At 37.2% G+C, this 57,671-nt stretch carries 49 protein-coding genes, 1 pseudogene and 1 riboswitch (1 of these 51 cut by a window edge); of the genes and pseudogenes, 18 read left to right on the plus strand and 32 right to left on the minus strand.

The features are described from left to right. The first annotated feature begins 506 nt into the window (after nucleotides 1-506). From AC1Z3T_RS03300 to AC1Z3T_RS03315, 4 genes are all read left to right on the plus strand, one after another. Nucleotides 507-1,862, plus strand: coding sequence for a phosphatase PAP2/dual specificity phosphatase family protein (locus tag AC1Z3T_RS03300; protein WP_085944243.1), 1,356 nt, complete (start codon nucleotides 507-509; stop codon nucleotides 1,860-1,862). Continuing rightward, nucleotides 1,859-2,287 (plus strand): hypothetical protein, encoded by a 429-nt coding sequence (locus AC1Z3T_RS03305; RefSeq protein ID WP_005031764.1) that lies wholly within the window; start codon nucleotides 1,859-1,861, stop codon nucleotides 2,285-2,287. The genes AC1Z3T_RS03300 and AC1Z3T_RS03305 overlap by 4 nt, the downstream gene beginning before the upstream one ends. Nucleotides 2,288-2,671: 384 nt before the next feature. Next, a complete protein-coding gene (locus tag AC1Z3T_RS03310; RefSeq protein WP_046760757.1) occupies nucleotides 2,672-3,358 on the plus strand; it encodes a lysophospholipid acyltransferase family protein in 687 nt (228 codons plus the stop codon). Next, complete coding sequence (locus tag AC1Z3T_RS03315; RefSeq protein ID WP_004830605.1) at nucleotides 3,355-4,299, plus strand: phosphatidate cytidylyltransferase; 945 nt, start codon at nucleotides 3,355-3,357, stop codon at nucleotides 4,297-4,299. Before AC1Z3T_RS03310 ends, AC1Z3T_RS03315 begins: the two co-directional genes overlap by 4 nt. A 167-nt stretch (nucleotides 4,300-4,466) precedes the next feature. On the opposite strand, the gene AC1Z3T_RS03320 is transcribed toward AC1Z3T_RS03315, so the two are convergent. From AC1Z3T_RS03320 to AC1Z3T_RS03350, 7 genes are all read right to left on the minus strand, one after another. After that, the gene (locus tag AC1Z3T_RS03320) at nucleotides 4,467-4,988 is read right to left on the minus strand and encodes a hypothetical protein (RefSeq protein WP_228153590.1); all 522 of its coding nucleotides are present in this window, start codon (nucleotides 4,986-4,988) and stop codon (nucleotides 4,467-4,469) included. Nucleotides 4,989-5,505: 517 nt separating this feature from the next. After that, nucleotides 5,506-6,327, minus strand: a complete 822-nt coding sequence (locus AC1Z3T_RS03325) for a putative type VI secretion system effector (RefSeq protein WP_100885308.1) — start codon at nucleotides 6,325-6,327, stop codon at nucleotides 5,506-5,508. Beyond that, the gene (locus AC1Z3T_RS03330; protein WP_100885309.1) at nucleotides 6,324-7,154 is read right to left on the minus strand and encodes a putative type VI secretion system effector; all 831 of its coding nucleotides are present in this window, start codon (nucleotides 7,152-7,154) and stop codon (nucleotides 6,324-6,326) included. Before AC1Z3T_RS03330 ends, AC1Z3T_RS03325 begins: the two co-directional genes overlap by 4 nt. Further along, nucleotides 7,151-7,975, minus strand: a complete 825-nt coding sequence (locus AC1Z3T_RS03335; RefSeq protein ID WP_100885310.1) for a putative type VI secretion system effector — start codon at nucleotides 7,973-7,975, stop codon at nucleotides 7,151-7,153. Before AC1Z3T_RS03335 ends, AC1Z3T_RS03330 begins: the two co-directional genes overlap by 4 nt. A 12-nt stretch (nucleotides 7,976-7,987) precedes the next feature. Continuing rightward, a complete protein-coding gene (locus tag AC1Z3T_RS03340; protein ID WP_100885311.1) occupies nucleotides 7,988-10,825 on the minus strand; it encodes a T6SS effector BTH_I2691 family protein in 2,838 nt (945 codons plus the stop codon). A gap of 10 nt (nucleotides 10,826-10,835) precedes the next feature. Beyond that, entirely contained in the window at nucleotides 10,836-11,783 is a 948-nt protein-coding gene (locus AC1Z3T_RS03345) for a DUF4123 domain-containing protein (protein ID WP_100885312.1), read from the minus strand. Continuing rightward, nucleotides 11,780-14,404, minus strand: a complete 2,625-nt coding sequence (locus AC1Z3T_RS03350) for a type VI secretion system Vgr family protein (protein ID WP_483396460.1) — start codon at nucleotides 14,402-14,404, stop codon at nucleotides 11,780-11,782. Before AC1Z3T_RS03350 ends, AC1Z3T_RS03345 begins: the two co-directional genes overlap by 4 nt. A gap of 863 nt (nucleotides 14,405-15,267) precedes the next feature. Here AC1Z3T_RS03350 and AC1Z3T_RS03355 point away from each other — a divergent pair. Beyond that, nucleotides 15,268-15,804 (plus strand): lytic transglycosylase domain-containing protein, encoded by a 537-nt coding sequence (locus AC1Z3T_RS03355; RefSeq protein ID WP_042088690.1) that lies wholly within the window; start codon nucleotides 15,268-15,270, stop codon nucleotides 15,802-15,804. 244 nt (nucleotides 15,805-16,048) lie between these two features. On the opposite strand, the gene cysK is transcribed toward AC1Z3T_RS03355, so the two are convergent. Further along, on the minus strand, nucleotides 16,049-17,047 hold the full coding sequence (cysK, locus tag AC1Z3T_RS03360) for a cysteine synthase A (RefSeq protein WP_100885314.1): 999 nt from the start codon (nucleotides 17,045-17,047) through the stop codon (nucleotides 16,049-16,051). Nucleotides 17,048-17,280: 233 nt separating this feature from the next. Here cysK and plsB point away from each other — a divergent pair, with 233 nt between their 5' ends. After that, nucleotides 17,281-19,482, plus strand: coding sequence for a glycerol-3-phosphate 1-O-acyltransferase PlsB (gene plsB, locus AC1Z3T_RS03365; protein ID WP_100885315.1), 2,202 nt, complete (start codon nucleotides 17,281-17,283; stop codon nucleotides 19,480-19,482). Nucleotides 19,483-19,607: 125 nt separating this feature from the next. Here the strand turns inward: plsB and AC1Z3T_RS03370 are convergent, their stop codons facing one another. Together AC1Z3T_RS03370 and AC1Z3T_RS03375 are read right to left on the minus strand one after the other, a co-directional pair. Next, complete coding sequence (locus AC1Z3T_RS03370) at nucleotides 19,608-20,297, minus strand: class I SAM-dependent methyltransferase (RefSeq protein ID WP_009584102.1); 690 nt, start codon at nucleotides 20,295-20,297, stop codon at nucleotides 19,608-19,610. Between the two features lie 59 nt (nucleotides 20,298-20,356). After that, nucleotides 20,357-20,995 (minus strand): TetR/AcrR family transcriptional regulator, encoded by a 639-nt coding sequence (locus AC1Z3T_RS03375; RefSeq protein WP_046760663.1) that lies wholly within the window; start codon nucleotides 20,993-20,995, stop codon nucleotides 20,357-20,359. Nucleotides 20,996-21,422: 427 nt separating this feature from the next. On the opposite strand from AC1Z3T_RS03375, the gene AC1Z3T_RS03380 reads away from it, so the two are divergent. Together AC1Z3T_RS03380 and AC1Z3T_RS03385 are read left to right on the plus strand one after the other, a co-directional pair. After that, nucleotides 21,423-22,664, plus strand: coding sequence for an OmpP1/FadL family transporter (locus tag AC1Z3T_RS03380; RefSeq protein WP_100885316.1), 1,242 nt, complete (start codon nucleotides 21,423-21,425; stop codon nucleotides 22,662-22,664). Between the two features lie 171 nt (nucleotides 22,665-22,835). Then, nucleotides 22,836-23,081 carry a hypothetical protein gene (locus tag AC1Z3T_RS03385; RefSeq protein ID WP_005031802.1) on the plus strand — a complete coding sequence of 82 codons (246 nt, stop codon included), beginning with the start codon at nucleotides 22,836-22,838 and terminating at the stop codon, nucleotides 23,079-23,081. A 73-nt stretch (nucleotides 23,082-23,154) separates the two neighbouring features. On the opposite strand, the gene AC1Z3T_RS03390 is transcribed toward AC1Z3T_RS03385, so the two are convergent. After that, a complete protein-coding gene (locus AC1Z3T_RS03390) occupies nucleotides 23,155-23,910 on the minus strand; it encodes a phosphodiester glycosidase family protein (RefSeq protein ID WP_005031805.1) in 756 nt (251 codons plus the stop codon). Nucleotides 23,911-24,092: 182 nt separating this feature from the next. Between AC1Z3T_RS03390 and AC1Z3T_RS03395 the strand changes: the two genes are divergently transcribed. Then, entirely contained in the window at nucleotides 24,093-24,629 is a 537-nt protein-coding gene (locus AC1Z3T_RS03395; RefSeq protein ID WP_100885317.1) for a lecithin retinol acyltransferase family protein, read from the plus strand. Between the two features lie 99 nt (nucleotides 24,630-24,728). Here AC1Z3T_RS03395 and AC1Z3T_RS03400 read toward each other — a convergent pair whose 3' ends face one another. After that, on the minus strand, nucleotides 24,729-25,175 hold the full coding sequence (locus AC1Z3T_RS03400) for an SRPBCC domain-containing protein (protein ID WP_004830584.1): 447 nt from the start codon (nucleotides 25,173-25,175) through the stop codon (nucleotides 24,729-24,731). A gap of 110 nt (nucleotides 25,176-25,285) precedes the next feature. Next, nucleotides 25,286-26,338: pseudogene (locus AC1Z3T_RS03405) on the minus strand (aldo/keto reductase). Between the two features lie 102 nt (nucleotides 26,339-26,440). On the opposite strand from AC1Z3T_RS03405, the gene AC1Z3T_RS03410 reads away from it, so the two are divergent. Further along, on the plus strand, nucleotides 26,441-27,343 hold the full coding sequence (locus AC1Z3T_RS03410) for a LysR family transcriptional regulator (RefSeq protein WP_483396461.1): 903 nt from the start codon (nucleotides 26,441-26,443) through the stop codon (nucleotides 27,341-27,343). 263 nt (nucleotides 27,344-27,606) lie between these two features. Here AC1Z3T_RS03410 and ppnP read toward each other — a convergent pair whose 3' ends face one another. The 3 genes from ppnP to AC1Z3T_RS03425 all read right to left on the minus strand — a co-directional run bounded on the left by ppnP (nucleotide 27,607) and on the right by AC1Z3T_RS03425 (nucleotide 30,948). After that, entirely contained in the window at nucleotides 27,607-27,927 is a 321-nt protein-coding gene (ppnP, locus tag AC1Z3T_RS03415; RefSeq protein ID WP_042088680.1) for a pyrimidine/purine nucleoside phosphorylase, read from the minus strand. A 140-nt stretch (nucleotides 27,928-28,067) separates the two neighbouring features. Beyond that, nucleotides 28,068-28,814, minus strand: coding sequence for an IS5 family transposase (locus AC1Z3T_RS03420; RefSeq protein WP_483396462.1), 747 nt, complete (start codon nucleotides 28,812-28,814; stop codon nucleotides 28,068-28,070). 412 nt (nucleotides 28,815-29,226) lie between these two features. Continuing rightward, complete coding sequence (locus AC1Z3T_RS03425) at nucleotides 29,227-30,948, minus strand: glutamine--tRNA ligase/YqeY domain fusion protein (protein WP_252048741.1); 1,722 nt, start codon at nucleotides 30,946-30,948, stop codon at nucleotides 29,227-29,229. A gap of 167 nt (nucleotides 30,949-31,115) precedes the next feature. On the opposite strand from AC1Z3T_RS03425, the gene AC1Z3T_RS03430 reads away from it, so the two are divergent. The 3 genes from AC1Z3T_RS03430 (at nucleotide 31,116) to nfsB (ending at nucleotide 33,569) form a co-directional block, all read left to right on the plus strand. Next, nucleotides 31,116-31,625, plus strand: coding sequence for a peptidylprolyl isomerase (locus AC1Z3T_RS03430; protein ID WP_004830577.1), 510 nt, complete (start codon nucleotides 31,116-31,118; stop codon nucleotides 31,623-31,625). A 98-nt stretch (nucleotides 31,626-31,723) separates the two neighbouring features. Beyond that, on the plus strand, nucleotides 31,724-32,446 hold the full coding sequence (locus tag AC1Z3T_RS03435; RefSeq protein WP_151780290.1) for a UDP-2,3-diacylglucosamine diphosphatase: 723 nt from the start codon (nucleotides 31,724-31,726) through the stop codon (nucleotides 32,444-32,446). 469 nt (nucleotides 32,447-32,915) lie between these two features. Next, the gene (nfsB, locus tag AC1Z3T_RS03440; RefSeq protein WP_483396463.1) at nucleotides 32,916-33,569 is read left to right on the plus strand and encodes an oxygen-insensitive NAD(P)H nitroreductase; all 654 of its coding nucleotides are present in this window, start codon (nucleotides 32,916-32,918) and stop codon (nucleotides 33,567-33,569) included. Nucleotides 33,570-33,660: 91 nt separating this feature from the next. Here the strand turns inward: nfsB and AC1Z3T_RS03445 are convergent, their stop codons facing one another. From AC1Z3T_RS03445 to AC1Z3T_RS03490, 10 genes are all read right to left on the minus strand, one after another. Beyond that, nucleotides 33,661-34,905 carry a D-amino acid dehydrogenase gene (locus AC1Z3T_RS03445; RefSeq protein ID WP_004830572.1) on the minus strand — a complete coding sequence of 415 codons (1,245 nt, stop codon included), beginning with the start codon at nucleotides 34,903-34,905 and terminating at the stop codon, nucleotides 33,661-33,663. A 172-nt stretch (nucleotides 34,906-35,077) separates the two neighbouring features. Continuing rightward, nucleotides 35,078-35,166, minus strand: a riboswitch (glycine riboswitch). Between the two features lie 72 nt (nucleotides 35,167-35,238). Next, nucleotides 35,239-35,727: a hypothetical protein gene (locus tag AC1Z3T_RS03450; RefSeq protein WP_483396464.1), complete on the minus strand. Its 489-nt coding sequence runs from the start codon at nucleotides 35,725-35,727 to the stop codon at nucleotides 35,239-35,241. A 387-nt stretch (nucleotides 35,728-36,114) separates the two neighbouring features. Then, on the minus strand, nucleotides 36,115-36,771 hold the full coding sequence (locus AC1Z3T_RS03455) for an Imm19 family immunity protein (protein ID WP_100885323.1): 657 nt from the start codon (nucleotides 36,769-36,771) through the stop codon (nucleotides 36,115-36,117). A gap of 20 nt (nucleotides 36,772-36,791) precedes the next feature. Then, on the minus strand, nucleotides 36,792-38,060 hold the full coding sequence (locus AC1Z3T_RS03460) for a D-amino acid dehydrogenase (RefSeq protein WP_004830569.1): 1,269 nt from the start codon (nucleotides 38,058-38,060) through the stop codon (nucleotides 36,792-36,794). Between the two features lie 802 nt (nucleotides 38,061-38,862). Further along, the gene (gene rodA / locus AC1Z3T_RS03465; protein ID WP_004830568.1) at nucleotides 38,863-39,999 is read right to left on the minus strand and encodes a rod shape-determining protein RodA; all 1,137 of its coding nucleotides are present in this window, start codon (nucleotides 39,997-39,999) and stop codon (nucleotides 38,863-38,865) included. A gap of 101 nt (nucleotides 40,000-40,100) precedes the next feature. Further along, nucleotides 40,101-40,826 (minus strand): 2-C-methyl-D-erythritol 4-phosphate cytidylyltransferase, encoded by a 726-nt coding sequence (ispD, locus tag AC1Z3T_RS03470; protein WP_100885324.1) that lies wholly within the window; start codon nucleotides 40,824-40,826, stop codon nucleotides 40,101-40,103. Then, entirely contained in the window at nucleotides 40,789-41,175 is a 387-nt protein-coding gene (ftsB, locus tag AC1Z3T_RS03475; RefSeq protein WP_004830565.1) for a cell division protein FtsB, read from the minus strand. Before ftsB ends, ispD begins: the two co-directional genes overlap by 38 nt. Nucleotides 41,176-41,185: 10 nt before the next feature. Then, entirely contained in the window at nucleotides 41,186-42,475 is a 1,290-nt protein-coding gene (gene eno, locus AC1Z3T_RS03480; RefSeq protein ID WP_100885325.1) for a phosphopyruvate hydratase, read from the minus strand. 45 nt (nucleotides 42,476-42,520) lie between these two features. Continuing rightward, nucleotides 42,521-43,378 carry a 3-deoxy-8-phosphooctulonate synthase gene (gene kdsA / locus AC1Z3T_RS03485; protein ID WP_004830563.1) on the minus strand — a complete coding sequence of 286 codons (858 nt, stop codon included), beginning with the start codon at nucleotides 43,376-43,378 and terminating at the stop codon, nucleotides 42,521-42,523. A 27-nt stretch (nucleotides 43,379-43,405) separates the two neighbouring features. After that, on the minus strand, nucleotides 43,406-45,046 hold the full coding sequence (locus AC1Z3T_RS03490) for a CTP synthase (protein WP_004830562.1): 1,641 nt from the start codon (nucleotides 45,044-45,046) through the stop codon (nucleotides 43,406-43,408). A gap of 229 nt (nucleotides 45,047-45,275) precedes the next feature. Between AC1Z3T_RS03490 and AC1Z3T_RS03495 the strand changes: the two genes are divergently transcribed. Beyond that, on the plus strand, nucleotides 45,276-45,740 hold the full coding sequence (locus AC1Z3T_RS03495) for a hypothetical protein (protein WP_004830561.1): 465 nt from the start codon (nucleotides 45,276-45,278) through the stop codon (nucleotides 45,738-45,740). A 509-nt stretch (nucleotides 45,741-46,249) separates the two neighbouring features. Here the strand turns inward: AC1Z3T_RS03495 and AC1Z3T_RS03500 are convergent. From AC1Z3T_RS03500 to AC1Z3T_RS03510, 3 genes are all read right to left on the minus strand, one after another. Next, nucleotides 46,250-47,335 (minus strand): YheT family hydrolase, encoded by a 1,086-nt coding sequence (locus tag AC1Z3T_RS03500; RefSeq protein ID WP_100885326.1) that lies wholly within the window; start codon nucleotides 47,333-47,335, stop codon nucleotides 46,250-46,252. A 77-nt stretch (nucleotides 47,336-47,412) separates the two neighbouring features. Next, a complete protein-coding gene (locus tag AC1Z3T_RS03505) occupies nucleotides 47,413-47,823 on the minus strand; it encodes a nuclear transport factor 2 family protein (protein ID WP_100886297.1) in 411 nt (136 codons plus the stop codon). Between the two features lie 88 nt (nucleotides 47,824-47,911). Continuing rightward, on the minus strand, nucleotides 47,912-49,936 hold the full coding sequence (locus tag AC1Z3T_RS03510; RefSeq protein ID WP_009584087.1) for an NADPH-dependent 2,4-dienoyl-CoA reductase: 2,025 nt from the start codon (nucleotides 49,934-49,936) through the stop codon (nucleotides 47,912-47,914). Nucleotides 49,937-50,101: 165 nt separating this feature from the next. On the opposite strand from AC1Z3T_RS03510, the gene AC1Z3T_RS03515 reads away from it, so the two are divergent. Together AC1Z3T_RS03515 and AC1Z3T_RS03520 are read left to right on the plus strand one after the other, a co-directional pair. Further along, nucleotides 50,102-50,653, plus strand: coding sequence for a PadR family transcriptional regulator (locus tag AC1Z3T_RS03515; protein ID WP_005031837.1), 552 nt, complete (start codon nucleotides 50,102-50,104; stop codon nucleotides 50,651-50,653). 8 nt (nucleotides 50,654-50,661) lie between these two features. Further along, nucleotides 50,662-51,573 carry an alpha/beta fold hydrolase gene (locus tag AC1Z3T_RS03520; protein ID WP_005031839.1) on the plus strand — a complete coding sequence of 304 codons (912 nt, stop codon included), beginning with the start codon at nucleotides 50,662-50,664 and terminating at the stop codon, nucleotides 51,571-51,573. 61 nt (nucleotides 51,574-51,634) lie between these two features. On the opposite strand, the gene AC1Z3T_RS03525 is transcribed toward AC1Z3T_RS03520, so the two are convergent. From AC1Z3T_RS03525 to AC1Z3T_RS03535, 3 genes are all read right to left on the minus strand, one after another. After that, nucleotides 51,635-52,906 carry a DcaP family trimeric outer membrane transporter gene (locus tag AC1Z3T_RS03525; protein ID WP_010591548.1) on the minus strand — a complete coding sequence of 424 codons (1,272 nt, stop codon included), beginning with the start codon at nucleotides 52,904-52,906 and terminating at the stop codon, nucleotides 51,635-51,637. Between the two features lie 77 nt (nucleotides 52,907-52,983). Further along, a complete protein-coding gene (locus tag AC1Z3T_RS03530; RefSeq protein WP_042088670.1) occupies nucleotides 52,984-54,348 on the minus strand; it encodes an MFS transporter in 1,365 nt (454 codons plus the stop codon). 502 nt (nucleotides 54,349-54,850) lie between these two features. Beyond that, nucleotides 54,851-55,774: a LysR family transcriptional regulator gene (locus AC1Z3T_RS03535; protein ID WP_004830550.1), complete on the minus strand. Its 924-nt coding sequence runs from the start codon at nucleotides 55,772-55,774 to the stop codon at nucleotides 54,851-54,853. A gap of 280 nt (nucleotides 55,775-56,054) precedes the next feature. Here AC1Z3T_RS03535 and catA point away from each other — a divergent pair, with 280 nt between their 5' ends. After that, nucleotides 56,055-56,975 carry a catechol 1,2-dioxygenase gene (catA, locus tag AC1Z3T_RS03540; RefSeq protein ID WP_100885327.1) on the plus strand — a complete coding sequence of 307 codons (921 nt, stop codon included), beginning with the start codon at nucleotides 56,055-56,057 and terminating at the stop codon, nucleotides 56,973-56,975. 76 nt (nucleotides 56,976-57,051) lie between these two features. Next, nucleotides 57,052-57,671 carry the 5' portion of a benzoate 1,2-dioxygenase large subunit gene (gene benA, locus AC1Z3T_RS03545; RefSeq protein ID WP_100885328.1) on the plus strand. The gene runs 781 nt beyond the window's last position, so 620 of the gene's 1,401 nt are visible here — the first part of the coding sequence; its start codon is at nucleotides 57,052-57,054; its stop codon lies off the right edge, out of view.

Genomic DNA, 57,671 nt, shown 5'->3' on the forward strand with positions numbered 1-57,671 from the left:
GATGCTCACTTAACTTAAATGAGTTAAAGAATATGTACACACTTGAAGATATGAGGAAATTACCTCTTTGGCCTAAGAATCAATTTCGTTTGAATTATGATGTGGACTTAGATGGTGATAACTATGAATGGCGTGAGTGTGTAGCACATATTATAAATATTTTACAAAGATTTTATTCTGTTGAGATCGTTTACGAACCACCTTTTGAACCTTACGAAGATTTTGTCGAGCTAACATATTCAATTAGTAATGAAAAAATAATAATCGGAAATGATTTTTTATTTTCCATGATTTGGATTGAAGCAGATACAGTCGAATTAGCTTTAGAAATTCAAAATATACTTTCTCAAGAGAATAATCGTCCGAAGGATAGACTTTTAAAATCAAATCATTCGATTACTCAAATGAATGTTCTCGCAAGTTCTGAATCATACATCAATGACCAAAAAATTGTTTCTGATCATTCTAATCACCTCCAACACAATCAATTTAATAAAAATTTTATGATCAACCATCTCATCAAAGAATCAGGAACCTGGAAATGGGGCTTGCTTTGCTTGGTTCTCCTTGCACCTTTCTTTTTCCTTACTTATGGCTTTGCAAATCAATACGCATCGGGGTTAACGGATGTTCCAAGTATTGTTTTTGACTGGGAAAAAAATATTCCGCTCTGGCCTTGGACTATTGTCCCTTACTGGTCAATTGACCTGTTTTATGGTCTGTCTCTGTTACTGTGCTGGAACAAATTTGAACTGAAACAACAGGCGCTCAGATTGTTTTTAGCACAAGTGATTTCGATCAGTTGCTTTTTATTGTTCCCGTTAAAATTTAGTTTTGAACGCCCTGCCTTAGATGGTTTTTTTGGACTATGGTTTGATGTGCTGATGGGTTTTGACAAGCCTTTTAACCAAGCACCTTCTTTGCATATTGTTCTTTTAGTGATTCTTTGGGATTTTTATCGTAGACATGTACAAGGTTTATGGAAATACTTGGTGGACTTTTGGAGTGCGTTGATCGGACTGTCCATCCTTACGACATGGCAACATCACTTTATTGACCTTCCTACAGGAATTTTAGTCGGTGCTTTGTGTTTGTGGTTATTCCCAATAACCGTTAAATCACCATTTAGAAAAGATGGCTTACAACAGCTAACGGCAAAACATTTAAAACTAGGCAGTTACTACCTGTGTGGTGCTGTAATTTTCCTAATCTTAGCCTATGAGTTAAACCCTTGGGGATTATGGCTAATCTACCCAGCGGTCAGCTTATTTATCGTTGCCCATAGCTATAGTTTTGTACGTCCTCATTTTTTCCAAAAGCAAACCAATGGAAAAATGACCGTCGCTGCACAGATTTTACTTGCACCGTACCTTATTTTCGCGTGGCTCAATAGCCGAATTTGGACTAAAAAACATCCTGAAGATTCATTGGTCATTGACTCAGAGCATAGAAAAATCTTTATTGGGCGTATCCCCACTCAAAAAGACAGCGAAAAATATACCGCAGTATTTGACTGTGTTGCAGAATTACCCTTAAACAGTGGATCTGAATATCAACAGTACCCAAGTCTTGATTTGATTCCTTTGCAAGCCAATCAACTTGAGTATGCGGTAAATCAATTCAATCTCTTACTCACCAAAATTGATGGCACGCCATCGCAAAACATTCTCATCTGTTGTGCCCTTGGATATTCAAGAAGTAGCGCACTACTCAGCGCTTGGTTAATGCAACAAAACCAAGACAGCACTGTTGAAGAAGTCGTTGAAATCATCCGCAAGGCACGTCCGTGGGTGGTGTTAAAAGCACCACAAATTGAAGAGCTTGAAATTTATCAACTCAAATTAAAAGGCTTGGCGCCATGAAAATGAAATTTTTCATCGTTGCCAAGCTTTTATCTGCAACTGGTGGTTTGCTACTTTCTGGCTATGTTGCATTTGCTTTATCTATTTTTGCGATCCTATTTAAAGGTTGGCAGACCATAGAGCTTTGGATATTCATTGTCATTACATTATTGCTCATGGCTGTTCATCATTACCTTTCATTCCGTGTCAAATTTGATGCGGAATTGATTGAAATGCTGGCGATCCAATCTAGAGCTGATAGCATTGAACATCTTACTCAGCAATTCGATCAAAGCTTACTTGAAATGAAACTTCTTCCGCAAAATAAAGTCGGTCGAGATTGGACACTGCGTTTTGCTGGCTGTTTTCGCTTAATCAAGCTGCAAATTGCCTTAGTATTGATACAGTATCTGGTTTTAATTATTTTAATTTATCGAATCATTTAAGTGAACATTTGAGTCAGAATATAGATGGTAGTTAGTTTTTCTTTCTTTAACTTCGACCAAAGCAAAGTCATGAAAATCGCTGTATTTGAAGGACTAAGATAATGAAATTGCTTCAAGTTAGGCTATGATTTAAAAAGTAATAATGATAAATTAATATTGTGATATAAATGATTTTTACTATTTATTCAAAAGCGTTAATTTAAAATCGATCATGTGGGGCTGTTGAATTCAATATTATTCTGCTCTTTTTTAAAGCAGAAATTTAAGTTTTCATCATTTCAATATCATATGAACAGTACAAAAAAGATTAAATATCAATTGGCTTAAACAATGAATCAGTTACCCGAACAGCGTCCTGAACAAGATCAAAAAATAGAAAATAATATGCCTGCACTCAACAAAATGCAGAGCTTAGAGACACCTCGCGGAAATTTTGCTTCAAGCTCAGTTGCTCGTTTTATTGCATTTTTGACCCGACGTGGCGCACGTCTGATCACAGGCGCACGTAGTTTGTGGATTGGTTGTCAGCCTGAAATGAAACAAAGAATCTACTACGCCAATCATAACAGTCATATCGACTTTATTTTATTGTGGTCTTCACTGCCAAAATTAATGCGTCGCAAGACCAAACCCGTTGCAGCATCAGATTATTGGCTGAAAGATGGTTTTCGTCAATTTTTGATTAAAGATACTTTTAATGGGGTCACTATTCAACGTAACCGTGAGGATGGTTCTGATCCATTACAGCCTGTAAAAGATGCACTTGCACAAGGATACTCGATTATCTTCTTTCCTGAAGGCACACGTAATTTAGATGATGATGTTGAGTTACTGCCATTTAAAAGTGGTCTGTATAACCTACATAAGCAATTTCCAGAAATCGAAATCGTTCCAGTTTGGATTTCAAACTTAAGACGTGTCATGCCTAAAGGTTCATTTATTCCTTTACCTTTGTTATCTACAGTATGTTTTGGTTGCCCTTTAGAACAACATTTAGAGATGGATAAGACGACTTTTATCGACTATGCCCAAAAACAACTATTGCAATTAAAAGAGGTTGAAAATCAATGATTGTTGATAATCTACATAAAACCTATCTTTTATTTGGTATTTTTGCTGGTATTTTGGTTTTTGCATCCTCAGTCGGATTTATTCTTAAACAAAAAGCTGGACATCAGCCTGCACCAGTCATTGATAATTTAAATGCGAGAATTAATGCTTGGTGGGTGATGTTAATTGTCATTGGTGCAGCAATTCTGCTTGGTCAAACTGCATTTATTATCTTATTTGGCATTATTTCACTTTTTGCATTGCGTGAATTTACCAGTCTATTGCCGACACGGCGTGGTGATTACTTTCCACTGTTGATTGCGTTTTATTTTGTAATTCCATATCAATACTATTTAATCGCTATCGACTGGTATGGCTTATATTCTATTTTTATTCCATTGTATGTGTTTTTACTGATTCCGATTGCCAGTTTAAAACAAGAAGACACCAAACATTTTCTTGAACGTAGTTCAAAAATTCAATGGGGTTTGATGGTCTGTGTTTTCTGTATTTCTCATGTTCCTGCACTACTCAATTTAAAATTACACGGTTTTAAGGGTGAACCGATTTGGCTGGCAATCTGGTTAATTATGGTTGTGCAGGCTTCAGATGTTTTGCAATATGTGTGCGGAAAGCTTTTTGGCAAACACAAGGTTGCCCCTGTTTTATCTCCGTCTAAAACTGTCGAGGGTTTACTTGGTGGTATCGTCCTAGCCACAGCTTTAGGTGTTGCTATGGCATGGTTAACTCCGTTTAGTTATTTACAGGCAGCATTTATTGGTCTTGTGGTGTGTATTTTTGGTTTCTTTGGCGGTTTGGTTATGTCTGCAATCAAACGTGATCGTGGCGTTAAAGATTGGGGACAATTGATTCACGGTCATGGCGGTATGCTAGATCGTATTGATTCTATTTGTTTCTCAGCACCGATATTTTTCCATATTTTAAGATATTGGTGGAGTTAATCTGCCATTATCGGCTAATCTGTAACAAGTGAAGAGTAAAAGTTCAAATATTTTATATTAGGTCTTTTGCGAAAGTAGGTTTTTGCTCATTTGTGCTTGATGCGACAGCTTCTAAATCAAAAGCCATCCCTACTCGAATCTCAAACAATGCCAGAGGTCTATTACGTTTAAAATATTTGATCAAAAACTCTGAATCTGCTTTGGTTTGATATATATTTTATAAGTGTATTGGAAAAATCATCAAATGAATCAAAGATGACATCGACTTCTTCATATTCAGGTTCATAACCATACACAACCTTATTTTTATTTTTGCCTTCTAAACAAATTGCCAAATATGAGTAACCATTTTTAACTGACATCAAAAAGCAAAAATGATGATCCCAAAAATTATTAATTCGGTTAATTTCTACATCATTCATTGCTGCATCTAAGCTTTGTTGTCTAAGTTCTTCCCAATCGAACTCAGATTCTGTTTCACCTCTAATTTCGGCAATTGTAAAAAACCAAGCAACATCACTTGGATTGCTTATTGTTTTATAATTCATAAAAATTTCTTGTAACTCAATAGGTAAATGATCAAACCCAGGGATATTTTCATCTCCTTTGTAAGGTCTCTCTTCAATATTCCAGTTATTCTTCGTCAATACTTCTAATAATTTAATTCTCAAGACTAAATCCTTATTCATCTAAGACACTGTAACTACTACTCTTTGTATCTTTTAAATTGAGTTAAATTTTTACAAACTTCTAGTTGGTTTAAAGTGGATTGGCTTATTTCTGGGAAGTCACTTTGTTCTCCCGTCTTTAAATTAATTTCAGTATTCGTAGTTGCTAAATTTAAAATTGCTTTATCTTCAGTTTTATAAAAATCAACATCGAATATAGCATGACTTGTCTTAACAACTTTCTGCTTTTTATTATACAAATTATAAAAAACAACTTCATTATTTTGAGGGGAACTATTTTTGAATTTCTTAGGAATTCCCCAAACTACTAAATAACTATTATTACAATTAGTTTTGTATCCGTTAATTTCACCTAAATTTATTTTTTTATGTTCTTATCTTTCCGTACAATCAATTAGCTTGTATTTTCCAGTTTTACATTCAAACTTGTAGAAGCATAAGATACACAACTATAAAGGCATAGGCAGAATGTAGAAATATATTTAATCATCATATTAGCTTCATCTTTTTTATAATTTCATTTTTTCCCATATTTTTCTTCATCATATTTTTTTGCTAGGTCTAGACGATAAGTATATTGCTCCCAACGATCAGGATATTCGTCTCTTTTTATTTTATTCTTTATATTCATTGAGAAAACTGAGAAATCATTTAAATTTGCCATACTGGGTTTATTAAATCCGAGTTTTTTTAGTATTGCCTCTAACTCGATACTTTGACCATCAAAACTAGCACCTACTCGCCAACCAATAAATATAAAAGTAATTAAAATAATTAAAATTGTTAAAATCATATAGTTTTCTAATAAACTATTAAATGCACCCATAAATGAAACTATAATTATGCCTATTAATAATGCTCCTCCTCCCATTATACCAAATAATTTTATCCCAAAAATCCTATACCTCAATCGCCCTTTAACCACTTCTTGCCCAGTCCATATATAATTATTATTTTTATCAATAATAGCTGCTGCATAAGCATATTTATTTTGACCCGAAAGCGGTTCTGCAATCACTTTAACCAGATCTCCTTTTTTAAATATGACTACGGGGAAACAGCCTTTAAAATAATGCTTTTGATTACTTTTATCAGTAACTTCGATGGCAAAATCACTGACTTCAATCCCTTCATCACTGGCAGCGAAACTGGCTAAAGCGGCACTCCCAATTTGTCCGACTAATGCTGAACCCACAGCTATTGCACCTGTAGCCGTTTGCAAATTGGCATTTAGGTTTTGCATGGTTTCACTGGTCAATAAGTCTGTAACTTCACCTTCAACAATAAACAGCCGATCTGCCAATTCATCAATGATTTTGTCTGTTTTTTTTAAACTCATTTTTTTCCATATTTTTCTTCATCATATTTTTTTGCTAGGTCTAAACGATAAGTATATTGCTCCCAACGATCAGGATATTCATCCATATTTATTTTATTCTTTCTATTTACAGAAGAAACTGAAAAATCATTTAAACTTGCCATACTAGGTTTATTAAATCCTAATTTTTTTAATATTGCTTCTAATTCTATACTTTGACCATCAAAGCTAGCACCTACTCGCCAACCAATGAATATAAAAACTAATATAAATGAAAAAGAAATGATTTGAATACCAATATTATTAATTAACATTTGCTTTATTGAATTTGTTATAAAAAAATCAAAAAGCAAAGCAAAAATTACTACAATGATACTAATGGCTCCAAATAATTTCATTACAAAAACTCTATAGCGAATCCTTCCTTTAACAACCTCTTGCCCAGTCCATGTATAATTGTTCTGTTGATCAATAATTGCTGCTGCATAAGCATATTTACTTTGACCTGAAAGTGGTTCTGCAATGACTTTAACCATATCGCCTTTTTTAAATATCACGACAGGAAAACATCCTTTAAAGTAATGCTTTTGATTATTGTGATCCGTAATTTCTACAGCAAAATCACTCACCTCAATACCCTCATCACTGGCTGCAAAACTGGCTAAAGCAGCATTCCCAATTTGTCCAACTAGCGCTGAACCTACTGCTATTGCATCTGCACCAGTTTGCATATTGGCATTTAAGTTTTGCATCGTTTCACGAGTAAGCAAGTCTGTCACTTCACCCTCAACAATAAAAAGCCGATCTGCCAATTCATCAATGATTTTGTCTGTTTTTTTTAAACTCATTTTTTCCCATATTTTTCTTCATCATATTGCTTAGCTAAGTCTAAACGATAAGTATATTGCTCCCAACGATCAGGATATTCATTCATTTTTATCTTATTCTTTCTATTAACTGAAAAAACTGAGAAATCATTTAAACTTGCCATACTGGGCTTATTAAAATCCAATTTTTTTAATATTGCTTCTAACTCGATACTTTGACTATCAAAACTTGCACCTACTCTCCAACCAATAAATAAACAAACAAGTAAACAAGTGAACAGAGTACCTACTATAGTCGGATTAAGTATAAGTGAAATTCCATATTTACCAAATACTGCAAATAAAATAAAAACCATTATTGAAAACACCCCCCCCCCCACTCCCAACTTCATTCCAAAAATCCTATATCGAAGTCGTCCATTAAATACTTGTTGAGCAGTCCATATATAATTGTTTTTTTGATCAATAATAGCTGATGCATAAGCATATTTATTTTGTCCCGAAAGCGGTTCTGCAATCACTTTAACCAGATCTCCTTTTTTAAATATGACTACGGGGAAACAGCCTTTAAAGTAATGCTTTTGATTACTTTTTTCAGTAACTTCGATGGCAAAATCACTCACTTCTATACCTTCATCACTGGCAGCGAAACTGGCTAAAGCGGCACTCCCAATTTGTCCAACAAGCGCTGAACCCACCGCTATTGCACCTGTAGCCGTTTGCATATTCACATTTAAGTTTTGCATGGTTTCACTGGTCAGTAAGTCTGTGACTTCACCTTCAACAATAAACAGTCTTTCTGCTAATTCATCAATGATTCGATCTGTTTTTTTTAGACTCATATTAAAACTACTCTATTGTGCAAATAAGGTTTGAAAATCTTCTTCTTCTTGCTTTTCCGACATCAGTTGATTTGTTTTTAATGTTCTAAAAGTAGAATACTCACACCAACGGCGAAGTTTGGTAGCCTCCATATATATAAAGAATGTAACTTCGATTACTGTTAAAATTAATCCTACACCACTTGCCCATGCTACTCCACGTAATAATGCAATCCGAGCAGCTTCTTCAGTTAATTTAGTCGCAATTAAACGCCCTCCTAAGCGTTGAATTACAGGACTTTTACCAATTTTTTTTAAATAATTCATTAATGGTGCAATATAAGTTAATGCTGCTAATATTCCAAAACCTGCAGAAAGAACGCCTGTAACTGTGCGAGCAGAATACATTATCATTAAAGATCTAGGTATTCCCTCCTTCTCATTCAAATTTTCGAACTTTTTATAGTCTAACCATGCTGTAATGCCACCTGCAAAAGCACTCAAACTCCCTGCCGCCCATTTAATACCCGCTCTTTGAATATTTGCTGCGCCTCGTGTGGCTGCTGCGCCTGCACCACCATAGCTAGTTTGAGTTGCAACTTCACGCACCCCTTTTGCCAAACCATAGAATATATCCAAAGCAAAAGCCATCAATGCTGATACAGATGCCACCAAAGCTGCAATTTGTACATTATCCTTATATTTTCCAGAGCTAAGCATATGCGTTAAATTAATCGCCTCTAAAAATACAAGAATGCCTGATGCGCGCACCTGATGATAATTGTTGGTATGGTTCACCATACCTTTACTACCCGCTTTTTCAATTTCTTCTAAAGTTAATGCCACTTGTTGCTTTTTTGCCATCGCATCATCGATCAATACATCCAAAGAACGCATTGTTGCTTCCTTTGTATTTTTTGAAAGCTGACCACCGACCCTTTCACCAAATTCAGGACTGAGTTTGATATTTCCAGAGTTTAATTTTTCAGGGTTTATATTATATACAACTTGATCAAATCTTAATTTTCCTGCCAACTCACCCATCTGAGCAAACAACAGTTTTTGCGAAATCGCAGTGACAAATCTACTTTCAGCAGTTGACCCCATGCCTGCTCTAAACACCACACGGGCAAAGTTAGAAACATAAAGCATGACCTTTTTTTCAACTTTAGAGAATGCGATATTGCCTTTATTTTTGTCGATTCCCTGATTTCTTGCCCATTCATCCCATGCAGAATCGGTTTTCTTTAAAAAGTCGATTGTACCTTTCATGGCTTTTATACCAACAGCAGTAAAATCTGTTGCAGCTTTTTTCAGTTCTTCATGCTTGGCTTTGGCTTCTAACTGATTACTATACAAACCACGTATAAATAAATTTTTACGCTCATAATCTGGCTTTTTAACCCAGTCATCCAACTGTTTTGCACCTGCTTCAGCACCTTCCATTCCAAATAGCATGGTCGCTACATGCGCTTTAAAAGCACATCCACTCTGTAAATCCTTTTGATCATAGGCATCTAAAGCATCCAATAAACTTTCAGAAACAACCCAATTTAAATGTTCTTGAGCACGTTGATTGGCAACCTTTAAAGCTGTGTCATATTTTTGAGCTACTTCCTGCTTAAACGCTTCAATTTCTTTATAGTTTAAATTATCGAGTAGAACTTTGCGGTCAGTTTGGTAATTGGCTTCACCCACTTCTTCGCCATGACCCGCCCGTTTTTTCATGGTACGTTCATGTTCTTCGATCAACAATTTTTTGCTTTGTTCAAGTTGCTCAATTTCTGCTGTATTATTCCATTTCCTCGCATAGATAAGTCGTTGCTCAATCGCATTTAAATTGCTTTTATATCTTATTTCAATGGCGGGTGCTGTTTGTTCATGAATTTCATTTTCGCGCTGTACGATTTTTGCCTTATTTTTAAGCAATGAACCTTCTATGCTTTTCACGCGTTGTACGGAGTCCAGTTTACGCTGATTGGTGACACCATATTTATCTTTTGCTTCTAAATAGTCATCTACAGGGACATAAGCTTCATTTCGATATTCATTTAATTTTATCGTGATTCCAACGGGATCATATAACACAACAGCTGAAAAAGCTTTCGGCTTTTCGGTGAATTTCGTCACGAGCTGCTTCCAACGATCAGTACCAAATGAAAAAGGCTGGCTGATCCCACCCTTTAAGGTCGTGTTGTTTAAACAATGTTGCTGTTGAGACGTTCCTTTCGCCCATGCTGCAACATCCACAGACTGCCATTTACCTGAACTGACATATTCATCCGCTTTGGCTTGATATTCCTCTCTTTTTTTATCAGTCATGGGCGCATGGGTATAAATTAAATACGCTTTTTCTGCCAAATTTGTTGCAATATATTCAACTGTGACAAATGAAGCAAATACCGCATGTTCATTTCCCTGACAGGCAAACTCAAGTACAGATACGGGTGCAGGTTTATCCAATGGGAAGGATGACAAATACCCCTTTGGCGTCACGATGTAGCCACTCCATTCATAACCTTTTTTTCTTTTGATCATGGCGTACACATAACCAGAATCGATCATTTCAGTTGTATATTGTGAATACGACAAGGCAACGTTTTTTACATTTTTTCCAAGCTGAGAATTAAGCTGAGGTGCTTTATCTCGAGTAACGGTGTAACGTAAAGGCAAGATCTGTAATCCTAATTTACGGCAAAAATTACATTGATCTTTACTGCCTTTTGCATCAGAAGTCTGTTGATTGACTTGTATTGCAGCATTCGCTGCTTTGGTAATCGCATTTGGTGCAGCCAAAATCTCTTCTTGCTGTCTACGTTGTTCTGCTTTTTTATTTTCTTTTCTTGCGAAAGCTTCTTTATCACCACCCATATTATTCTCCTTATTCAAATATTTCTGTTTTAATCAATGCCCAATCGTCTTCAGCGATAAAATTCATCGCTTCGGTAAAATTATAATTTTCAGGTTCAATATTCCAATACTGTTTAAGCACATTTACAACATGAGGATGTTGTATAAAGCCTTGCCCTAATAGCTCCGCATATAAACCATAACTTAGCAAATCAATATATTTTTTAATATGATATTGCTCATGAGCTTGATATAAGTTTTTAAGAATCTTTTGAGGATCTAAATCATGACTGTCGATCTGTTCTAATTCATGTGCTTTCCTAAAAACCGTATTACTGATTTCAATTAAATCCAGTTGTAGAGATTGTTGCACATTAATTTTGTTGATCGCTCTAAGTTGTAATTTTTTCTGATCTATATTTTCCCAATGGTAGTACCCCGTCGGGTGAATAAAATGCCACTGGATAAAATTTGCCAATAAACTATTTAACTGCAATTCGTTGAATATTTGATCTAAATAAATCATCACACGAGGGTCGTACCAACGAAATAAAATTTTGGACTCTATATCTTGCAATACCAATGTCTTTTTAAATCTTCGATTTAATTCATCATTGTCATATTGAGAAGCCCCAAAACCGTGAACCAAGTACCGATCATTTGCAATATCAAAATGCTTGAGTAAGTGTTCAGCCAGCTCAAATCCAATGTCTTTCAATATCTTTTCATCTGATATTTCAATAAAAAACAGACTGGTATCTTTATATCCATTCCCCTTAGCTAGCGGAATATAAATAATCTGATCTACTCTCAAGTTATTTTTTAGATCATCAAAGAAATCTGGTGCTAAAGTCTCATCAAGCAATACCAGTAATCGACCATGCTGAAAGAACACTTTCTGCATTTTTTGATAAATCGTTTCCACTGAATTATTTTCAGGCAAAATGCTTGTCTGTTCTAGGTAATGCTCAGCCATCATAAGATCACCTTTGCTGATCCATTTTGAGCGGCATGCCCTTGTTTTGCTGAGCAATCAAGCAAATCTAAACTAGGTGGATTTATCGAAGCGGACGATGTAAGTTTCTGCTGTCCAGACTTTACTTCAAACAAACCACCTGTGGTTGCAAACACCCCCGAACCATTGAGCTTTAATTCAGTGCCATCACTGATCAATTTAATTTCTTTTGGACTAATGATATAAATCGTGTCTTCAGTCGAAATAATTTGAATGCCTTTACGTGCGATCAGATCTGCTGCATCACCTTGTGCCTGAATCTCAATTTTACCTTTTCCTGCAAATAGCCTTGCACCTTCCTGTGCCGCAAAAAGACTGATTTTAGCACTTGCATGTGCAATCAAAGATTTCTGCGTACTGAGATTCATGCTTTCGCCTGCTTGCTGGCTGATTTGCCCATCTGCTGAAAGATGAACGTCGCTATTGGTCGACATAGCTATAGAATTCGGTGAAGTTAACATCATCACTGCGGATTTAAATGCATCTGCCTTTTTCGGATCTTGTTCAGTCAAAGTTTCGATAAAACCTTTGATATTTTCTAAAACCTCTAAAGGATCAGTTTGTTGATGCTTGGCAACTTCACTTAGTGCTTTTGTGTTGTTGAGACTCGATTCAAGTTGTGACTGCGTTTCAGAGACATCAAGATGATTGCCTGATGCTGAATCCTGAGCATAAGTACTCAGCAATAAACCTTGCCCTGCACGTACCGCACCCCATTGATCCGTTCTTAGCTCAAAGCCTTCTCCTCGCCCTTCACTCCTCTCTGTTTCTTTCGGATGGCTGAGGTTACCAAGATTGAGTTGAGTTGCGCCATGACTGCTGTGTAACTGACTGCTGATCTGGTTGGTGGTATCGTCAAATCTCAGTTGGTTATAGCCGCTACCTTTGTATTCTCGACTTTTAATCCCTGCCAACTTCTTGGTATCGGGCAACTTGCCTTTGTCATCAAACTTGGTTGGATAACGGTATCCTTCATGAATACGTCCGACCACAAAAGGTCTGTCAATATCCCCCGCAAAGAAGTCAACTACGACCAACTCTCCAATACGCGGTAAGAAGCGTGCTCCATAGTCTTCGCCTGCCCACGGCGTGAGTACATCGACCCAAGCTGAGTCGGTATCATTGTCGTTCGCGCCTGCACCACCATCATGGCTGTGATCTTCATTGCGGGTAAACAGGAAGCGAACCTTGATACGTCCCCATTCATCCACATGGATTTCGTCTCCACTCGGTCCAACCACTCTCGCTCGCATTGGATGGGCTACGGGTCTTTGGGTCAAGGGATTATATTCAGGAACAACCGTAATATTACGTCGTTGTAGCACCAACTGATTCGCTTGGCGTTCTTCGCTGTTGTTTATGGAAAGGTGGGCGACTTGCCATTGGCTTTGTCGGATGAGTGCTTCGACTTGATGGCTCAAGTCTTTGGGTAAATTATTTTGGTGATAAAAGGTTTTGGAGATGATCAAGAACTGCTGATCGGCAGAATCTTTTTGATCGATTTGAGGATGCCCTTTTAGCTCAAAGTGATAACCCACCTGCGCATCTCGTACCGTCGATATTGCGGTGAATTGTTTGGCTTGGGCATCGTAGTAGTTGCTGAGGTTTTGGTTAAAGCGTTCGATCTGACTGTTGCCTGATGGCGTTGCACCATCTTCTCCATTTAAGTCTTGAGTCCATGCAGGGCTAAAGTGCCATACTTGTTCTAAAGCTAGACTGGCATTGTCATAGTTTTCACTCTGCTTGTATTTGCTTAAAACATTACCTGCGCCTTCTTCTATCTCCAACACCTCGGCTTGCCAACGTTGAATATGTACAGACGTCGGTTGAAGTGAACGTTGTCCTGTAAAATTGATAATCGAATCGCGAGTCTCTACAGATGAACTTCGATGAAAGCGGATCGTGCGTCGTTCTAAACTTTCGTATTGAGTATTGTCATCAATCAATCGAAGCTTTTGAGGCTGGATGGGTTCATTAAAATGAGAGACTTTAAGCTGTGCTTCATCAATTAAACTGGTCACGCCTTCCGATGCTAGAAGCCTTTGAATAAGGTCTATATCTCTTTCATTATTCTGCATAATGAAGGGTCGAATATCGTAATCTTTAGTTAGACCACTTTTATCCAAAGTTAAACTTGAAGCAAACAGTGGAGATCTGTCTCTCCATTCATTAAATATAACTTCGACTACCTGTAAAGCAGACATATTCATAAATACGCGCGAGTTTCTACGCTGTTTCCATAGTGCGGTTGGATCTTCAACCGTGAGGCGATAAATCGTCAACGCACCATCTGAGGCGCCCACCTCAGCTTTGGTGACAATTCCTGAAATACGATTGAGTTCGGAGCGATCATTGACTACATCAATGGCTACACGACACCCAATAAAGCGTTTTAATGCAATATCATTCAGCGTAGATAGACAAATCAGTTGTAAGTTCACCCCATCATTGATGGCATGTATCCCATCAACGCGTTGTAAAAATACCACTTGATTAAGTTCAGTATTTGAAAAAGACACATGGATAGCACGCTTTTGAGCAGTAAGACCCAATTCTTCCAAAGCAAAATAAATATTATTAAACATGAGTTATTGTGTAATTGTTCTAAATTAAAAACACTCTACAAAAAAGATCATATTTTGTCCATATTTAATTTTATCTACATACTTCATTATGTTTCATTTCGTTTCGATAGTTTTCTCCGATACATTACCGCCCCCCACAGTTAAGTTAAATTTTTCGCATAATTCTTTTATAGAAAGTGTATTTAATTCCTGTTGATGTGCTCTTACCCAATTTAGAAGAGGAACTCGTTTTTTTCACCTAATAATTCTTTTAAATTAGAACGAGCAGTTAAAATTTCTTGGTCAGTTTTATTGAGTCCTATCGCAATCTCTTTGATTGAATACTGTATACTCATATTTTCTTGAAGACTGAATGCACATCTAAATCTAGTGATTATTTTTAATTAGCAATCCGAGTAATTTCATTGATTTAGCCCAATCATATTTCTTTAAAAACTCAGCTAAACCATCAGTTAAAATGAAAATATATTGACTCTTTGCAATTCGCTCATACATCGAACCTTTGTAGATCATAATCCCAGCTTGTGTATTTTGCTCTTCATACACATCCCAGTCTTCATCTTGTCAATCTTTAATTGTCTTTATTGGATAAATTTTATATCGTTTAGCCATAAGCAGAAATATTTTTATCAATTTTTTCTAAACACTTGAAGGGATTTATTTAATTTCAATCACAAATAAAAAACTATATTTATTAAACTAATTTAAATAAAATATTTCCAAAGCTGTAATTGCTCAATAACAAGTCGTTCAAAGCTAAAGATACAAATCGTGAATAAATCTACTGATATAGTGAGATTGACAGGTATAAATTGGACACTTACCATCATGACCAATCTTAGATCAGCAGTATTGGTTTTGTTTTGAATCTTCAGTATGAATTAAAAATAATTTCTATCATTTGTGTGACACTTGCAATTACGGCGTGTTCGTCTTTAGGCGGTGGTTCTGTGCAAAAGCGTGCAGCTAAACTTTCTACAGGTATACAAAAGGCTTATTCAGTTTCTCCTGATATTGCAAATCGAGTCTCACCTTTTATTGTACAAAGTGCAGATCTATATGATGTTGATCCTTTACTGATCGCAGCTACAATTCGCCAAGAATCCAGTTATCGTAGTTATGTGACTTCTCCTTCTGGAGCGGTTGGCTTAACTCAGGTCATGCCACGTTATTGGCAACAAGCTTGCCCAGGCGATCTATTTGATGAATATACCAATGTACGCTGCGGAACCATGATCTTAGCGAAATATAACCAATCTGCAGGAAGTTGGAAAAAAGCATTAGGTTATTACAATGTGGGTCCTACAAATTATGAATCAAATCGTAAAATGAAACGCCAAGGTAAGAGATATGCCAAACAAGTGAAACAGCACGAAAAACAGTTAAAATCTTCGTTATAAAATTTAGCACTAAAATCTAATTTCAATCCCTAGAATAAAGTTAAAATTAATTCAACTTAACTTTGCAAACAAAGCACTGCTTTGTTTGCAGCGCAAGATTTGGCAATATCTCTAAAAAGTTGAGCATCGCCTACATCTAAATATCAAAAAACCCTCTCAGAATTATGTATGAGAGGGTTTATTTTTTTGTCGACTTCACCATTAAGTGTATTGTCGATCAGATACAGTTACTGGCTATTGGCGTTTAATCCGCTGAAATATCTTCAAATAAAACTGAAGATAAATAGCGTTCACCGGCATCTGGTAATATTACGACAATGGTTTTTCCTGCATTTTCAGGACGAGCTGCCAATTGTGCCGCTGCTGCTAATGCTGCACCACTTGAAATCCCCACAAAAATACCTTCCTGAGTTGCACTTTGGCGTGCAAAATCAATAGCAACTTGGTTTTCAATCGCAATCACTTCATCGACCAAATCTAAGTTTAAATTCTTAGGAATAAAGTTTGCACCAATCCCCTGAATCTTATGTGAACCAGGTGTTAACGTTTCGCCACGCTTGGTTTGACCTATGATTGGAGAGTCTGCTGGCTCGACAGCAACTGAATGGATCGCCTGTTTTTTAACATTTTCAAAATAACTAGAGATCCCCGAAATTGTTCCCCCAGTGCCCACACCAGCCACAAGAATATCAACTTTACCACCTGTTGCAGCCCAAATCTCTGGACCCGTTGTCGTCTCATGGATTTTTGGATTGGCTGGATTTTCAAATTGTTGCGGTAAGTAATATTTTTCAGGTTGCTCTGTGGCTAAACGTACAGCTTCCTCTACCGCACCTTTCATCCCTTTTGCTGGTTCAGTTAAGATTAAGTTTGCACCTAAAGCTTTTAATACTTTACGACGTTCAAGGCTCATACTGGCAGGCATTGTCAAAGTAATTTCATAACCTTTTGCTGCTGCTACAAATGCCAATGCAATTCCTGTATTACCACTTGTTGGCTCAACAATATGCATCCCTTGCTTTAAAAGCCCTTTGGCTTCTGCGTCAGCAATAAGTGCAGCACCAATACGGTCTTTCACTGAAAATGCAGGATTACGGCTTTCTGTCTTTGCTAATACAGTCGCACCACCCGTAATCAAACGGTTAATACGAATCAGTGGTGTATTACCAATCGATTCAGCATTATTGGCATATACAGCAATACCTAGATTTTCTGTGCTTGGGAAATTTGGATCTGTAGACATGGTCTTTCCTTGAATTTAAAATTAATTTATATCAATCTATCATAATGCTTTTTTATGTAGCTTTGACATTCAGTAACTGAATTTAATTATAGCAACAATAAAATAGTTTATTCATATAAATCATAAGTTTAGTTTTTGCGCAATGTGTTTGACTGAATTGTCAGCAAATCAAAGTATATATTTGTATATTATTTCAAGCATAATAACGCCATAACTCATCTGAAGAGAAGATTATGGCAAGCAGTGCTTATCAAAAATTTTACCGTCAATTTACAAAAAAAATCTTAGATAAAATTGTCAGCCCACAAGTTTTGGGTGACACACAAACACTTGAAAATACAATTAACGATCCAAATACACCTCATTTTCCAATTTGCTATGTCATCCAAGACGACTCTACATCCAATAAAGTCTTGATCGATAATGAAACTGAAAAGAGAAAACTCAGCCCAGCTTTTGCACCACTTCAGCTTTCTTCTGACTATCAAGAAGATGATTCATTTATTACTTTAGAGCCAACAAAAAGTAATGCTTCAGCTTATTACCCAGATAAAATCATTCGTCTGGTTGAATTTTTGTTGAAGCACCCAGAACAAGATGTATTGCTGATCCCGACCACAATTTTATGGGGACGTGCGCCTGAAAATGAAGACAGTTGGTATAAGGCATTGATGGCAGATGCTTGGGCAAAACCGACAGGTATCAAACAAGCCCTCAACATCACACTCTATGGTCGTGACAATTATATCGAGTTCCATCAAGCGATTTCTCTACGTCAATTGATCAATTCAGCAATCGAGCTTACACCGAATTTCTCCCCTGCTCACTATGTGGTTACCGAGCTGAATAAACAATTTAATGGTTATAAAGAAGCCATTCTTGGTCCTGATATTTCAGATCGTCGCAATGTCATCAATAAATTGATGACCACTGAAGCCATAAAAGAAGCTATTTTAAATGAAAGTATTCACAAGAAAATCAGCATCAATGAAGCTGAAAACTTAGCACACAAATATTTAGATGAAATCGTTTCTGATTTTTCCTACTCAACCTTACGCTTTGCTGAGATTGCATTAACCAAGCTTTGGACGCAATTGTATGATGGAATCGAAGTACATAACTTTGATACGGTGCGCGAACTTGCCAAAGATTATGAAATTGTCTACACCCCTTGTCATCGTAGCCATATCGACTACTTGCTACTGTCCTATGTGATTTATAACCGTGGATTGATGGTTCCGCATATTGCGGCAGGTATTAATCTGAATATGCCTATCGTTGGACAGTTAATGCGTGGCGCAGGTGCGTACTTTATTCGCCGTAGCTTCAATGGAAATGCGTTATATACCGCTGTTTTTAAAGAATATATCTACAGTATGTTAAATCGCAATACACCGATGGAATACTTTATTGAAGGTGGACGCTCACGAACTGGATTATTATTGCCGCCTAAAAAAGGGATGTTGGCAATGACGATTCAAAGTTATCTGCGTGGAAACAGTAAACCAATTGCCTTTATTCCTACATATTTTGGTTATGAAAAGCTGATTGAAGGAAGTTCATACATCAAAGAATTGGGCGGTCAAAAGAAACAAGCTGAATCTTTATTTGGTTTATTAAAATCTATTCAAAAAATCGAAAAAGTATTTGGTGTGGTACATGTCAATCTAGGTGAGCCTGTTTTTCTTGAAGATATTTTGCAAAAGAATCAAGCACCGCAACATGTCGGATTGCATGATGAGATTCCTGACAGTGTCAAAGCCACAGTGAATGATGTTGCAATCGATATTTTGGAAAATATCAACAAAGCGGTTGTGATCAATCCAATCAGTTTGATTTCTTTGGTGTTGTTAAACGCACCAACGCATAGTTTGGCTGAACGAGAAGTTTTGGTTCGTTTAGAACAATTCCGCAATTTATTGAAACATCATCGCTATGATGATCGTATGCAAATCACTGAACTCTCCAACAAAGAAATCATTCAATATGCCATGAAACTCAAACAAGTTGAGTTGATTGAACATGACAATGAACGTTGGGTAAAAGTAAGTGATATACAAGTCGGCTTACTCAAATATTTTAGTAATAACATCCTACACACCTTTATTCTGCCTGCTTTAATCGCAAAAGTATTTAAACAGCAGACTGAAGAACAGATGTTTAAAATTGAAAAATCTACCTTATGCTCACAAGTGATTGAACAATATCCCTTGATCCATAAAGCATTTTTCTTAAAATGGGACGAAACTGAAGTTGATACCCAGATTGAATGTATTCTGGAATATTTCAGTGCTGAAAAACTGATTGATATTGATGCAGATCAAATCATCAGCATTTCAAACGCAGATCCTAAAATTCGCCTACTTTCAGCCCTTGCACATTTATATGATGTCAATGTGGTGAAAGAGCCTGAAAAAGATTCAAAGGATAAATAACTGCATCGTAAATTTGAATAAATCTATACTGGGATTAAATCGAAACCAATCGTTTTGATAAAATACCCAGTATAGATATTAGAATTAGACACAGCGAAGATCACTAAAATTCAATGATACCAAGTTTATCTGCTTATCGAATGTTTTAATCCAATAAAGCCATAGTAATTGAGCACTTGTGCAAAACTTTTTACTAAAGCAAAACCAGCCTGTTTGTACAAATCAATGATCTCGTCTGGACGAATTAATGCAAAATCTTGAGTGATACGATCTGCCATAACCTCTACTTGCTTTTCATGTAATCCTGAATCCAATGTCAAAGTTTTTAGACTGTCTAACTGTTGCTCATTTTCAAATTGAGTGAGCTCTACACTTAAACATAAGCCTGTATTGCTTAGGCTATTTGAAATATCTTTAAAAAAGTCTAATTTGCTTTCTACAGGAACAAAATGTGATACCAAAATCGCCAATGCGGCATCAAAAGTTGTGTCGATATGGTGCAATATAGAGGTATCACCAACGATACATACAATTCGAGAAGATAGTTCTAAATTATCAATATGTTGTTTGGCTTTTTCAATCATGTTGGGTGCAGGATCAATTGCTGTAAAATTCCATTGCGGAAATTGCTCTGCCAAGTACTGCAACTCATAGCCTGTACCACATCCCACCACCAAAATATGGGCTTGTTGAGGCAAATAGGTTTTCAGTAAAGCATGAACTTGTAAGTGAATCAGTTCGTAACCAGGAATCAACTTGCGGATATGCTCATCATAACTTTCTACAACCACGGGATGATTAAAGTCCTTTGCCATGATTTACCCCTCTAAGTTTTAATTTTTAAGTAACTGATTGATAAGTAATAGATGAATAATTAAGACTCTGACACGATCGTATGTTTAACTTTAACGGCTTGCAGACAAAAATCAGCAATTTGTTTAACAAAATATTCTTTATAGGTTTTATCAAAGCGCTTGGTTTTCGCAATACTGAGCGGTTCGATCACCACAAATGTCATTGCACCTACAATACACAATGCGGTGGTATTTAAATCTTCAAAAATAAACTCACCTGAGTGTCTTCCCTCAGTTAAAATTTTAATAATACTTTCTTTAATCAACTGCTTACTCTGGAAACGTTCAAGCTCAAATTGTGGATCAACAGGTTCAAACAACAGAGAATAAGACAGTCGTGGGCTATTCATTGCACGTTTAACAAAAGTTGTGACTGCACGATGCAATTTTTCAACAGCCGTTAATTCAGTATGGGCAATATCATTCAGAATATTCACTTCGATATGAATAGCGGCATTTAAAACTTCAATCAACACTTGATTTTTATTTTCAAAATAGCGGTAAACTAAACCACTTGAAACACCAGCACGATCTGCAATTGCTTGAATTTGTGCATCTTTAAATCCCCCTTGTGCCACCAGTTCACGAGCTGACAATAAAATCATCTCTCGATTCTGCTGCATTTTTTCTTCCATGACAGAGGATCTTTTATAATTCATAGTAATGTGCAAATCCTATTCAGGCTTAAATCGTTCAAGCTAAATATTAATAAATTTTAAATCAATATGCTATCAATCTGAGCAATTTCATACTGATATATAAACTTCACCAATGTATTTTCATGATCTGTTAAGTGTTGATTTTAGCCAAATACAACCAGATGCACAGCCAGCATTAAACTTTGATTAAGCACAAAATGCCACATCAAACTGTTTATCTTAGATGCAGAACAATCTCACTTTGTCCGTTAATCCCCCCTTTATTTGGTCACTCATCCCCTTTTTTCACATGATCAAAAATGCTTCACTCATCTTATAAAATGTTTAAATAAAACCAGTGAAACTAATTACTTAACATAGTTTAGTGGTTGCTATTTTATTTGACTTTTATGACCGCAATAACAAAAAAATTCAAGGAACGAACAGCATGAAAACACAGCCCCTCCTTCTCAGTATACTTACTCTATTTTCAACAGCTTATGCTCAGGCGGCTGCCATGGATCAATCAGGACAATCAATACTGGCATTTCTTGAAGACAAAAACTATTTTGAAGCCAGCATTTCCGCTGTTGATCCAGATGTTTCTGGTAAAGTTCGCAATCGTCCAGATTTGGTCAATGCAGGTAGCAATGATCTAAGTACTGGCGATATGGCGCGCTCATTCCAATACTATAATGCAGCATTGAAACTTCAAATTGCGCCAAAAGTTTCTTTTGGTGTGATTTACGATCAACCATATGGTGCAGATATTAAATATCCTTTACGTACAAATAATACCTTCTCGGATAATGAAATTACCATGAAAGGTACTTCTGCCGATGTAGATACACAGAATATTACGATGCTATTCGGTTTTCAGCCGAATACACATTTTAATTTGTATGGCGGTGGCGTTTATCAAACTGTAAAAGGATCAGTATCTTTACGTGGCAATTCGATGAGTGTGTTTAATGGCTACGATGCAAAATTCAAACAAGACAGTGCTGTAGGTTGGATGGCAGGTGCAGCTTTTCAAATACCCGAAATTGCCTTAAAAGCCGCAGTAACCTACCGTTCTAAAATCAAACATAAAATTGATGCGCAAGAAACGATTTTTGGTGAAGCATTGGCTTTTACTGGGGATCAACCAACTGAAATCAATACACCTCAATCCGTCAATGTTGACTTACAAACTGGTGTTTATAAAGACACAATTGCGTATTTAAATGCGCGTTGGGTAAATTGGAAAGATTTTAAAATTCGCCCTACCCAATTCGGTGCCTTAACCGAACTCGCAACGGCTGAACTGAGCCAAGGATTGTATTCGGGAGGATTCAATCTCGATGATTATCAAAAAGACCAATACAATTTAACACTCGGTCTGGGACATCAATTTACTGAAAAATGGGCAGCTTCAGCGGATGTGTCATGGGACTCTGGTACAGGTAATCCTGCTTCTGTATTAAATCCAACCAAAGGTGGGTGGGGATTGGGGATTGGTGTTCAATATAATCCAACTGCTGATTACTTTATTGCTGGTGGAGTTAAATATCAATGGATTGGCGATGCAACAGCACAGGATGGAACATATTATATTCCTGTTCCTGGTGCTTCTGAAATCGCACAACAAGGTGACTATCGAAACAATAATGCCATTGGTTATGGTCTAAAAATCGGCTATCGGTTCTAAAAACAACGATTTGGATAAATTTATTTTTTAGCGTAGACTTCATTCTGGCGTATATATTTGAAGAATGAAGTCTTTTTTATTCAAAGAATTCATTTCATCGTCATTTATAAATGCTAAAAACTTTAACGATCAATATGAATAAAAATCAATTTTCAATTTAAGGGTAATAATATGAAATTATTAAATTTAACAGCAATGATTGCTTTAACTACAGCATTAACAGCATGTGGTGGCTTGCCAAAGGAATGCGAAGAATCTTGGAAACATATGGAAGATTTAGCAAAACAAAGTGGTATTCCTGAAGACTCGCTGAAAGAACAGAAAAAGGCATTTGAAGAAGAAATCAAAAAAATGCCAAAAGAAGATGCGATCAAAGCATGTAAAGCACAATCATCAATTTTTGGAATGGTTAAATAATTTAATCAACAGCAATATATGGATGTGTCTTTACCCACATCCATATATTCTTCAGCTATTTTTTAATCCAAAATTAATGACACTGCTCAGCTTCTGTATAAACAAACATAGGACCTAAGTCATATATTTGATCATTCCTTTTTGCTTGTGGAATGTATGCACTTGAAATGCTTCCATCTAAATATAAAGCTTGATCAGTCTTGAGCTGTGTTTTAAAAATATCAGCGAACTCATAAAAATTAATTTTGCCACGACTAATCACAAAATAGAGCTGATTATTTTTAATTCCAACCCCATTCCTAATTTTCAACGAGTCTGAGTCTTTTACAAAGATTGGATTAATTTGTCCATTGATGACCAGCATCGGACCAGATTGTGTCGCAAAGCGTGCTTTAAACTTAGACTTTTGATACTGGGTTGTGGTTTGAATGACAGCTCGATGATCATTCCATGCCACCACACCATTGGGTTGCATAAAGAAGTTACCAAATTTATTCTTTTGTTGATTTAATTCAACCTGTTGTTTGTTTTGCTCAATATACAGCCCAACAGGTGTAAAATTGGCATGATACATCCCTGCATTCATAGCAAAACTGATATTACATTGCTTCAGGTTCTTTTGTAACGCAGCGAATTTCTTATAGGGTCGAGCCTGTGGATCTTTGAGGAATAACTGTAGCTTACTCAGATCATCAATTCGAACCACATCTGCTATCACTTTCTGATCTTTACTGATTTTAGTATAAGTCGTCTCAGCATGTAGCTGAAATGGAAAAGTACTCAATCCTATACTGGTCAAAAAGGTATAGATCCAATATCTCAAACGCATAAACTTTAATTCCAAATCATCTTTGCAATTTTTTAATTCATAATGCATGCTATTTTGCATTTTAAATGTAATTTTTTACTTAATTAGCACTTTAAGGGCTATTAAATTCATTACGCATCGCTATAATCATTCTATCCTTTCAATTAAATACATGTGTACAATTTATTTGAACTGAGTGAAATATGCAGACAAAACAAATAATCAAATATCCGATTGGAGCACATTTAATCGTCAAACATTTTGGCTATAGCCATCATGGCATTTATGCAGGACGAGGTCGTGTGATTCATTATTCTGGTTTTGCACATTTCTTTAAAAAGCGTCCTATAGAAATGACCTCTCTCGAAAAATTCTCACATGGTAAAACCATTCGCATACGTCTTTATGAGCAACCCAAGTTTTCGGGTCGCCATGTCGTACGCCGTATGCGCTCACGTATGCATGAAAACAGCTATCATTTAATTATCAATAATTGTGAACATCTTTGTAGTTGGGCAATCACAGGGGTAGAAAGTAGTCCACAAGTGGTTAAAATGATGAATCGTTTAACCACAATTGGTTATATTAGTTCAATCATGACCTATATGAATGGATTATTTTTAACCGTGGCAACCACATGCTTTGCATTGGTGTTATATATAAAAATGAAACTCAGGGCTCAATCAAAACTTAAACTTCCTGCCTACCTTTCGATGAAAGACCAACACACCAAAAAGTAAAAGTTTTAGGCTTTATTCATTTATATAATGAGCAATCTATAGCACCCAATTCGAGTAAAAACTGAGTGCTAAATCATGAGATATGATGTTCTCGTTTTTTTAAAAAGGTGGAAATTTATCTTCGACCAAATTCAGCACCAAGCCATGTTCCAAATATGCTTTTAGACCATCCAATACTGTCGTAAATCCGCCAGTCGCATCGATAATAAATTTAATCAATTCAGAACCCTGCAATGGGATATCATAATTACGAATCGTGACATAAGTTTGCTCAACACTGACCGCTTCAAAAATAAAATCTACAGACGTTTTAGGATCTTCGCCCCATGCAATTTGAATCAATTTATTTTCAAGAATATTAAAAACCATGACCTTCGATTTTACTTGATATTTATCCCAACCCCACTGCACAATTTTTCCTTCTTTTAGTGGTCCAGTGGAACTGCTAAACCAAAACTTAGTGGTTATTGCTGGGTCTATAAAAGCATTAAAAACCTCAGCTACAGGTTTACGAATTAACATTTGTGTTTCAATGGTTGGATTCATTCTTATGACTCTATTTAATTTATAGGAATAACAATTGCATCAATAGGATGATACTGATAACACAACTGCGTATGAATCAGTATCAGGTTTTTGTTAATCAATTTAAAAGCTTAGTTTTGAATAAATGAAGATTCTACTAAAGCTTGATAGCGTTCGGAGAATTGACCATTCCAATACGGATAATATGGATATGGTGGATATACTGCACTGATTTGATTTAAACGCTGTAACTGTGTTTCTGTCAATATGACATCTTTTGCAATGAGATTATCTTTTAGCTGTTGCTCGTTACGAGCACCAATCAATACCGTAGAAACTGTAGGGCGCGTAAGCAACCACTTTAATGCAATTTGTGCAACTGAATAACCTGTACTCAACGATAACTCTTTTAGAGTATCAATAACGTCATAGAGATATTGATCATTTACTGGTGGTGCAAACTGCGCTGTTGCATGTAAACGACTTTGAGTTGGGATGGGATGCTCTCGATCAAACTTTCCTGTCAAACGTCCCCACCCTAAAGGACTCCAAATCACAGCACCAATGTGCTGATCATGATTTAAAGGCATCAACTCCCATTCATAGTCTCACCCAATCAGCGAATAATAGACTTGATGAGCCACCATTTTGTCATAACCATAACGTTCTGCAATTGATTGTGCCTTCATTAATTGCCAACCTGAAAAATTTGAAGCACCGATATAACGTACTTTTCCACTTCGCACTAACGCATCTAAGCTTTTCATGAGTTGTTCTAGGCAAGTGAAACTATCAAACTGATGTAACTGTAATACATCAATATAATCGGTATTTAAACGCTTTAGTGATTGCTCAACGGCACGTATTAAATAATCACGGCTAAAACCGACTTGATTCACTTGTGGATCTTTACGAATCCCCACTTTGGTTGAAATGATTACATCTTGTCGATACGGTGCTAATGCAATTCCTAGCATTTTCTCTGACTCACCTTCTGAATAGGCATCAGCGCTATCAAAAAAATTAATCCCTGCGTCTATACAAGATGCAACCATTTGATTGGCTTCAATTTGTTCGGTCTGTCCCCATGCAGAAAATAAAGGTCCTTTTCCACCAAAAGTTCCCGCACCAAAACCAAGCTCGGATACTTTTAATCCCGAACTTCCTAGAAGATTATATTTCATGACCATTCACCTTGTTTCAATAATTGATATTGCAAAAATAGCAATTTCAATTTATTTAAAAAATCAGGATAATCAGAAAATACTTTTTCGATTTTATGGAAAATGAATACAGAAGATTTTCAATTCTTTCTTCGTGTTGCTGAACTTGGCTCGATCAGCCAAGCTGCAAAGCATGCCAATATCGCAGTATCCGTTGCAAGTCAGCGCATTCAACGATTAGAAAATCATTTATCGCTTAGGCTATTTTATCGCACTACCCGTAAATTGCGTTTGACTGAAGAAGCTAAGACGTTGATTGAACATGGGCAACCGTTACTAGAAAGTTTTCAGATATTGACTGAAAATCTTAAACATTGCGATCAACAGCTTGTTGGAAATATTAATCTCACAGCGCCTGCGAGTTTCGGTGTACAAATATTGGTTAAAGTGATTGCTGAATTTTTAAAGCAACACCCAGCATTGTCGATAAACTTAGATCTTAATGATCAGAACGTAGATTTGATTGCTCAAGGAATGGATATTGCAATTCGGATTGGAAAACTTCAAGATTCATCGTTAATTGCTAAACCGTTATGTATCAATCAGCGCTTACTCTGCGCCTCTCCAGAATACCTTGAGCAGTACGGCACACCTCAGCATATTGAAGATTTAGCACGACATCGCTGTATCGTTCAACGCCATCAAAAAGGCATCACTGATACATGGAACTTTATTGATCCTTTAAAAGCAGATAAATTATTAAATATTCATGTCAAAGGACACTTTATTACCAACGCCGGTGAAGGTGTACGTCAAGCCGCATTGGCAGGTCTAGGCATTTCAAATCACTCTTTTTGGCATGTTCAAGATGATTTAATGACTGAGAGATTAATCCATGTTCTTCCTGAATTTACGGTGGAACCTACTGCGATTTATGCTGTAGTCCCTGATCGAAAACTCATGCCAAACAAAGTCAAAGTTTTGATTGAATATCTGCAGGAGCATTTTAAAAACTTTAATAAATAATTGATTTAAATATTTAAAATTTAACTTATACCAATCAATATAACGAAGTCAACCTGAGTCTTATATAAAATTCTTGATGAGAAATGATATCCGTAAACGTTGTTCACAACTGTTTGAAGCAATATTTCTTTTATAAAATATCCTTACTACAACTTATTGAATACGTTGCTGATGGCTGACGAAATTTTCGCTCAGTCGCATTGTCAATATAACTTGGTTGCCTTTACGGAGCTTCACTGATCATGCTGCAATAAAGAATGGGGTTATTCCAAATGACAAATATAATCGACTACTTCTGTGGATTGCATACTAAAACGGCTATTTGCTGGAACAGTAAAAAATTCACCTGGATGATACACCTCAGTTTCTTCACTCTGCTCTCTTTTTATAAAACATTTTCCAGAAATAATTTCGATTTTTTCGCTGACATGTGTTTCAAAAGTTAAAGGTTTGTCTGTGGGCAAAATCACCCCTAATGTTTTTTTTGAACCATCTTGGCATTCAATTACATAGCTAATTGAACGTCCTTTATAATGGATATTGGGTTTAATACGCACCGTAACTGCATCAAATTGAGAAGACATTGGCTGACCCTGATTATTATTTGTACGTTTAATATATCGCTTTTATATCCCTCAACTCAATCAATTTTATTGAACATAAAAAAACCTAGCCGAAGCTAGGTTTCTTAGGGTCTGTTGACATTTAGGGTTCATAATTTAACCTACAAGGGGAGCCATAAAAATATACAAGCTAATGCAACAGAACTTTCATAGTTCCGTTTTAACTTGTCGTATCGAGTGGCTATCCCTCTAAATTGCTTTAACCTACAAAACATATTTTCTACTAAGTGCATGATTTTATATAAATACCAATCCATATGGTCATTGTTTGATTGGCTATTGGATTTTTTAGGTATATTCGCTTTTGTTCCAGTTGCTCTAATCTGCTGTCTTAATGGCTCTGAATCGTAGCCTTTATCTGCACATACAATCTCTGCCTCATTTAAATTGAGTTTTGAAATTAAATCAGGTGCGACCTTAACATCATGTGTCGTTCCATCAGTAATAATGAAATCAATAGGATTCCCATTTGAATCTACAACTAAATGTATTTTGGAGGAGTTTCCTCCAGCACTTTTAGAGATTGCCTGATCAGCGATACCCGCTGAATGTTGATGAGCGCGAATATGAGAACCATCGATGAACAGCCATTCCATATCTGTATTCAGCGATAATAATTTAAATATAGTGAGTAACTTACCACTGCTAGACCAACGATTAAAACGTTTAAAAATAGAGTTGGGTTGTCCAAAGCAAGTGGGGATATCACGCCAAGGGCACCCAGTTCTAATCCTATAAAGAATCGCTTCAATAAAATTTCTTAAATTTGAGTTGAGATAAATGGATAAATTACGCAAAATAGCTTTCAACTTTTGCCAGTGTTGATCTGTTAACATGGTATGAGGCATAGCGAATAGTAGAATTGGGTTTGGCGATTTAATTTTACTACTTCGCTATTTTTTAATCTAAAAGTGTCAACACACCCTACTATTATTAAATTATTTAACCTGAGTTCGATATAAAAATCTTGATGAAATATGATACTCGGAAAAGTCATCCGCAACTGTTTGAGGCAGGACTACTTCTATAAAGTATTGTTTCTGTGACTGATTAAATATGTTGCTGGTGGTTGACGAGTTTTGCGGTGAGCAGCGATATCGCTGCGCAAGATGGTTAGCCTTGCGGAGCTTCGCTCCTCATCCCGAAAGAAAAGTAGGGCTAGCCGCAGGCTGATCCTTAAATTGGGTGAAAACGCAGCAAGACTCCGTCGAGACTTATTTTTTTTCAATGAGTTGAAGATGTGGTTGCATCCAACTCACGCTATTTACCCGGCTTAAAGCTGTCTTTCAAATCTAGAATACGGTTAAACACAGGTTTTTCAGCTGCATGGTCATATTGATCTGCAACAAAATAACCTTCTCGTTCAAATTGGAAACGATCTTCTGGTTTTGCTTGAGCCAAAGCAGGTTCAACCACTGCTTGTACGATTTTTAAAGATTCAGGATTTAAAAACTTCAAGAAATCATCATCAGCATCAGGCGCAGCTTCTGTAAATAAACGATCATAAATACGCACTTCGGCAGGTATCCCTTGAGTTGCAGAGACCCAATGAATAACGCCTTTTACTTTACGACCTTCTGGATTTTTACCTAAAGTTTCAGGGTCAATTGAACATTTCAGCTCAACAACTTCACCATTTTCATCTTTAATTACTTCGTCACATTTGATCACATAGGCATGACGTAAACGAACTTCACCATCTGGAACCAAACGTTTAAAGCCTTTTGGTGGCACTTCTTCAAAATCTTTACGATCAATATAGATTTCTGTGCTTAAAGGAATAATGCGATCACCCATATCAACATTTGGATGGCGTGCATGATTGAGTTCCATATCCGCAGGTAAATTGGTTAATGTTACTTTCAAAGGATTTAATACAGCCATACCACGCGCTGCTGTATTTTCAAGCGACTGACGAATACAGAACTCCAGCATTGCCACATCAACAATACCATCCGTTTTAGACACACCAACACGCTTACAGAAATCACGTAAACCTTCAGGAGTAAATCCACGACGACGCATGCCCACAACAGTTGGCATACGTGGGTCATCCCAACCATTAACATAATTGCCTTCAACCAACTTACGTAATTTGCGCTTAGACGTAATGGTGTAATCTACGTTTAAACGGCTAGACTCATACTGACGTGGCACAGCTTTAGAATGAACTTTTTCAACAATCCAATCGTAGAATGGACGATGATCTTGGAATTCCAATGTACATAAAGAGTGTGTAATGCCTTCTATCGCGTCTGACAATGGATGCGCATAGTCATACATTGGGTACATTTTCCATTTATCACCTGTTTGATGATGTTCTGAATGAAGTACTCGATATAAAATTGGATCACGCATATGCACATTTGGAGATGTCATATCAATCTTGGCACGCAATACTGCTTCGCCTTCTGCAAATTCACCATTATTCATTTTTTCAAAACGAACAATATTCTCTTCAACAGAAGTATCACGATAAGGTGAGTTTTTACCTGGCTCTACGAAATTACCACGATTAATTCTAATTTCTTCAGGGCTTTGCAAATCTACATAAGCATCACCTTGTTTGATTAACTGGATTGCCCAAGCATGCAATTGGTCAAAATAGCTTGATGCATAACGTGGTTCGCCATTCCATTCAAAGCCCAACCATTTTACATCGTTGGCAATTCCGTCGACATATTCTTGTTCTTCAGCATCAGGATTGGTGTCATCAAAACGTAAGTTACATAAACCTTCATATTCTTCGGCAATACCGAAATTCAAGCAAATCGCTTTAACATGACCGATATGCAAATATCCATTTGGCTCAGGTGGAAAACGAGTCACGACTTGTTGTGTACGACCTGTTGATAGATCATCAGTAATCACTTGACGTACGAAATCTAAGCCCGGTTGTTGTTCTTGCTGCGCATTATCGACAGGGCTGGCATTATTTGTCGGGCTTTTCGGCAGTTCTGAAACAACATCATTTGGCTTCATAGTTGATAAATCACTTCTAAAAGTTAAAATTGAATATAGAAAATGCGATTTTATCCTTTTTAACAAAAGAATTTCACATTTTTACTTGCTATGTAGTTTACAGTTTGCTTATGCTTCTCTCAACCAAAAACCCATGACATTTTTCGTCATGATTAGGAGATTATAGAATGAGTTTTCCTCAAGTCGAATTAAACACCAACAAAGGACGTATTGTTCTTGAACTTAACTCTGAAAAAGCACCAAAAACTGTTGCTAACTTTTTAGAATATGTTCGTGATGGTTTTTATGATGGCGTAATCTTCCATCGTGTTATTGACGGTTTTATGATCCAAGGCGGTGGCATGGATGAAAACTTCAAAGAAAAAACAACGCGTGATTCAATTGAAAATGAAGCTGACAACGGTTTGAGCAATGACGAAGGTACGATTGCGATGGCACGTACACAAGCACCTCACTCTGCTTCTGCACAATTCTTTATCAACGTAAAAAATAACTCTTTCCTTAACCATACAGGTAAAACTGCACAAGGCTGGGGTTATGCCGTATTTGGTAAAGTGACTGAAGGTATGGATGTTGTTGAAGCAATTAAAGGTGTGCGTACAGGAAACCGTGGTTACCACGCTGACGTTCCGCTTGAAAATGTGGTTATCGAATCTGCAAAAATCATTGCTGAATAATAAATAAATCCTAGGCTGTGTTCTTTGATTAAAGAACAACAATGTAGCTTGTCCTGTCATAAGATGCTGCTGAGTAGGATAATTTTATAGGAAAAAAAGTGACCTATCTGTTTATCGCTGATTTACATTTGTCACCAGAACACCCTCGACTGGTTCGAGGGTTTTTTGATTTATTGGATCAATATAAAACTCAAAATACTCAATTATTTATTCTGGGTGACTGGTTTAATGCTTGGATTGGCGACGATTATACTGCACCATGGCTAGATGAAGTTGTTCAACATTTACAACAATTTAACCAAGCAGGTAATCAAATTTACTTTCAAGTCGGCAATCGTGATTTTGCTTTAGGGCAAGCATTTCTTGATCAATTCAATGGCAAACTGCTGCCTGATATTTACACACTGACAATCGCGCAAACACATTTTCGTTTAGAACATGGCGATGCCTTATGTACTGATGATGTTGCTTATCAAAGATTTAAGAAAGTCATTCGTAATCCTCTTGTATTAAAAATCTTAAAAAGTACACCACTAAACTTTAGACAAAAACTTGCCAATGGTTTTCGTAAACGAAGTCGTGAATCTCAGCAAAATAAATCTTATGAAATTATGGATGTCAATTCAAAGGCTGTAGAACAGGCTTTAGAAAATACGGATATCTTGATTCATGGACATACCCATCGTCCCGCAATCCACGATGTAAAGAATAAACCTCGAATTGTCCTTGGCGATTGGCGAGAAAAAACCTCAGAAGCCATGATTTTAGAGGTAGATGAAACTGGGAAATGGCATTTTATTCAATGGGTGATTCAAGAATAACTCAACAAAACATATCGTCCAAAATTGTTTATTTTTTCCTCGACATCTACAAACTTGATTGCAATCTCCAACTCACAATGATGAAAACCTGTTTCATTGGCAGGATTAAATTGAATATCTATAATTTGTTGGGATATACCACACAAACTATTTAAACTTTCTATGATTTGTAAATGTAGATTTACAGTTATGACCTTCAAAAATTATATTTATGTAATAACAAAGGTTTAAAAATGAAGAAGTCGTAAATCCATTCAGAAAGCAACTCAAAACTTTATTTTCAAGAATTCTAATAAAAGCAATGATATGAATCAGGTTTTTAGCATCTAAAGATTGAAAATTATAGTTAAAATTTATACAAGCATTTTAATTCACTCATGATTTTCATGTTTATTTACGATTTTAACATTCACTTTGAGGCGTTTTAGCATAGAATATATCGAAAATTTACGATATATGAGATAATTTCATGGATCTACTGACGGTAGCAAAAACACGTTATACCACCAAGGCTTATGATGCGACAAAGAAAATTCCTCAAGAACAATTCGAGCGTTTAGTTGAAATCTTACGTTTAACACCTTCTTCAATTAATATTCAGCCATGGCATTTCTTTATTGCAGATCATGATGAGGCTAAACAACGCATTGCAAAAGCCCTTGTTGGTAAATATGCCTATAACGCACCCAAAGTATTAGATTCATCACATACAATTGTATTCTGCACCCAAGCAGATATCAGTGAACAGCATCTGGCAGATTTGTTACAACAAGATGATCTTAGTGGGCGCTTTAAAGATGAAAAAGCCAAGCAAGGACAAAAAGAAAGCCGTTCAGGTTATGTTTCTTATTATCGAAATGAAAAAGGAGACATTCAGCGCTGGGCTGAAAATCAAACCTTTATTGCACTTGGGCAAATGCTTTTAGCCGCAGGGATTGAAGGCATAGATGCTACCCCGATTGGTGGTTTTGATGAAGCAATTTTAACTGAAGAATTGGGTTTAACTGAAAAGAATTTAATTCCTTCTGTCATTATGACACTCGGTTATCGCAGTGATGTCGATTTCAACGCTAAATTGCCCAAATCTCGTTTAGCTCAAAAAGATGTGATTACTCGTCTTTAAAATAGAATACGTAGATTTGCAAAGAGTGGCTTATATCCGCTCTTTGCAATTAAGCATATCAATGCTTTCTTTAGTTTTATAAGGCTTATCTTTATAAAGGATGTGAGCTTGCAACTTCTTGACTGATCATTACAGCAGTTGCAGCAGATAATGTCCAACCTAAATGCCCATGCCCTGTGTTATAGAATACACGTTCACGTTTACCTCGTTTTACCACAGGCATCATATTTGGCATCATTGGACGTAACCCTGCCCAAGGCACGCAATGCTCTGTCGATATATCAAAATTTTTATTGACCCAATCTGTCAAAGGCTGAATACGATCAGAACGAATGTCACGGTTATAACCATTGAATTCCGCAGTACCTGCAATACGTAGGCGATTCGCACCTAAACGAGACGTTACAATTTTTGCACTTTCATCGAGCAAACTGACCCAAGGTGCACCATTGATACTTTTTTCATCATTAAGCTGTACAGTGATTGAATAACCTTTTACAGGATAAACATTCACACGATCACCAAGTTGATTGGCTAGTTGATAACTGCCGACTCCGCCACAAATCACAACTGCATCAGCACTCAATTGCTCAATAGCAACCGAATGACCTTCCATATTTTCAACACTTGGGTGGTATTGAATATTAACGCCATTTGCAGTGTGTTCAACATTCACGACTTCCATACCAAATAAATATTTTACCCCATATTTTTCAGTGGCTTTGGCGAGACCTGTCGTAAACTTATGAATATCACCTGTTGCATCACCTGGACAATAAAAACCACCGTAATATTCACCAGTTAAACTGGGTTCAATGGATTTAATTTCCTCATTGGTAACGGCATGACGCTCTAGACCACCTTTACATAACAATGCATTGACACTGGTTGCAACTTTATAATCATATTCAGAATGATAGAAATGCAAAATTCCACGTTTTTCTAAATCAAAATCAATCCCTTCTTGTTCAGCAATGCTAAACAATCTTTGACGTGCTAACAGCGCCATTCTGACCGTGTCTTGTGTATTAGTTTCATAGTGTTTGATATTACCGAGGAATTCTACTAACCAAGCATATTTATGTAAGTCAAAAGAAGGATTGAGCAACAATGGTGCATCTTTTTTTGCCATCCATTTAATGCCCTTGAGTACCGTAGACTTTTGATTCCATACTTCTGCATTACACGCAGAGAGTTGTCCACCATTGGCAAATGAGGTTTCCATAGCAGGAAATAAATGTTTATCAATAACAGTTACTTGATAACCTAATTGAGCAAGTTCGTAAGCTGAGGTTACACCTGTAATACCCGAACCAATTATGACCACATGACACATACACACACTCCTTTGAAATGTAATTCTTCTCATTACATTGTCAATGTATGCCCCATCTGTCATGTGTACCTGAGAGCTTCGATAAAAACCTAAACTATTTAGGTTTTACCTTCCCCTTCGGTGAGCCATTTCTTTTTTGTTTTCAATAGAATGACTTCTCTCCAGAGGTTTTACAATAATTACAGTCCTTTTGCCTGAGAGTTTCCGGGGTCGTTGCTCCTTCGGCGAGTCTACAAGAGACTTCTCTCCTGCAATCATCTTTCCTTTTATATAGCAATGTATATGCCATTTTGAATAAAATAGATACACTTTTGCGGTAATGAATCGTAAAAATTATTCTGCTTTACCAAACTCTGCTAAAAATTGCTGTTTATCCTCGTCCGTCAAGAATCTTAAAATATAAGCTTGAATACTGTTTTGTTCTAATTGTGCTGTTTGCTCAATTTTGGTTAATGCTACATCGAGTTCAGCCATATTTTCAGCGTATAAGTGCTCCAACCAAATAGCTTCATCAATATCTTGCTCAGTTAAAATCAACGCGACTCCACTTTCAGAAACCAATGCTTCACTGAGTTCTACACTCATATTGCATTGTATATAAGTCTCACCTGCCCAAGAATTGACCAACAATTGTATATGTGACGCATCCAGTTTTAATTCTACGTATAAATCAGTCGCGGAAAAATACATTATTCTTTCAAATTCTGACTCATAGGCATAAGCTGAGAAATTATCTAATAAATGTTGAATCTGACGATTCTGAGTATTCGCGATTACAGCTATACCATCTACAGCAAAACGTAAAACTTTTAACGCATTCATTTTCTACTCGATAGTCTTGACTAGATTTGTTGATTAAATTTGTGATTACATCTGATCTTATTCCACTTTACCCATTATCGGACTGTAAAGTCGATCAACTGTAGTCTGAAATTTAGGGGCAGTGGACATTTCATAAATGGCTTGCGTTGTAGGTTAAAATTGAGCAGGCAAGGCATGAAACGAAGAGAATAGCGAGACTATTTTTAAGTTTCATAACGTAACCTGGGATAATTTTAGCCACAACCCTTCGGGACTAGCGTGTTTTTTGGCGCTTCGTCGTTACGAACTACTCATTTAGAATGACTAAATTTCGTATTTCGCGTCTAGAATCACCTAAAAAACACACCTAGTCGCAAACATAGACGAATTGTCCACAGCCCCTAATCTTTAGATTGTATTTAACAGTTTATTTAACTTTTGGATATATTCCATATCATCAGGGTGCTGTTGCAAATTACGTACACTATGATTTTGGTGATTACACACTCCAACAGCCTCATCCAGATAAAAATCATTTTGAATGATCAAACCATTCACTATACAGCTGGCAATATATTCTTCATGACCTTGAAAAGATTTTATATTCGATAATCGCTTGGCAATCAGCTCTTTGACAACCTTTAACTGGTTCTGTTCAACAGCGAGCATCGGTAGCAATAATAAGAAATCTAAATCCGTCGATTGTAAGCGTTGAAACTCTTTCAAACTCAAAAACCATGCTTCAAAATGCCCACCAATATTGCCGATATACAGATCATTGAGAAAATAACGAATTTCCTCTGATGTAAATTGAATATCAACGTAGAGTTTAGAATGAATTGCTAAATGATAATGCCGCATTGCCCGATCAGTATGTTCAGGTAAAAAAGATCTGTACCATGTTTCAATCTCTTTGCTATAAAGGTCTAAGCCTGTCTTCTCCTCAATCGCTTCATCCAAATTTAATTCTTTTTCTTCATCAAAACCACGTAATAATGCAATAAACCAATGCCAAAAGTGTTGATTGCTGAATGTGATTTCGTGTTCCAAAATATGTTGACTCATTTGTTCTTTCTTAAATGTAATTAATTATTTACTGCATCATATCGAAACACGTTCAAATCATCGTATTCAATTTGTGGTGTTGTTCCTGAAATAATATCGGAGAGTAGTTTTGCTGAACCGCAAGACATGGTCCAACCCAATGTGCCATGTCCAGTATTGGTATATAGGTTTTGATACTTGGTTTTACCAACAATCGGCGTACCATCAGGTGTTGCAGGTCTTAAACCCGTCCAAAAATGTGCATCCGTAATATCACTGGCATTTGGAAATAATTGCTGGAGTACCATCAGCAAGGTATCTTCACGACTTGATTTTAAAGAGCGATCAAAACCATTAATTTCAGCCATTCCTCCAACTCGAATACGGTCATCAAAACGTGTTAAAGCTATTTTATAAGACTCATCTAAGATCGTGGAGATTGGTGATAATGCTGGATCAATAATCTTTGTGGTGATCGAATAACCTTTTAAAGGATATACGGGCGCATCAATATTGAGTTGTTTTAACATCTCATGACTATAACTGCCCAATGCCATCACATAAACATCACCTTTCAATGTACTGCCATCTTTGAGTTTAATGGCTGTAATTCGATCTGAATCTTTTTCAATTGTTTCAATCACTGTATTAAAAAGAAAATTTACACCTTGCTGCGCAGCGAGTTCTGCTAATTCAGTGGTAAATTTTTGGCAATCCCCTGTTTGATCATTAGGCAAGCGCAAACCACCAACAAAATCAACAGTCGCATGCGCCAATGCAGGTTCTGCTTTTATCACACCAGCTTTATCTAATAATTCAAATGGCACACCTTCATGCTTTAATACTTCTGTGTCTTTGCCTGCCACATCTAATTGCTGCTGCTTACGAAACAGTTGCAATGTCCCAAGCTGACGTTCATCGAAATGAATTTGGGTTTCTGCACGCAGTTCATCTAAGCAATCACGGCTATATTCTGAAATTCTCACCATTCGCTCTTTGTTGATTTGATAGCGATTGATATTACATTCAGCTAACATTTGTACCATCCACTGATACTGATACATATCTCCAGTTAGTTTAATGGCGAGCGGCGAATGGGGTTGAAACATCCATTTAAATGCTTTTAAAGGAATCCCTGGAGCAGCCCAAGGAGAGGCATAACCTGGAGAAATTTGACCTGCATTCGCAAAACTTGTTTCAAGTGCTACATTCGGTTGACGGTCAATTACAGTGACCTCATGACCCGCTTGTTTGAGATAATATGCCGATGTTGTACCAATAACACCTGCGCCCATGATGATGATATGCATACTGAACCGACCTTATACGAATTTATCGTCTTATAATAAAAAGTTATCTATTCTAATCTGAATTTTTGCCACTCTTTTAATGTAGCACTTAGAAATAATTTGGCAACACAGATTTCGTATGGAACTGTCACTATGGTTTATACTTTTGAATTATTTAGTTTTATATCTTCTAATAGCAAATTTTTTCTTAGAACACATATTAAGGTGTCTCGCTTTTGCAAACAGTGTTGTGATAAAAGTCTTGCTCAGCTCAGAAAGCACGCATATTCACTAATAATGATTATAGAATATATTTTATCCCTTTACGCTTCTTATACATTCCTGAATTAAATCGCATACATATAGCGCTAATCTGCTGAAAAACTCACTTTGAATGAATCATTTGTATAAATATTCAGCCAGTCTAATGATAAAGTAACGTGAGTTCGATGAAACCGCATCTTCAACTCATTGAAAAACAATAAGTCTCGACGGAGTCTTGCTGAGTTCTCACCCAATTTCAGGAACAGCCTGCGGCTCGCCATACTTTTCTTTCGGGAAAAGTACGCAAAACCATTGTCACCCGCAAAACTCGTCAACCACCAGCAACATATTTAATCAGTCGCAGAAACAATACTTTATAGAAGCAGTCCTGCCTCAAACAGTTGCGGATGACGTTTCCGAGTATCATATTTCATCAAGAATTTTTATCGAACTCAGGTTAAAGTAGATAATTATGACTGATCATATCGCTTAAATTAAAAAAGCTCGCTTCATCTATAAAGATTCAGCGAGCTTTGTCATTATCAGCTTAAGGATAAAATCATCGATGGGTATGAATGGACATCACAATCCCAAAACTTGCCAACAAAGCAATCACGGCTGAACCGCCATAACTCATCAAAGGTAAAGGATCGCCTGTTACAGGCAAAATTCCACTCACCATACCAGAGTTTACAAAAACATAGAAGAATAAGGATAAGCCAATTGTTCCAGCTAAAAGACGTCCATAATTATGAAAGCTATTTAAGCTAATGATCATGCATCTAAAAATCATCGCGGTATACAAGGCAAATAAGAAAAATACTCCAATAAAGCCAAATTCTTCTGCATATGTCGACATGATAAAATCGGTATGGTGTTCTGGTAAGTAGCCTAATTGAGACTGTGTCCCTTCCAAGAATCCTCGCCCTGTCATGCCCCCCGAACCAATTGCAATTTTAGACTGAATAATATTCCAACCAGCTCCCAGTGCATCGGACTCAGGATCAAACAAAGTCATAATTCGTTTCTTTTGATATGCTTGCAAGACAAATGTCCAAATTAATGGAAAAGCCATTGCTAATGCAGCCAGTGTACCAATAATTAAAGTCCATGACATGCCACTGAGAAATAAGGCGAAAACCCCACCAATCACAATACCAATCGCCAAGTCTGGCTGCAGAAGTGCCAATACAAATGGCACTACCATAATCATCAAAGCCACCACAATATGTCTAAACTTGGGAGGTAAAGGATTTCGTGCAAAATACCATGCCATCATTAAAGGCATTGCAAACTTCATAAACTCACTGGGTTGCATACTGCCAATACCAGGTATGGTTAACCAACGTTTTGCACCTAAGCGTACGTCACCAATCAGCAAGACCAAAATCAGTAATAGAATGGCAAATAGATAGAACCATGGGCTAATCGCTTGATAAACTTTGGGTGGAATCTGTGCACAGACAAACAATAAAACAAAACCCACACCAAAGCTGACAGCTTGACGAATCACCATAGTCATGTCTTCCGAAGAAGCACTGTAAACCATCAACAAACCAAGAACAGCATTGATGATTAATAAGCCCAATAACCATGGGTCAAGATGCAATTTATCCCATCTCGACATCTTCTGATTAATACTTAAACCATCTCGAACGGACTGACGTAAAAACTTATACTGGGGCGATGGTGTCATGAATGCAAATCTTAAACCTAGCTTAATCTAGCCAAATTATAGAGATAAATATTCAAGGAGAACATCTATCCTTTGAGAATTATTTTTAATTTCTCAGTTTTTTAATGCATCATTTGTGATTGTAAAATTAACTTCGCCAACTCTAAATCGTCAGGATAAGTGATTTTAATATTATCTGAACGCCCCATCACGACTTGGACATTGTGATTACTATGTTCTAAAGCACTCGCTTCATCTGTAATCATGACTCCATCGTTAAGCGCTGTTTCAATGGCTGTTTTTAAAATTGAAAATGTTGAAATTTGAGGCGTTTGTGCTTGCCACAATTGATCACGATTCACTGTTTTAACAATACTATGTTGCTGATCAACACGCTTTAAGGTATCTCTCACAGGGATTGCAAGAATTGCATTGCTATTTAAGTTGATTGCTGTATTAAGTAGATCGACAAGACACTCACGCGTTACACATGGACGTGCAGCATCATGTACAAAGACAAAATCATCAGGTTGGGCAAATCGTTCGAGATAGCTTAATGCATTTAGCACGGAGTCAACACGTTCATTGCCACCTAAACAAAAATGACTTAAATGTTTATTTTTTAAAGCCAATGTCTGGGCATAATGATCTTGCTCACCAATTGCAAGTACATAACCCGCAAGTGGCAATTCATTTAAACGGTCGATGGTATGCGCTAAGACTGTTTTATTTTGAATAATTTGATATTGCTTAAGTTCTGTTTTTGAAAAACGACGACCTGAGCCAGCAGCCGGGACAATTGCCCAAATTTTACGGTTGGTCTGGTACAGGTTCGTTATCGTCTTCATTGGTTCTTAAGTCTACATTTGGATCTGTATAAATCTGCTTATAATGGGTACTAATCGTACTCATTTGTACAAATGTTTCATGTGGCTTCACTAGACCGAGATCTAAACGTGCATGTTCTTCTATGGCCTCAGAACCATTTTTCAAATCATACACTTCAGCAGCGAGGATACGGTTACGTTCTTTTAGATCAGCATTGACTTCAGCTTGCTGTTCAATTTGCTGTACTAAAGCTTGGTGAGGAAAATGACCTCCCTCACCAAACCAGAAGCGATATTGCAATACTGCAACGATTAAAATCGCCAGTATTGCAATCACTTTACTTGAAGTAGTTTTAAAGACTTCTAACATTTCAAAGAGATTAATTCAGACCTTTGAATTCAGCTTTACCGCGATAAGCTGCATGAGTCAACTCTTCAATACGAAGTAATTGGTTATATTTTGCAACACGGTCAGAACGGCAAAGTGAACCTGTCTTGATTTGACCAGCAGCAGTACCTACAGCCAAGTCAGCAATTGTAGAGTCTTCAGTTTCACCAGAACGATGTGAAATAACTGTGCTATAACCATTCGCTTTAGCAAGATAGATCGCATCTAAAGTTTCTGACAATGTACCAATTTGGTTATATTTGATTAAGATCGAGTTACCAACTTTCTCATCAATACCGCGTTGTAAAATCTTAGGATTGGTTACAAACAAATCGTCACCAACCAATTGGATTTTATCACCGAGAATAGAAGTCAAATAGCTCCAACCTTCCCAATCAGACTCATCCAAACCATCTTCGATTGAGATAATTGGATATTGTTTTACAAGACCAGCTAAGTAGTCTGCAAACTGGTTGCTTGTAAATGCTTTGTTGCCTTCGCCAGCGAGAATGTATTGACCATTCTTGTAGAATTCAGAAGATGCGCAGTCAAGCGCTAACATGATGTCAGAACCCGCTTTATAACCTGTGGTTTCAATAGCAGAAAGGATAACTGTAATCGCTTCTTCGTTTGAACGTAAGTTTGGTGCAAAACCACCTTCGTCACCCACCGCAGTGTTTAAACCTTGCTTTTTCAATACAGATTTCAAAGCATGGAAAATTTCCGCACCAGCACGCAAAGATTCAGCAAATGAAGTGAAGCCTACAGGCTCAATCATGAACTCTTGGATATCAACAGTGTTATCTGCATGAGCACCACCGTTCAAGATATTCATCATTGGAACTGGCATAGTCAAAGTTGTTTGACCACGTAAGTCTGCGATGTATTGGAACAATTCTGTTTTTTTCTCAGTTGCAGCAGCACGTGCAGCAGCCAAAGATACAGCCAAAGTTGCATTTGCACCTAATTTTTCTTTATTTTCAGTGCCATCAAGCGCAATCATTTTGTCATCAAGCGCTTTTTGTTCAAATACGTTTTGACCTTTTAATAAGTCTTTGATTTGAGCATTTACGTTTTGAACTGCAGTGCGAACACCTTTACCTAAGTAACGTGATTTGTCACCGTCACGAAGTTCTAAAGCTTCACGAGAACCAGTTGAAGCACCAGATGGTGCACATGCACGGCCAACAACGCCAGAGTCTAGGATTACGTCTGCTTCGATGGTTGGGTTACCACGAGAGTCCAAAATTTCACGTGCACGAATGTCAACGATTTGGCTCATGAATAATTCCTCAGTTGATTAAAAATAAGATGCTGTTTAAGGGCATCAATGAGTATCTAACTTTTTGAAACCTTTAACTAAGGTATCCAATTCTTTTAATTGTGCTAAGAATGGCTCAAGTTGAGACATACGCAATGCACAAGGTCCATCACATTTTGCTTTTTCAGGATCTGGATGTGCTTCTAAGAACAACCCAGCCAAACCTGTTGCCATACCCGCTCGCGCCAATGTAGTGATTTGCGCACGGCGTCCACCCGCTGAATCTGCACGACCACCTGGTGTTTGTAAGGCATGGGTGACATCAAAAAATACAGGAACATTCATTTCTTTCATGGTATCAAAACCAAGCATATCAACAACCAAGTTATTGTAGCCAAATGATGTACCACGCTCACACAGAATGAGTTTGTCATTACCAGCTTCTAAACACTTGTTGAGAATATGGCTCATTTCACGCGGAGAAAGGAATTGTGCTTTTTTGATGTTGATAATGGCTTGTGTTTTCGCCATTGCTTCAACTAAATCTGTCTGACGACTTAAAAATGCAGGAAGCTGAATGATATCTGCCACTTCAGCGACAGGTGCAGCTTGGTAAGGTTCGTGAACATCTGTAATAATCGGCACATTAAAATGTTTTTTAATGTCGGCTAACCATTCAATTCCCTTTTCCAAACCTGGACCACGGAATGAATGTAAGCTTGAGCGATTGGCTTTATCAAAACTGGCTTTAAATACATAAGGAATATTTAAGCGCGTACAAATATCGACATAAGTCTCTGCAATTTCAAAAGCCAAGTCTTTCGACTCAAGTACGTTCATTCCGCCGAATAGTACAAATGGCAAGTGATTTGCCATTTGTATATCGCCTAAACGTACAATTTCTTGTGGTTTTAATTGTGACATTTAAACTTCCTAGTTTGTTTTACACACTTACTTACTGTTTTGGTGCTGCTTTTTTGCGGCATCGATAAAACTAGCAAATAATGGATGCCCATCACGTGGTGAACTTGTAAATTCTGGATGGAATTGTACAGCAATAAACCAAGGATGGTCAGGAATTTCTACTGTTTCAACAAGATGTTGCGCAGTTGAATAGCCTGAAATTTTCATGCCTGCTTGTTCAATTGCAGGAATGAAACGATCGTTCATTTCATAGCGATGGCGATGGCGTTCAGTAATTTCTGCTTTCGCATACACTTCACGTGTTTTAGTGCCTTCAACCAACTCGGATGTTTGTGCACCTAAACGCATTGTTCCACCCAGATTTGACTCAGTGCTACGATGCTGAATTTCACCACGTTCGTCTAACCATTCAGTGATTAAACCAATCAATGGGAATTTTGTTGAACGATTAAATTCTGTAGACGTTGCTTCTGGCATACCTGCAACATGACGAGCAAACTCAATCACAGCCAATTGCATACCCAAGCAAATACCCAAAAATGGTACTTTGTTTTCACGTGCATATTGAATAGCTTGCATTTTGCCTTCAGTACCACGCTCACCAAAGCCACCAGGTACCAAGATCGCATCGACATCTTTTAAGATTTCAGCAGGATTTTGGCTTTCCAATTCTTCTGCATTGATATAATCAATTTGAACTTTAACGCGATTTTGAATACCAGCATGTAAAAGTGCTTCATTGACAGATTTATAAGCATCTGGCAATTCAACGTATTTACCGACCATTGCAACACGAATGGTGTATTCAGGATTAAGTAAAGCTTCTACAACGTGATCCCAGTCTGCAAGATCTGCTTCTGGCAAGTTGATATAACCAAAACGTTCACAGATTAAATCATCAACATTTTGTTCATAGAATGTACGTGGAATTTGATAAATCGAACGTGCATCTTTACAGACCACAACCGCACGCGCTTCAACGTTGGTAAAGAGTGCAATTTTACGTGTGGTATCGGCATCAACATCATGCTCAGTACGACAAATCAAAATGTCAGGCTGAATACCAATCGACAATAACTCTTTCACTGAATGTTGAGTTGGCTTAGTTTTAAGTTCAGCAGCAGACTTGATATAAGGTAATAAAGTCAAATGCATTAACATGGTACGTTTATGACCAAGCTCAACCATCAACTGACGTACAGATTCCATGAATGGGAGGGATTCAATGTCACCGACTGTACCACCGATTTCAACGATAGCAACGTCATAACCTTCGCCTGCACGAAGTACACGCTCTTTAATATTATCCGTAATATGTGGAATAACTTGGACTGTACCACCGAGATAATCACCACGACGTTCTTTATTCAAAACATCTTGATATACACGACCAGACGTAAAGTTATTCAATTTGGTCATTTTGGCACGACGTAAGAAACGTTCGTAATAACCCAAATCTAAATCAGTTTCAGCACCATCTTCTGTGACAAATACTTCACCGTGCTGGAATGGGCTCATCGTCCCAGGATCGACATTAATGTATGGATCCATTTTGACCATGGTTACTTTTAAACCACGGGCTTCTAAAAGTGCAGCAACTGAAGCAGCTGAAATACCTTTACCTAGTGATGATACAACACCACCAGTGACGAATATAAAATGGGTCATCAAGTTTCTCGTACAATGGAGCCTAAATTGGCCTACAATGTTGTGCGATTTTACTTTACCTTGTACCAAGAAAGCAAAGTCAATTCACATCAATTCATAGAACAATAAACAATTGGCTATTCTATCAGCATTTCCAATAAAAATTTAGCACTTGATAAGGTGATTTTTAAATATCATTTTGCTGTTATACTAGTTAACATCTCTTTAATCTGTTTTGTTTTGAGTAATTATGAATAAGAAATTTTTAATTTGTGGCGCAATTGCGACAGCACTACTTGTATCTGCTTGTGTAAAAAAAGAAGAGCCGAAAGAGACTGAGCAAGAGAAAGTTGAAACTGCTCAAACAGCGGCATCTGAACCAGCTCAATTTGAAAGCTTGCCGAGTGCTGAACAAAATACTCAACAAGTCGAAATTCCTGCGCATGTAGAAGTTGAACGTACTGAAACAGCGAATACAACAACAGAAATTCGTCGTGAACCAACGCATGAAGCGCTTGCAACAACACAGGCTGCTGAAAATAAACCTGCTGCAACAGAAGCTAAACCTGCAAAAGCAGAGTCAGTGAAGACTGAAACAGCTCAAACTGCACCAAAGACCCAGACTGCGCCTAAAGCAAACTCTGGCACTGCTCAATCTGAAGATGACGCAGTTGCTGCTGCAATCGCTGCAGCTACACCTGCATTGAAAAACTAAAAGCTTATTTTTCAACAAAGAACTAGTTTTGTAAGCAAAAAACCAGTCATTCATGACTGGTTTTTTTGCTACTTATAATCTTCATAACAAATATAATACTAAGATATAGTAAAACCGCCTAATTATTCACCCAAGTAATATTTATATGCCACTGATATTAAATAAAATTTATTCTTTTTATAAGATTTTAATGATTCATTTTTTTTGCCCTTTTGAATCTTAGGTGGTCGTGCTATCGTGAGGCGACATGAATGTCGCCATGTTGAGCGGGGGTATATGAGCAAAAACAAAGCACTGCTTTGTTTGTAGCGCAAGAACCCTATTAGACGAAAGATTTTTGTCACTTTTCATCTCTGAAAAGTGAGGCATCGCATGCGCAAAAAAAATTTAAACTTTAGATGTAAAACGTGGCAGTGCAAGCTTTAGATCATCAAACAATATATTGATCACATTCATTTTAGTGATTAAGAGAAACGATATTTTACAGTATGGTTTTTTCAACAGATTGACTATACTGAATACTGTTTTAGAAAGTCCGCCATTAAACGTGAAGCCCAAGATTTGGTATGTAAGCCCTCATAAAAACCACAATGACTGCCCTTTTTGGTTGTTACCACAACAACATTATCCATATTCTGAATGGTTTCTTTATAAGGTTCCAAGTTTTTAATTGAGCACACTGGGTCATCTTCTGCATTCAGAATCATCAGTGGAATTTTAACATTTTCAAAAACATAAATAGGATTGGTGGCTTTTGAATAACTTTCATAATCTGAAAAACCAGCCATTTCAAAATATTCAGTTTGAAACTCTTGTAATGTTTTGGTTCTCAATACATTTTGTACTGAATGCACTGGTGTCCACGTTTGTGTATAAGGCGTGATAAATGCTTTAAACAATTTTTTGGTCATCACCTTGGTATAAAAAGGATGTACATTTTCAAAACCAATTTCAGTATCATAGCCCGGGCACATCGCAAATGCTGCTTTAAATGGTGTGTCTAGACCCTGCTCACCCAAATAGCGTACCAATAATCCAGTACCTGCGGATGATCCCACCGCAAACAATTCAGTCTGTGGAAATAAATCCTGTATATAGCTCAATTGCTCTTTTAGATCGGATGTTGAACCAAAAATTGACATCAACGGAACAGGCATAGGTAGACCTGCATGCCCACGACGTAAACATAGTGCAATACGCCAACCCGTATATTCATGTAAATCTTTGACCAACTCACGCATACTTTCTGGCGTTCCAGTAATGGTATGCATGATCACAATGGTCGGTGTATCTTTGGGTAAATCATAACCATACCATGCAATAGCAGTAACGCCACCATCTTGCATAGTGATTCGATCAATCCGATCATATTGCAACTTAACTGTCTTTTTTTTAATTAAATCAAAATATAAAAGGTGTGCGTGTGTATTGGTCAACCACGGTGTAGGACGATATTTATCTTGTAATTGAGGTAATTTATCTAAGATCTCAGACATTGCACCTTGCTGATTAAAATACAACTTTGGCAATTCAGCGCCAGTCACTTGATCTAATAAACTTTGGGTAATCTCGGTAAACTTATGGAGTACAGACATTTTCCACCTCAACTTTTTATTTATGATAATCATACTTTAAATATGGGAGTTAACGCTCCCACTATTTATTTATACCATTATGCTTTGGGTATAAAGGCAGCCATTCGTTGCCCCATTTGGGCAGCCAAAGCTTCCAATCCACTTTTCGGGCGAATCATCACTTCAAAATCTACAATTTTTCCAGCCTCATTAAAACGAATCATATCAATCCCTTTTAACTTTTTCTCAGCAACATTGGCTGAAAACTCTAACACTACACTCTGCTCATCGTCTGTATAAAACTCTCGATGATAGGTAAAATTTTCAAAAATTTGGATCACATTGCTTAAAATAAAAAAAACAACTTGCTTCCCTTCATATGGGTGATAAGCCACTGGCGAGCGAAAAACCACATCATCCGCAAGCAGTTCATTTAAAATACTCATATCACGGTTTTCTAGCATCTGATGCCATTTTTGTATTGCAGATTTGCTTTGTGTGAAACTCATTTCTTTCATCCTGAATAGAATCCTCCCTAATAAAAGTCTTAAAGACAATTCAACAAAGAGAGGATTTTGATTAAGTTTTTAAATTGGATTAAATCACTGCTGCTAATTCTGCGCCTTGACGAATCGCACGTTTAGCATCCAATTCTCCCGCTTCCTTCGCGCCACCAATTAAATGAACTGATTTTCCTTCCGCTTGAAGTTGATCAAACATCGCAGTAAATGGCTCTTGTCCAGCACAAATCACCACATGATCAACATCTAAAATCATGACCTTGTCACCAACGGTAATATGCAAGCCTTGATCATCAATCTTGTCATAAGTTGCACCTGGGATCATATTGACATGACGATGTTTAAGACCTGTACGATGAATCCATCCAGTTGTCTTACCTAAACCGGCACCCACAGAATTGGTTTTACGTTGCAGTAAATAGATTTCACGAGGTGATTGCTCAACTTCTGGCTGCTTTAAGCCACCCACATGCGCATAAGATGTGTCAATCCCCCATTCATCATAGAATTTCTGAGGATTTAAACTGCCACTCTCACCTTCATGTGAAAGGTACTCAGCGGTATCAAAGCCAATACCGCCTGCGCCGATGATTGCGACTTTTTTGCCAACAGGCTTACGATCACGTAAAACCTCGATATAGGACAATACTTTGGGATGATCAATGCCTTCAATATTTAGATGGCGTGGTGTCACACCTGTAGCCACAACAATTTCATCAAACTTTGCAGCATTCAATTCTTCATATGTCGCAGTATGGTTGAGTACCAGTTTAATGTTGGGTTGTAATTCAATTTTACGTTTGAAATAACGTAAGGTTTCATAGAACTCTTCTTTACCTGGAATGGTTTTGGCAATGTTGAACTGACCGCCAATCTGATTAGATGCTTCAAAAACGGTAACTTTATGCCCACGATCTGCGGCATACGTTGCAAAGCTTAAACCAGCAGGTCCTGCACCAATCACGGCGATATTTTTAATAACATCGGATTGTTTAAAAATCAGTTCAGTTTCATAGCAAGCACGTGGATTGACTAAACATGTAGCAATTTTCATGGAGAAAATATGATCTAGGCACGCCTGATTACAACCAATACAAGTATTAATTTCATCTGCACGACCTTGTTCAGCCTTTTGCACAAAATGAGAATCTGCAAGCATCGGACGCGCCATAGAAATCATATCAGCATCGCCTTGAGCCAAGACATGCTCTGCCATTTCTGGGGTATTGATACGGTTCGATGTGATTAAAGGTACTTTAACAGAACCTTTTAATTTTTTAGTCACCCAAGTAAACGCTGCACGAGGTACTTTGGTCGCAATCGTCGGGATTCGTGCTTCATGCCAACCGATTCCAGTATTGATAATCGTTGCACCAGCTTTTTCAATTTCTTTCGCCAAGTGAATGACTTCTTCGAGCGTAGAACCACCTTCAACCAAGTCCAACATAGACAAGCGATAAATAATAATAAAGTTTTCACCTACCTCTTGGCGTGTTCTTCTTACAATTTCAATTGGAAAACGGATACGGTTTTCATAACTGCCACCCCACTCATCATCACGGTGATTAGTTCTTGCAGCAATAAACTCGTTGATCAGATAACCTTCTGATCCCATAATTTCTACACCGTCATAGCCTGCAATTTGTGACAATCGGGCACAATTGGCAAAGTCTGCAATCGTTTGATGAACTTCTGCTGACGTTAGTGCATGTGGCTTGGTTGGATTAATTGGGGCTTGAATCGCTGAAGGTGCAACGTTTTCAGGCTGATAAGAGTAACGTCCAGTATGTAAAATTTGTAGTGCAATTTTACCTCCAGCATCATGAACTGCTTGAGTAATGACTTTATGTTTTTCTGCTTCTTCTAAATGATCTAATTTTGAACCACCAAAAAATGTTACACCATGATCATTGGGTGAAATACCACCTGTAACAATCAGTCCTACACCACCTGCAGCACGTTCTGCATAAAATGCAGCCATACGCTCATATCCACCTTGAACTTCTTCCAGTCCAACGTGCATAGAACCCATCAACACTCTATTCTTTAATGTAGTAAAGCCTAAATCTAAAGGCGCAAGTAGATGCGGATAATTAGACATGTAAACTCCTTGGCGTGCATTCGCTAGCTATCAATCTGATGAAAAAGTCTAATATTTTTTAATGCAACAAGTTGCATAGTTTGGGTATTTATAATCGAGATTTGATTTTTATGCAACATGTTGCATAATGACTTTATATTCATTTTATTGACCTAATATTACACAATGTCATTAGCCCATGTTTTATTGACCAGTCTGATCGAAAAACCAAGCACAGGTTTTGAGTTGGCTCGACGCTTTGACCGATCCATGGGATTCTTTTGGAATGCGACCCATCAGCAAATATACCGTGAACTCAACGGCATGCAAAAAAAAGGCTGGATTTCGACTTTAGAAGATCAGGCGGATCAAGGTCGTAAAAAAACCTATCAGGTTGAACAACTTGGGCGTGTCGAGTTGGCTGACTGGATGGTTAAGCAAGGACAGCCTGCTCAACTTCGTGAAGAGCTTATGGTACGCTTACGTGCTGAAGCACAATTTGGTGGAAATACTGTTTTACCTGAATTAGAACGTCATTTAAAATTGCATCAAGAAAATTTAAAACTCTATCTTCAAATTTTTTCCAAAGATTTTGAACACACAGAGACACTTGATCGTACTTTATATATCCATAAAATGATTTTACAATTGGGAATAGACTTGGAAACTGGCTGGATCAACTGGCTCAATGAAGTGATTCCACGACTAAAAGCATTTGAGAATAAAGACAATCCGTAGGAATATGCATGCCACACTATACAATGCCTGATGGCGAGAAATTATTTGTCCGTGAAATTGGTCAAGGCGAGCCTGTAGTTGTTTTGTCTGGTTTAGGCATGCATAGCTGGCAGTGGTTACCTTTTTTATTACCCAACATTAAACAATACAAATTTTATATCCCCGACTGGCGTGGTTTTGGTGGCTCGAAGACGTGTAATATTCCACAAGATATAGATGCAATATCAAATCACTGGCGTGACCTTGACAGCTTAATTGATCAACTGAATTTAGATAATTTTATTCTCATGGGTTATTCCATGGGCGCAACCACAGCCATGCATGGTATGCAGTATGGAAATTTGGCTGGCAAATTAAAAGCTTATTTACATATCGATCAAACCCCTAAAATTCCAACAGACGATACTTGGGAATTTGGTTTATTTGGCAAAAAATATTTTAAAATAAAGCGCTTACTCAAAGATTTTTCTGACTTTTTACATCAGTATTCTCAGTATCGTTTTGTCGATGAATTGCCGATTGAGCCAAGAACAGAACTGATTCAAATTTGGTTGAATTTCATTAAAATTCAAGGCAGTAATAAATTAAGTCCATTTATGTTTAATTTAGCCTTAAAACATCCACAACTCCAAAAACACTTATTGCCTATCCGTCGCATGGACTATTTAACGTGGTATATCGACAATTATCTCAATCATAATGAAGATTATCGTGATGCCATTGCTCAATTGGCTTGCCCTACGACCTTCTTTATTGGTGAAAAGTCTTCACTGTATCCAGCTGAAGGACAAATGCAAGTTTCCAATAGTTTGATCAATGCTAAAAATATTATATTTAAACGCTCCGGACATACTCCTCTTATCACTGAACCTGTCAAGTTTAGTCAAGAAATTCGCTCTTTTCTAAAACAGTCTGCATAAGCGATATTTATAAAAAATCCTCGTTTAAAGCCAATTAAACGAGGATTTTAAAACTCAGTCTTTAAAAATTATACATTGCCACTGCATTAAAACGATTATCTTCTCCTGTATCTTGTCCATTTGCACCAGCAGCAAAAGCTTGACGCTCACCATAGACATATTCCAATCCAAAGCTTAATGGTTTTTTCGGGCTATAAAATACATTTGCCCAAGCCTGCCATACATGCTTATTGGCTTTTGTAGGATCACTCAAATATTGGATATATTTCTGATTTTCATCAGCTTTCATATAACCATAGCCCAAAGTCGAACGCCATTGTGGATTAAACTGTTGAGTCACACCCAAAGTGATAGAGTCAAATTCATTCAATGCCATGATTTTTTTGTTGGCATCCATAGAAAACCCAGCATTGGTCCATGACACTAAACTAGAGTCTCCTTTCACATGATAATAATCTGCTTTTAGTGTAGTTTTTGTACTCAGTTCATATTTTGCCCCGACACCCACACCCCATGCCAATTCATCATCGGTTGTAGTACGCTTTTGACTCATCATTGCCCTTAAACTCATAGTCCCCGCACGATCTGCAAAGCTATGATTCAGGCGTGTAGAAAATACTGGCAAGCGCATACTGGATAGTGCATCTTTTGAATCCTCCACAGCACTGACAAGTTGAGTTTCTGCATTAAATTTATGCGTATAACGGACTTGTGCATCACGCTTTACTGCCCCGCCAACATAGCCCAAAGCATCAATCGTTTCTGGCATATAATCTGGAACTGCAAAATTTGACCAAGTTTGACCAACCAACCATGAACCATAATTAAAATATGCATGGCGAATCCTCAATGCATCATTTGCTCCCAAGAAATCAACTTCTATTTTCGCATTTATATCCTGATCTGCGGTTTTAAAATCTAAGCCTATGCGCGTTGCTGCTAGGGTTGATTTTAGTACATCACTACTTTCGTTATTACCTTTCAGTGGAACGGTATTGATTTGATTATAAAGCCGCTCAGCACTTCCGCCTTCTGACTGATATAACAAGTCTGCACGGACATTGCCGTATAGACTCATTTCAGCGCCTGCTTTAGAACGTATTAACCAGGATGATGTTGATGAATTTGTCGCTGTTATCGGATTCGACTGTGGCTGATTTTGTATCAGTTGGACAGCTTGATTTTGCTGTTTCTGATGCTGCTCAAGCATTTCACGCAACTGTTTGACTTCACTCCTTAATTGTTCAACTTCTGAAAGTGAATCTGCATGAGCCATATTTAGACTAAACAAACCGATTGAAACTAAAACGACGTTGTAGTTAAATTTTTTCATTGTAGAAAGCATCCTATTCTCTACGATTGATTATTTTGAACCAGCCTTAATCTCCGTGATTCAGGCTGAAAAATCGATTAATTTGTAGTATTGCCAACAATATTTTGTTGCGGTGAAGTTGCTGAAAGCACTGTATTTTTTTCGACAGAAGCCTTTAAGTTGACTAAAAATATTGCAATTGCAGCAATCACACCTGGAATTGCAATCACAAGAAAATTCATTTGATGAGGAAGTTCAAACGTGAGCAGTGCGCCAGTGAGGACTGGACCTACAATTGCACCGATACGTCCAATACCCGATGCCCATCCCATACCTGTAGAACGAACAGCCGCAGGATAAAATTGAGCAACAAAGGTATAAAGTAAGATTTGCGAGCCGATTGTTGCTGCACCTGCTATCGCAATAAGTGTATAAAGTACAGCCTGTGGGCTTTTAAAACCGAGCAAAATGAGTGCCATAGCACCAACAGCAAACATGATGGTTAATACAGGTTTAATGTGAAATTTATCTGCCAATGCACCACCACCAATTGCACCGACCATTCCCCCAATATTCAGTGCAAATAAGAAAATCATACTTGCACCCAATGAATAACCTGCTTGAATCATGAGCTTTGGTAACCAACTGCCCAATGCATAAACCATCAATAAACACATGAAAAATGCAATCCAAAACATGAAGGTGCTAAAAGTACGTCCTTGTTGAAATAGCGCACGTAACGGTGCTTGATCCTCAGCAGTGACTTCATTCAGCACAAACTGAGTGGATGCTGTTAAATCTTGTTGCGGGGCAATTTTTTGCACAATCTCACGGACTTGGTCAGTTTTTTCTTGTTGAGTCAAATACATCAAAGACTCAGGTAAAAATTTCCAAATCAAAGGGAGCGCTAAAAAAGGAATGATGGCGATGTAGAACATAATTTTCCAGCCATAATCAACTACCAACCACGCACCTAATAATGCTGAAGCCATGCCACCAATCGCATATCCACTAAACATCACTGCAACCAATGTACTGCGAATACGTTTAGGTGCATATTCAGTCATCAATGCCACCACATTTGGCATCACCCCCCCAATTCCAAGACCTGCTAAGAATCGTAAAATCCCAAATTCAATTGGTGTTGATGCAAAAGCACCTAAAAAAGTAAATCCACTGAAAATCGCCACACAAATCATAATGGTTTTTTTACGACCTAATTTATCCGACAAAGTCCCAAAACTCATCGCACCAAACATCATGCCAAATAGTGCTGTACTGGCAAGCATTCCCGCTTGAACAGCGGTAAGCCCCCACTCTTGCATCAGCAATGGTAAAGCTACGCCATAAATGACTAAATCATAACCGTCAAAAATAATGATAGATAAACACCACAATAAAACTCCCCAATGGAATGGAGTAAATTTTGCGTCATCGACAATCCGATTGATATTTAATTGCATATTCAGCCTCCTGCTGAGAAACGTCATCTAAGTTTTCTCAGACAATGGCGTAAGCGCTATTTTTTGTCCAAAACCGATTACATATATATCCATACCTAAAAAGTCGGTTTAATGTTTTTATTTGAATAAACAATAGATTAAAAAGCTTGAATAAAATAATTCAGCCTTATATTTTTGCTCATTTATTTTTTATTTGAACTTTTAAATGGCTGTTTTTAGATTTATTAAGCAAAGCAAAAAGCTTATTGTATATTTTCAATATGTTACTTTTCACATAATATATAAACTATTATTCATTTTTTAATTGCTTAGCGATTAATATTCTCGATTTGTATATTTTAGAATAACGATTGCCTTATTCAAAAATAATGAAGACAAAATAATATGAAAGTCCCTTCTCCCAGTGAGAGAAGGCTTGCATGAGCAGATGATTTTAGGTGGAATGCCAATCCAAATGAGAATTATGCGAATAAGCCTGATGATTTGGTTAAATATATTTAATTTAATCCATTATGCTAAAACTCGCACGGTCATATTGAAACCCTTCCAAATCATAAACTTGATAAATACAATCAAACAAAGATCGAATATCTTCGCTTTCATCCATACAACGAATCGCCATAAAGATAGGACTTTTTGCAGAGCTGTCCAACATGGGGATATAGATTAGATTCGGCAATTGAATGGTTTTTGCACTTTCAGGTACAACACATACGCCTTCTCCTGCTGCAACTAGACCCAAAGCCAATTGAATCTCACGGACCTCCTTGAGATTTTTAGGATCTAGACCATGTTCAGAGAAAAGATGACGAACCTGTGTTGAAAAGTTGGGCTTCGGATGGCTTGGGTATAGAAATAAATTCTCATCTTCAATATCTGCAAAATAAGTTCCTTTTGAATCAGCCAAAGGATGGCTAATATGAACAGCCAACATTAATGGTTCTTCTCGTAATAAAACTCGTCGAACTGCGGGATCAGAAATCCTAAGACGCCCAAATCCAACATCAATACGCCCCTCTTTTAGCGCTTGAATTTGATCTTTGGTACTCATTTCAACCAATTCAATTTTTAAATGAGGTTGCTGTTGTCGAAACATATAAACAATTTTAGGGAGCAAACCGTACAAAAGTGAGCCAACAAAACCCATGGTGACTGTTTTTTCGATCAAACCAATCCGTTTGGTCATCGACTTGACTTCTTCTGCATTAGACAAAAGTTTAACGGCGTGTTGATAAAAAAATTGCCCCGCTTCAGTGGTTTTTAATGGACGGCTTCCTCGTTCAAAAAGTGAGATACCCAATTCACTTTCAAGATTTTGAATCTGTCTGCTCAACGGGGGTTGAGCAATATAAAGCTTTTCAGCCGCTTTGGTAAAACTCTGTTCTTCTACAACAGCAACAAAATAGCGTAAATGCCTGAGTTCCATCTCAAACTCCATACCTTTAAGATATAAAAAAATGCAAATTTGATCTTAGACAGCGATCATTCATTCTTTTAAGGTATATCAAAAGCAAGATGCAAAGCAAGACTGAAAATTTAAGTGATTCAAAGCCAACCCAAGAATGACATTCTGTTAGCCAAATGAATTTTCAAACCAGTTTAAGCTAGAAGTCTTGTTGCCAACAACATGGAAAGTGGGCAGCAAAGTTGCGAGCAAATTTTATTCAGCATGCGATGCCAAACCACTCATACTTAAGGAGCTTAGTATGAATCGTCAAGAAATCGATGCTTTAGTCAAGCAAATGAATATTGATACAGCAACAGCTAATGTTAATCCTCGTATTCAACAAATTGTGGTTCGCTTAGTCGCTGATCTTTTTCAAGCCATCAATGATCTCGATATTTCCCAAACTGAACTATGGAAAGGACTGGAATATTTTACTGATGCAGGTCAAGCCAATGAACTTGGACTCTTGGCGGCAGGTTTAGGACTTGAGCATTTCTTAGATCTACGTGCTGATGAAGCCGATGCAAAAGCAGGCATTACAGGTGGAACACCACGTACTATCGAAGGTCCACTTTATGTTGCTGGCGCACCAGAATCAGTCGGTTTCGCCCGTATGGATGATGGTTCTGAAGTTGATCAGATTGATACCTTATTGATTGAAGGTACAGTTACAGATCATCAAGGCAATCTCATTCCCAATGCTAAAGTAGAAATTTGGCATGCCAATCGCTTAGGTTCGTATTCTTTTTTTGATAAATCTCAAGCTGATTTTAACTTACGTCGCACCATTTTGACCAATGCCAATGGCAAATACGTCGCTCAAACGACTATGCCTGTAGGTTATGGATGCCCACATCAAGGGACAACTCAGGCACTTTTAAATCACTTGGGTCGTCATGGCAATCGTCCATCACATGTGCATTATTTTGTCTCAGCACCAGGTTATCGAAAACTAACCACCCAATTCAATATTGAAGGTGATCAATACCTTTGGGATGACTTTGCTTTTGCTACACGTGAAGGTCTGGTGGCTACTGCTGTAGATATCACCGATGAAGCAGAGATTGCCCGTTATGGTTTAAACAAAGCCTTTAAAAAGATTGAATTCAATATTCAACTGATTCAGACCCAAGACCAAGCCCCATCGACTGAAGTCATTCGTCGACGCGCAAGCGCATAATCATACGTATAGAACCGAGTGTTTTTAATCACAACATTTCGGTTCGTAATCTTATTTGGAAAGCCGGAGAAATAACATGCCACGTATTCCAGTGATAAACACCAGCCATCTTGACCGTATTGATGAGCTTTTGGTCGATAACTTTGAAACAGGTGAATTTAAACTTCATCGCTCAGTATTTACAGATCAAAGTCTATTTGATCTTGAAATGAAATATATTTTTGAAGGTAATTGGGTGTATTTGGCACATGAAAGTCAAATCCCCAACAATAATGATTACTACACCACCCATATTGGTCGCCAACCTATCATCATTGCACGAAATCGCAATGGTGAATTAAATGCAATGATCAATGCATGTTCACATCGTGGCGCTCAGTTGTGCCGTCATAAGCGTGGCAATAAGGCGACCTATACTTGCCCTTTTCACGGTTGGACATTTAACAACTCAGGTAAATTACTCAAAGTGAAAGATCCAAGTGAAGCAGGTTATTCAGACTGCTTTAACCAAGAAGGGTCTCATGATCTAAAAAAAGTTGCGCGTTTTGAAAGTTATAAAGGTTTTCTTTTCGGAAGTTTAAACCCTGATGTACCTAGTCTGGTTTCATTCCTTGGCGAAACAACCAAAATCATTGACATGATTGTAGATCAGTCTGATCAATGTTTAGAGGTTTTACGTGGCGCATCGACTTATAC

The organism is Acinetobacter sp. B-6 (assembly GCF_056930735.1).

What these genes read in the sequence shown, in the direction of transcription:
- AC1Z3T_RS03305 (WP_005031764.1), top strand. Translation starts at nt 1,859, where the DNA reads ATGAAAATGAAATTTTTCATCGTTGCCAAGCTTTTATCTGCAACTGGT.
- AC1Z3T_RS03310 (WP_046760757.1), top strand. Translation starts at nt 2,672, where the DNA reads ATGCCTGCACTCAACAAAATGCAGAGCTTAGAGACACCTCGCGGAAAT.
- AC1Z3T_RS03315 (WP_004830605.1), top strand. Translation starts at nt 3,355, where the DNA reads ATGATTGTTGATAATCTACATAAAACCTATCTTTTATTTGGTATTTTT.
- AC1Z3T_RS03320 (WP_228153590.1), bottom strand. Translation starts at nt 4,988, where the DNA reads ATGAATAAGGATTTAGTCTTGAGAATTAAATTATTAGAAGTATTGACG.
- AC1Z3T_RS03325 (WP_100885308.1), bottom strand. Translation starts at nt 6,327, where the DNA reads ATGAGTTTAAAAAAAACAGACAAAATCATTGATGAATTGGCAGATCGG.
- AC1Z3T_RS03330 (WP_100885309.1), bottom strand. Translation starts at nt 7,154, where the DNA reads ATGAGTTTAAAAAAAACAGACAAAATCATTGATGAATTGGCAGATCGG.
- AC1Z3T_RS03335 (WP_100885310.1), bottom strand. Translation starts at nt 7,975, where the DNA reads ATGAGTCTAAAAAAAACAGATCGAATCATTGATGAATTAGCAGAAAGA.
- AC1Z3T_RS03340 (WP_100885311.1), bottom strand. Translation starts at nt 10,825, where the DNA reads ATGGGTGGTGATAAAGAAGCTTTCGCAAGAAAAGAAAATAAAAAAGCA.
- AC1Z3T_RS03345 (WP_100885312.1), bottom strand. Translation starts at nt 11,783, where the DNA reads ATGATGGCTGAGCATTACCTAGAACAGACAAGCATTTTGCCTGAAAAT.
- AC1Z3T_RS03350 (WP_483396460.1), bottom strand. Translation starts at nt 14,404, where the DNA reads ATGTTTAATAATATTTATTTTGCTTTGGAAGAATTGGGTCTTACTGCT.
- cysK (WP_100885314.1), bottom strand. Translation starts at nt 17,047, where the DNA reads ATGTCTACAGATCCAAATTTCCCAAGCACAGAAAATCTAGGTATTGCT.
- plsB (WP_100885315.1), top strand. Translation starts at nt 17,281, where the DNA reads ATGGCAAGCAGTGCTTATCAAAAATTTTACCGTCAATTTACAAAAAAA.
- AC1Z3T_RS03370 (WP_009584102.1), bottom strand. Translation starts at nt 20,297, where the DNA reads ATGGCAAAGGACTTTAATCATCCCGTGGTTGTAGAAAGTTATGATGAG.
- AC1Z3T_RS03375 (WP_046760663.1), bottom strand. Translation starts at nt 20,995, where the DNA reads ATGAATTATAAAAGATCCTCTGTCATGGAAGAAAAAATGCAGCAGAAT.
- AC1Z3T_RS03380 (WP_100885316.1), top strand. Translation starts at nt 21,423, where the DNA reads ATGAAAACACAGCCCCTCCTTCTCAGTATACTTACTCTATTTTCAACA.
- AC1Z3T_RS03385 (WP_005031802.1), top strand. Translation starts at nt 22,836, where the DNA reads ATGAAATTATTAAATTTAACAGCAATGATTGCTTTAACTACAGCATTA.
- AC1Z3T_RS03390 (WP_005031805.1), bottom strand. Translation starts at nt 23,910, where the DNA reads ATGCGTTTGAGATATTGGATCTATACCTTTTTGACCAGTATAGGATTG.
- AC1Z3T_RS03395 (WP_100885317.1), top strand. Translation starts at nt 24,093, where the DNA reads ATGCAGACAAAACAAATAATCAAATATCCGATTGGAGCACATTTAATC.
- AC1Z3T_RS03400 (WP_004830584.1), bottom strand. Translation starts at nt 25,175, where the DNA reads ATGAATCCAACCATTGAAACACAAATGTTAATTCGTAAACCTGTAGCT.
- AC1Z3T_RS03410 (WP_483396461.1), top strand. Translation starts at nt 26,441, where the DNA reads ATGAATACAGAAGATTTTCAATTCTTTCTTCGTGTTGCTGAACTTGGC.
- ppnP (WP_042088680.1), bottom strand. Translation starts at nt 27,927, where the DNA reads ATGTCTTCTCAATTTGATGCAGTTACGGTGCGTATTAAACCCAATATC.
- AC1Z3T_RS03420 (WP_483396462.1), bottom strand. Translation starts at nt 28,814, where the DNA reads ATGCCTCATACCATGTTAACAGATCAACACTGGCAAAAGTTGAAAGCT.
- AC1Z3T_RS03425 (WP_252048741.1), bottom strand. Translation starts at nt 30,948, where the DNA reads ATGAAGCCAAATGATGTTGTTTCAGAACTGCCGAAAAGCCCGACAAAT.
- AC1Z3T_RS03430 (WP_004830577.1), top strand. Translation starts at nt 31,116, where the DNA reads ATGAGTTTTCCTCAAGTCGAATTAAACACCAACAAAGGACGTATTGTT.
- nfsB (WP_483396463.1), top strand. Translation starts at nt 32,916, where the DNA reads ATGGATCTACTGACGGTAGCAAAAACACGTTATACCACCAAGGCTTAT.
- AC1Z3T_RS03445 (WP_004830572.1), bottom strand. Translation starts at nt 34,905, where the DNA reads ATGTGTCATGTGGTCATAATTGGTTCGGGTATTACAGGTGTAACCTCA.
- AC1Z3T_RS03450 (WP_483396464.1), bottom strand. Translation starts at nt 35,727, where the DNA reads ATGAATGCGTTAAAAGTTTTACGTTTTGCTGTAGATGGTATAGCTGTA.
- AC1Z3T_RS03455 (WP_100885323.1), bottom strand. Translation starts at nt 36,771, where the DNA reads ATGAGTCAACATATTTTGGAACACGAAATCACATTCAGCAATCAACAC.
- AC1Z3T_RS03460 (WP_004830569.1), bottom strand. Translation starts at nt 38,060, where the DNA reads ATGCATATCATCATCATGGGCGCAGGTGTTATTGGTACAACATCGGCA.
- rodA (WP_004830568.1), bottom strand. Translation starts at nt 39,999, where the DNA reads ATGACACCATCGCCCCAGTATAAGTTTTTACGTCAGTCCGTTCGAGAT.
- ispD (WP_100885324.1), bottom strand. Translation starts at nt 40,826, where the DNA reads ATGAAGACGATAACGAACCTGTACCAGACCAACCGTAAAATTTGGGCA.
- ftsB (WP_004830565.1), bottom strand. Translation starts at nt 41,175, where the DNA reads ATGTTAGAAGTCTTTAAAACTACTTCAAGTAAAGTGATTGCAATACTG.
- eno (WP_100885325.1), bottom strand. Translation starts at nt 42,475, where the DNA reads ATGAGCCAAATCGTTGACATTCGTGCACGTGAAATTTTGGACTCTCGT.
- kdsA (WP_004830563.1), bottom strand. Translation starts at nt 43,378, where the DNA reads ATGTCACAATTAAAACCACAAGAAATTGTACGTTTAGGCGATATACAA.
- AC1Z3T_RS03490 (WP_004830562.1), bottom strand. Translation starts at nt 45,046, where the DNA reads ATGACCCATTTTATATTCGTCACTGGTGGTGTTGTATCATCACTAGGT.
- AC1Z3T_RS03495 (WP_004830561.1), top strand. Translation starts at nt 45,276, where the DNA reads ATGAATAAGAAATTTTTAATTTGTGGCGCAATTGCGACAGCACTACTT.
- AC1Z3T_RS03500 (WP_100885326.1), bottom strand. Translation starts at nt 47,335, where the DNA reads ATGTCTGTACTCCATAAGTTTACCGAGATTACCCAAAGTTTATTAGAT.
- AC1Z3T_RS03505 (WP_100886297.1), bottom strand. Translation starts at nt 47,823, where the DNA reads ATGAGTTTCACACAAAGCAAATCTGCAATACAAAAATGGCATCAGATG.
- AC1Z3T_RS03510 (WP_009584087.1), bottom strand. Translation starts at nt 49,936, where the DNA reads ATGTCTAATTATCCGCATCTACTTGCGCCTTTAGATTTAGGCTTTACT.
- AC1Z3T_RS03515 (WP_005031837.1), top strand. Translation starts at nt 50,102, where the DNA reads ATGTCATTAGCCCATGTTTTATTGACCAGTCTGATCGAAAAACCAAGC.
- AC1Z3T_RS03520 (WP_005031839.1), top strand. Translation starts at nt 50,662, where the DNA reads ATGCCACACTATACAATGCCTGATGGCGAGAAATTATTTGTCCGTGAA.
- AC1Z3T_RS03525 (WP_010591548.1), bottom strand. Translation starts at nt 52,906, where the DNA reads ATGAAAAAATTTAACTACAACGTCGTTTTAGTTTCAATCGGTTTGTTT.
- AC1Z3T_RS03530 (WP_042088670.1), bottom strand. Translation starts at nt 54,348, where the DNA reads ATGCAATTAAATATCAATCGGATTGTCGATGACGCAAAATTTACTCCA.
- AC1Z3T_RS03535 (WP_004830550.1), bottom strand. Translation starts at nt 55,774, where the DNA reads ATGGAACTCAGGCATTTACGCTATTTTGTTGCTGTTGTAGAAGAACAG.
- catA (WP_100885327.1), top strand. Translation starts at nt 56,055, where the DNA reads ATGAATCGTCAAGAAATCGATGCTTTAGTCAAGCAAATGAATATTGAT.